Source organism: Nitratireductor indicus C115 (assembly GCF_000300515.1).
GTDB lineage: Bacteria > Pseudomonadota > Alphaproteobacteria > Rhizobiales > Rhizobiaceae > Nitratireductor > Nitratireductor indicus.
Genome location: NZ_AMSI01000012.1, coordinates 55,332 through 110,977, shown reverse-complemented (window position 1 = coordinate 110,977; position 55,646 = coordinate 55,332). Strand labels below are relative to the sequence as shown.

Here is a 55,646-nt window from a genome sequence, read left to right as displayed (position 1 = left end):
TCTCCATTCCGGAGCGGAAACGGCCTGCGTTGTCATAGAGCCGTGTGCGCAGCTCGTTGCCGTTTTCCACGAGATCGAACACCTTGAGCGACGCAGCCGCAATGACCGGCGCCAGTGTGTTGGAGAAAAGATAAGGTCTCGAACGCTGGCGCAACCAGTCCACCATTTCGCGGCGGGCGCTCGTATAGCCGCCCGATGCTCCACCCAGCGCCTTGCCGAGTGTGCCGGTGACGATATCGACCCGTCCCTCAACGCCGCAATATTCGGGTGTGCCCCGCCCGTGGGCGCCGACGAAGCCGACGGCATGGCTGTCATCCACCATGACCATGGCGTCGTATTTCTCCGCCAGATCGCACACGCCCTGAAGATTGGCGATGATGCCATCCATCGAAAAGACACCGTCGGTCGCGATCAGGCGAAAACGCGCGCCCTCCGCCCGCTTCAGGCATTCTTCCAGACCGGCCATATCGTTGTTGGCGTAGCGGTGGCGCTCGGCCTTGCAAAGACGCACGCCGTCGATGATCGAGGCATGATTCAGCGCATCGGAGATGATTGCATCATCGGGCCCCAGCAGCGTTTCGAAAAGACCCGCATTCGCATCGAAACAGGATGAATAGAGGATCGTATCCTCGAACCCCAGAAAGCCGGATATCCGCGCCTCGAGCGCCTTGTGCTCTTCCTGGGTGCCGCAGATGAAACGCACCGAGGCCATGCCGTAACCGTAGCGGTCGAGCGCGGCCTTGGCCGCTTCGCGCAGTTCGGCATTGTCGGCAAGACCGAGATAGTTGTTGGCGCAGAAATTCAGAACCCTGCGCCCGCCGCTTTCGATCTCGGCGGACTGCGTGGAGGTGATGACGCGCTCGGACTTGTACAGTCCCGCTTGCCTCAACCCCTCAAGTTCATTGCGAAGATGGGAAAGGAAGGCGTCGGACATGAATGCCTCGCTCTGAAGAAGGGAGAAACGGCCTCCCCTCTTCTACTACAGAGCGCAGTCGCTTTCGACCATTGACAATCTTGCATTGCCTCCCGGCGTCAGTGCAAAGCAGGTGGCGCAAAGCAGGGCGGGCATCGGTATCCGCCCCTCATCCTCACCTTCTCCCGCGAGCGGCTAGAGCATTTTGCAGTCAGGTAGAATCACTTGACGTCTAATGCAGAAAAACAAAGAGATAGCGGTTTCCGTGAAACGGTGAACCGATCTAGAAGGTGGCTTTGATACTGGCGCCGGCGGGCAGATGAGGGGCGAGCGCCGTTTGCCGCCGATCAGAAAAACGCCTGCAAGCCCGTCTGCGCACGGCCAAGGATCAACGCATGAACGTCATGCGTGCCCTCGTAGGTATTGACCGTTTCCAGGTTCTGCGCATGGCGCATGACGTGATATTCGATCTGGATGCCGTTACCGCCATGCATGTCGCGGGCCTGGCGCGCAATGTCGAGCGCCTTGCCGCAATTGTTGCGCTTGACGAGCGAAATCATCTCCGGAGCCATCTTGCCTTCATCGAACAGGCGGCCGACGCGCAGCGACCCCTGAAGGCCGAGCGCGATTTCCGTCTGCATGTCGGCAAGCTTCTTCTGGAAGAGCTGCGTCTGGGCAAGCGGGCGGTTGAACTGCTTGCGGTCGAGGCCGTACCGACGGGCACGATGCCAGCAATCCTCGGCAGCGCCCATCGCACCCCAGGAAATGCCGTAGCGGGCGCGGTTCAGACAGCCGAAGGGGCCGCTGAGGCCGGAAACGTTAGGCAGAAGCGCGTCTTCCCCGACTTCGACACCGTCCATGACGATTTCGCCGGTAATGGAAGCGCGGAGCGAGAGCTTGCCGCCGATCTTGGGAGCGGAAAGGCCCTTCATGCCCTTTTCGAGCACGAAACCACGGATCTTGTTGTCATGGGCTGCGGATTTTGCCCAGACGACGAACACATCGGCGATGGGCGCGTTGGAAATCCACATCTTGGAGCCGCTCAGGCGGTAGCCGCCATCGATTTTTTCGGCACGCGTCTTCATGGAACCGGGATCGGAACCGGCATCCGGCTCCGTCAGGCCGAAGCAGCCGATGAACTCGCCGGAAGCAAGCCTGGGCAGGTACTTCTTGCGCTGCTCCTCGGAGCCATAGGCATAGATCGGGTGCATGACCAGAGAGGACTGCACGCTCATCATGGAACGGTAGCCGGAATCGACGCGCTCCACCTCACGGGCGACGAGCCCGTAGGACACATAGCCGGCACCGACGCCGCCATATTCCTCGGGAATGGTAACGCCGAGCAGACCGGCCTCACCCATTTCGCGGAAGATCGCCGGATCCGTTTCCTCGTTCATGTAAGCGTGCTCGACGCGAGGCGCGAGCTTGTCGGCCGCAAAGGCGGCCGCCGCGTCGCGGATCATGCGCTCTTCATCGGTGAGCTGATCCTCAAGCAGGAACGGATCGTCCCAGACGAAGCTGGCCTGAGAGGATTTGGACTTGGATGCTTCCATATTCGCTATGCCTTCCCTGAAGCGGTCTGCGTTCCCCTTTGAGACGGCAACGCAACAATACGACATCGACCAGGCAGAAGAGCTGCCCTCGGCTCGCGGCGCACAATACAGTATCCGAGGCGAAGTTGACCCGCATCTAGAATGATTTTTTGGAAGGGAATTGTTCCGGTAGCAGATGGATCGAGGCTCTTTCCGACAAAAATGGAATGAGCCCGCCACCCAACAGGGCGACAGGCTCATAGGCAAAAGGGAGGGTTTGGCAGGGATTTTTCCAGGGTGTCAGACCGGTTCAGCGTTTCTCAGAAACCCTGTTCCGATCCATCCCCTTCCGGCGTGCAGCAGGCGAACTTGCCTGACTGCCTTTGGTCTAGCGCTGCTTGAGCGCCTTCATGCCCCGCGTGGCCTTGGTCTTGGAGACCTGGGAACACTTGCCGTAGACCGTGCCGTTGCTGTCGGTTGCGTCCGTATAGGTGCCCTTACAGTCGAGTTCCAGCACGAGACACGGGCCTGCGCCCTTACAGACGGCTCCGCCGTGACCATCCGAATGGGTACCGTTGGCATTGGCGGCTCCCGGAAGCGCAACGCCTCCGATGACGGCGAGAGCGAAAGTGGCGACGAGGTGCTTGTAGAAAGGTTTCATGATTTTCTCCTGTTGAATGATCCCTTCAAGCGTCAGTCGCCTGGGGCCAGAAGAAGGTTCAAAAAAATCTCATTTATTTTTTCGATGGCTCTCGAACCTCGCGAAATTCGGTTTAGGCGGCAGTCATCCCATGGTGGTGGCCATGGTGGTCGCCATGGTGGTGGCCATTGTGCGGACGTCACCCTCCCCTGTCCCCGAGCACCGGAACTTCGCGCGGCTGCAAAGGATGCCGGCGCACAGCGTTTAATGATGAATAAAGGCTGCGCACAAATGGCAGCAGCGCGCCATGTCACCCTTCGCAACCTGTCCGAATCCCCGTAAAATCGCCGCATGACCATTCGCCAGCTCTCCGACACCGTCATCAACCAGATTGCCGCCGGCGAAGTGATCGAGCGGCCGGCAAGCGTGGTGAAGGAACTCGTTGAAAACGCGCTCGACGCGGGGGCAAGCCGCATCGAGGTGGCGACCGCCGGGGGCGGCCTCAGCCTGATCCGCATCATCGACAACGGCTCGGGGATCACGCCCGACGAATTGCCGCTCGCGGTTTCGCGCCACTGCACTTCGAAGCTCTCGGAGGATATTCACGATATCCGCTCCCTCGGTTTCCGTGGTGAAGCGCTTCCTTCCATCGGATCGGTGGCCCGCCTTTCGATGCGTTCGCGCACGCAGGGAGCCGACAGCGCCGCCGAAATTGGCGTGGAGGGCGGGCGTGTTTCATCCGTGCGCCCCGTTGCCGCCAATCCCGGCACCACGGTGGAGGTCCGCGACCTCTTTTTCGCGACGCCGGCCCGCCTCAAGTTCATGAAGACGGAACGCGCGGAGACCGCTGCCATCACCGAGGTGGTGAAGCGCATGGCGCTGGCTTTTCCGGAGGTGCGTTTCTCGCTTTCAGGCACCGACCGCAATTCGCTGGAGCTGCCTTCCGTGTCCGCCGACGGCGACGGCCTGCTGCGCCGCATCGCGCAGGTGATGGGAAAGGAATTTTCGGAAAACGCTCTCGCCATCGAGGCAGAGCGCGAAGGCGTGGCTCTTTCGGGCTATGCCTCCATTCCATCCTTCACCCGCGGCAACGCCATGCAGCAATATTTCTACGTGAACGGGAGGCCGGTGCGCGACAAGCAGCTCGCGGGCGCCATTCGCGGCGCCTATATGGACGTCCTGCCGCGGGACCGCCATGCGGTGGTGGCCCTGTTCCTCTCGCTCGACCCAGCCCTTGTGGACGTGAACGTGCATCCGGCCAAGGCTGATGTCCGCTTCCGCGACCCCGGCCTCGTGCGCGGCCTGATCGTCGGCGCCATCCGGCACGCCCTGGAAACGAGTGGCATGCGCGCCTCGACATCCGGCGCAGAAGCGATGCTTTCCGCGTTCCGCCGTCCCGAAACGGAAGCCGGCAGCGCACCTGCGGCAGCATGGCCTCGCGGCAACTATGTTCCCGCAGACCGACCAGCCCGCGACTGGAGCCTTGAACGCTCTCCCACCCGCCCACTGGACGGCTTCGGCACGGCGCACCGCACGGAAGGCGGTTTTTCAGCGCCACGGCAGGAAACTTTCGACGTCGGTCCGGGATTGAGCGCCGATGCCCGTGCCGGCATCGAGGAGGCGCCACCGGAGCTGACACGCAATCCGCTCGGTGCGGCGCGCGCGCAGGTGCATGAAAACTATATCGTCGCGCAAACCGAGGATTCCCTTGTCATCGTCGACCAGCACGCCGCCCATGAGAGGCTCGTCTATGAAGCGCTGAAGGAGGCGCTGCATTCACGCCCCCTGCCTTCACAGATGCTGCTGATGCCCGAGATCGTGGATCTGCCTGAAGAGGATGCCGAACGCGTTGCCTCGCATGCGGAATTCCTTGCCCGGTTCGGGCTCGGGCTTGAGCGCTTCGGCCCGGGCGCCATCGCTGTGCGCGAAACGCCATCGATGCTCGGCAAGGTGGATGTGCCGCAGCTCGTGCGCGATCTGGCTGACGAAATCGCCGAGCATGACACTGCCGACACACTGAAGGAACGCATCGATCATATCGCAGCCACCATGGCCTGCCACGGTTCGGTGCGCTCAGGCCGCCGCCTGCGGCCCGAGGAGATGAATGCGCTCCTGCGGCAGATGGAAGCCACTCCCGGCTCCGGCACCTGCAATCATGGCCGCCCGACCTATATCGAGCTGAAACTCAGCGACATCGAGAAGCTGTTCGGACGGCGTTGACCCCGCGTCTGCCTTCATGCAGTCATTTGTCCATTCGGGCGGGCGAACCACAAAGCCGCGCCGACACATGCCAGGCTCACGAAGCTGAACGCCGTGCGCAATCCGTTCCACCATTTCCAGGGTTCGGCGTATTCTGCCCAGAGACGAGCAGCCTCGGCCGGACCTTCTGGGACCGGGACGCCTGCCAGCGCCTCGTTCATCGCTACATTCACGGCAAAGGTCGGCCAGAATGCGCCAAAACCGTAAATGCATGCGCCGGCCAGCATGAGCACTGCGGACAACCGGAAACGGCAAACAAAAAGTGCTGCCGCCGCCGCCAGCGAAACCACGGGCGTACCGAAGAAGGCCGGTGCAAAGGCGGCATTGCGCACCGTTGCGTTGATACCCTGCATAGCCGCCATGGCCGCTTGTGGCGGACTTGCGTCGAGGCCCCACATCACTGAGCAGAAATAAGCATAGAAAAAACCAGCGATAGCGCCCATCAGCAAAAGCGCGGCCAGAGAAAGAAGGAATGCAATGGCCCGAGCCCAAGGGGCCGTTTCATGAAGCTGTCCAGTCATTGGGGGTCTCCGTCGCTATAGGTATCACTCTCTGAGTACCGCTTGGTACTTGATTTTTTTAGTACCATACAGTACTCATCTCAACAAGTGATGGGAGAGATATTTTGCCCAAGCGAATAACGCCGGAGAGGCGCGACGACATTCTCGATGCAGCGCTGGCGCTTCTGGGCGAAGGCGGCCTCGCCGCTGTCACCACGACAGCACTTGCAAGGCGGGCGAGCTGTTCGAAGGACACGCTTTACACGCTGTTCGAAAACCGGGAGGCGATACTTGCGGCCCTGGTCCAAAGGCAGGCCGACGCGCTCAATGCCAGCCTGCAACCAGGGGCGGGAGACCCAACCCAGGCGCTCGTGCAGGCCGGCGCACAGCTTCTGTCCCTTCTTACATCGCCGGAATCGCTTTCGATCAACCGGGCGGCTCTCGCCGATTCCAGCGGCACCCTGTCCGCTATCCTGATTGCCCAGGGACGTGACCGTTCCGCTCCCAAAATCGTCTCGATCATCGAGAAGTTGCGTGCGAACGGAACAATCATGGTGAACGATATGCAGGACGCCTATCAAGGCTTCTACGGGCTGCTTGTGGGCGATCTGCAGATTCGCGCATTGCATAGCGCGCTTTCACCGCTGCCCGATGCGCTGGAGTGTCAGGCGCGTTCGCGCCGCGCCGTACAGCGGTTCGTGACACTCTTCGCATCCGACGGACTTCCGCTGACTTGACGCAGGCGCGATTTTGTGGCGCAACGGGTCATCAAATGAGGCTCAGATCATGAACCGTTTCGAAGGCTCCGGCGCGCGCGAGGCGCGTATTCGCTATCTGGATGGCGATTTCCAGGTGATGGCGCCCGGCGCCTTCGTGCGCTGCGCGGTAACGGGGCAGGAAATTCCGCTCGACGAGTTGAAATACTGGAGCGTCGCGCGGCAGGAACCCTATATCAACGCGGATGTCTCTCTTGCCCGCGAGATCGAAGAGAATCCCGCCCTCAGGGTACGCAAATAGCCAAGCCCCTTTGACGGGAGTGCACGGGTTCAAGCGCTTTTCAGACTGCGCTCGCGCCACGCCTCGACGGTGTTGTTGATAATCGTCGGCGCCATATCCGGCGCGGAAAACACAGCCTGCACCTTCAACACCCGGCACCGGGCCGCAAAAGCCTCCAGCGCCTCGCCCCCATGGGCAAGACGCACCAGATCCTTTTCCGTGGTGATCAGATTCAGACCTTCAGCATCGGCTGTGGCGACGAGCTCCTGCAGCTCTTCCTCAAGATAGGGGTGGTGATCGGGAAAGCTTTTCTCCAGCACCACCTCGCCGCCCGCTTCGCGCAGGCTGTCATAGAATTTGGCCGGATTGCCGATGCCGGCAAATGCGAGAAATCTCGCACCCTTTATCGAGCGCACACCATACGGCTTCAACCGCGCATCGAAAACCGGCTTGCCGGCGCGCGATGTCTGACGCACCACATATTCGGCCGCGTCGCCTTCGCCCATGGTAACGACAGCGTCGGCCCGACGCAGTTGATCGATCAGCCTGGCGCGCAGCGGCCCTCCGGGAATGACATGACCGTTGCCAAGCCCGCGCCGTGCATCCACCACCATCAGCGCATAATCCATATGGATGCGCGCGCTCTGGAAGCCATCGTCCATGATGATGAAATCGCAGCCTTCCTCAAGAAGACGCTGGGCGCCAGCCAGCCGGTCCGGCGTCACGACCGTCGGCGCATGACGGGCAAGCAGCAAGGGCTCATCGCCCACATGCCGCGCCGCATCGGCCTTCGGCTCGACCACATGGGGCCGGGACAAGGTGCCGCCATGCCCGCGCGACAGGAAACCGGGGTTGCGTCCGGCGGCCTTTGCCTCGGCTGCAAGCGCTATGGAGACCGGCGTCTTGCCTTCACCGCCCACCGTGAAATTACCCACGCACAGAACCGGGGCATTGACGGGCATGCGGCGCGCAGATGCCATACGGTAGCCCGCCGCCGTGCCGTATAGCGTAGAGAACGGCCACAGACACCAGGCGCGCCAATCCGCCTTTTCCCACCAGAAGGGGGGCGCCTCGGTGGTCCTAGCCATAATCGTCCCCGCCATTGAGGCGGCTCTTGACGATGAGCGGATGAATGTAGGGATCGAGCGCCTGCAAGGTCCGCTTCAACGCGCCGGACATATCCTCCACCGCAGCGAGGCCCGCCTGCATCATGGCGCGGCGCGCCTTGTAGTTGTTCAGAAGGTAGTTCACGCCGCCCGCCAGCATTTCACCGTCGCGAACGAGACGAGCCCCGCCACGATCGATGAGGCGGCGATAGGCATCCCGGAAGTTCTGGACATTCGTGCCTGACAGCACCGCGGTCCCCAGACGCGCCGGCTCAAGCGGGTTCTGACCGCCCTCCTGAACCAGAGAACGGCCGACAAAGGCCACTTCGGTCAAGCGCAGATACAGCCCCATCTCACCGATGGAATCACCCAGCAGAATGTCCGTATCGGGCGTAATGAAATCATTGCGGCTGCGCCGCCCCACCTTGAGGCCGCGGGCCTTGAACTGCTGTTCCAGCTCATCACCGCGCTCGGGATGGCGCGGTACGACAATGGTGAGAAGATCGGGATGGCGCGGCTTCAGCTTGACGTGGACATCGGCGGCGATCGTCTCCTCGCCCTCATGGGTCGATACCGCCGCCCAGGTTTCCCGGTCGCCGATGCCATCCTCAAGAAACTCAAGCGCCGCCTTGTCCACGGGAGGCACCCCGGTATCGCCCTTCAGATTTCCCGAGACGGTGACCGGACGCGCGCCGAGAGCGCGGAAACGCTCACCGTCCAGCTCGGACTGGGCAATCACATGGGCCAGGTTTTCAAACAGGGCTTCGGCGAGATAGGAGCGTTTCTGCCAGCTTGCGAAGGAACGGTCGGACAGGCGGCCATTGACCAGTACCTGCGGCACGCGGCGCGCACCAAGCTCGAGAATGGTCATCGGCCAGATTTCCGATTCCGCCATGATGGCGAGGTCGGGCTTCCAGTGATCGAGGAAGCGGCTGACAGCAGGCTTCAGATCGAGCGGCACATATTGGTGAATGACACGGTCACCCAGCCGCTCCTCCGCGACCTTCGCAGAGGTCACGGTGCCGGTAGTGAGCACGATGTTGATACCGTATCCAAGAAGATGATCGATGAGCCCCAGCACCGCCACGGTCTCGCCCACGCTGGCGGCATGCATCCAGATCAGCGGCCCTTCGGGACGCGCCCGGCCCGCACGTCCATACCGCTCATGCCTGCGGGTACGATCTTCCTTGCCCTTGCCTGCACGCCACACGATGTAGCCGCCGACCAGCGGGAAGGCCGCGGCGCCAAGCCAGCGATACGTGGTCAGTATAGTCCGCGCCCACCGCTCGCTCATCGGTCACTTGCCGTCTACGAGAACGTAGGCCTGCCGCGTTGCCTCGTTGAGAGAGACGGTCAGCTCAACGCGCTTGCGTTCCAGCTCCTCCTGATCGGCATCGCCCGGAACGAGAACGGGTTCACCAAGCACCACGGCGCTTTTGCCGAAGGGAAGGTTGATGGTTGTCTTGTCCCATGTGCGCTCAAGCACCTTGCGGCGGCTCGTGGCGATGGCCACCGGCACGATGGGGCGGCCAGAAATGCGGGCAAGCGTGACTATGCCAAGCCCCGCCTCGCGCGGGGTGCCATGGGGTATGTCTGCGATCATGGCCACGTTGCAACCACGCTCGATGGTCTTTTTCAAGGCAATGAGCGCCTGGGCCCCGCCCTTGCGATGATCGTGGACACCCTTGCGTCCACCCGAACCGCGCACGATGCCGAAGCCAAGCTTCTCGGCAACCAGTGCATTCAGCTCGGCATCGGCGCTGCGCGAGAACAGCGCCACGAGCCGGTGCTTGCGCGGATTGATGGCAGGCCCCATCAAATGCTGCCCATGCCACAGGGCAGCGATTGCCGGCGAATATTCGGAAATGGCGGCTTCGAGATCGTGCGAGCCGGCGACACGCGGATTCGTGAGGTCGATGAAGCGCACCGCCCATGCCATGACGGTTGCCAGGAGCTGCTTGACGACGCGCGAGCGGGCAAGCGGCTTGCGAATGCGTCGCCACAATTCCTTTAAAGGACGCTTGCCTGTTTTCTTGCGTTCGACGCTCATTGCATGCGAAGGCGCTGTCGCCTTGTTGTCCATCGACTGCCCTTCTTATCCCTGCTCAGTTCCAGCGCCGGGGCCAGAACTGGAGCCAGCACTGGGATCGAGCAGGCGGTGCAGATGAACGATGAAATAGCGCATATGCGCATTGTCCACGGTTTCCTGAGCCTTGGCCCGCCAAGCCTTTTCGGCGGATTTGAAATCCGGGAAAATGCCAACGATGTCGAGCGCATCGAGGTCGCGGAAATTCATGCCGGCCAACGAGGAAAGCTCGCCGCCAAACACCAAATGAAGAAGTTGCTGCTTTCCGTTTTCTTCGGTCATGACGAAACCCGTTTGCAAGGGAATACGGAGGGATGCAAATCGCTACCCGCTCGTGTAGAGGAATTCCCGCGATTTTGAAACCATCTAGAGGCCGCTTCCCCCGGCTTCTGATCCCGGCTGTTGCGACAGCACGAGCTTGAGCGGTTCGAGCAAGGCGCGGCTTGCTGCAAGCAGCGCACCGTGCTGAAGTATCTTCCCGCCGTAGAGCAGGCTTTCACCTGCGGAATTCACTATGGCTCCGCCCGCCTCGCGCAGAATTAGGTCGGCCGCCGCAATATCCCAATCATGGGCGTTGGGTTTCACGAAGGTCGCATCGAGCGCGCCGCTTGCGACCATCGCAATTCGGTAGGCCAGCGATGGCACATGGCCATGCGGGCGCGTGCGCGCGGAAAGATCGGCCGGAAGCAACGCCAGCATGGCCTTCGGGCCGGCAATGATTATCTCATCCCCCGGCTCATCCCCTTGGGTTCGCGCCAATATGGGCAAGCCATTCATAAAAGCGCCACCACCTTCCAGAGCCGTGTAACGCTCTTCGAGAACCGGGCAATCGAGGACGCCTGCAAAAGTGCGCCCCTTCTCGACCACGGCAATGCTGACGCACCATGTGGGGCGGCCGTCGATGAAGGCGCGTGTACCGTCGATGGGATCGACCACGAAGAGGCGCTCGGCGGCGAAACGGTCCTGCGACGGTGCGGTCTCCTCCGACAGCCAGCCATAATCAGGCCTTGCCGAAAGCAGCACCTCTTTCAGAAAGCGGTCCACCTCGAGATCGGCTTCGCTGACGGGGGATTTCCCGCCCTTCCACCACACTTCCGGGTCCTGCCGGAAATAGCCGAGCGCGATTTCGCCCGCCTTGCGGGCGGCGTCGGCTATCAGGACGAGGTCATCGGAGAGCTCCGGTGCCCGTTTTTCATTTTCCGGCAAGCGTCATGCCCTCGATCAGAAGTGTGGGTGCAGCCGTTCCGAAATTCCGGTCGAGATCGTTCGCGGCCGTCATGTTCAGGAACATGTCCTTCAGGTTCGAAGCGATGGTAACCTCCGAAACCGGATAGGAAAGTGCCCCATTCTCGATCCAGAAGCCAGCGGCACCCCGGCTGTAATCGCCGGTTACGAGATTGACGCCCTGGCCGAAAACCTCGGTGACGTAGAAGCCCGAGGGGATTGCGCCAATCAGGGTTTCGGGTGCCGCCATGCCCGCTTCCAGAGCCAGGTTGGTGGAAGCGGGTGTCACGGAGGACGATGCGCGCACGCCACGCCCATTGGTGCCGGGAAGACCGAGCTGACGCGCGGCGGCGGTGGCGAGAAACCACTGGTTCAGCACACCATCATCGATCATCACGAGCCTTTCGCCGGCAACGCCCTCGCCATCGAAGGGACGCGAGGACTGGCCGCGCAGGCGCATGGGATCATCCGTGACGGTGATGCCGGAAGCGGCGACCTTTTTGCCCATCATGTCCCGAAGGAAACTGGACTTGCGGGCAACGGACGCGCCATTGATCGCAGAGGCCAGATGGCCAGCAATGCCACGAGCGACACGAGGATCGAACACGACCGGGAACCGCCCGGTGGCGACCTTGCGCGCGTTGAGACGACCGGCCGCCCGCTCTCCCGCGCGCCGGCCGATATCTTCCGGGCGGTCGAGATCGGCATAATGAAGACGCGAAGAAAAATCGTAGTCGCGCTCCATACCCGTTCCCTCGCCGGCGATCACGCTGACGGACCGGGAAAACCGCGTCGCTTCATACTGGCCGAGAAAGCCGCCCGAAGTTGCGAGCACAAGCCCGCCGGAACCAGCGCTTGCGCCTGCCCCCGAGGAATTGGTGACGCCTTCCACGGCAAGGGCCGCCGCCTCAGAAGCGAGAGCGGCCTCCTTGAGCGCCTCGGTGGAAACCTCGGTGGCATCGAACAGGTCGAGATCGCGCACCTCAGCGGCCAGGCGGTCCGGATCGGCAAGCCCCTGATAGGGATCTTCCGGCGAGACCCGCGCCATGGCGACCGCGCGTTCGGCAAGGGGTGCCGGATCGGCGTTGGAGGGGGCCGAAACGCTGGCGACACGCTTGCCAACGAAAACGCGCAAGGACATGTCATCGCTTTCGGAAGCTTCCGTGCCCTCCACCTTGCCAAGACGGACCGACACGCTGCGGGAGCGCGCGCGCACCACCACCGCATCCGCTTCATTGGCGCCGGCGCGGCGCGCCGCTTCCACGAGGGCGGCCACACGGTCGACCAGATGCTGCTTGTCAGAATTCGCCGTCATCGATGTTCCTGGATGGAGAAAAACTTTGCGCGTGAGGCGGAGCAACGGGCTTCGCCTTGCTTCCATTTATGATTCGGTCGACATATGTGCAATGGCATCGTTGATTTTCATGACCGGACAGAATGCACGCTGATGGCCGTCGAAGCCGCGCCTCTCTACTATGAACCTCTGCTGCTGCTCGGTGGCGCGGTCATTGCCGCGCCGTTGTTCAAGCGCATTGGACTTGGCACCATCCTTGGCTATCTGGCTGCCGGCATCGTCATCGGACCGCTCGCTCGCCTCATCTCCGATGGCGAGGAACTTTTGCATGTGGCCGAGCTCGGCGTGGTGCTTCTTCTGTTCATCATCGGCCTGGAACTCAAACCCGCACGACTCTGGGCCATGCGGCGCAGCATTTTCGGGCTTGGTCTGGCACAGGTGCTGATCACCGGGCTCGCGCTGGCCGCAATCGGCTCGTTCGTCCTCGGCTTCAGCTATGGCGCGGCACTTATCATCGGGTTTGGCCTCGCGCTCTCCTCGACGGCCTTCTCGGTCCAGATGCTCGAGGAGCAGGGTTCGCTCAACCGGCATTACGGCCAGACCTCCTTTTCGATCCTGCTTTTTCAGGATCTGGCCATCGCACCGCTGCTGGCCCTGATCCCGCTGCTTTCACCCGGCGGCGAAGGCGCCGAAGCGATCAGCGGCGAGCGCTTCCTCCTGGCGCTCGGAGCCGTCGTGGCGCTCATTGCGGCGGGTCGCTACCTGCTCAATCCCATTTTCCGCGTCATCGCCAATGCGGGGGCCAAGGAAGTGATGATCGCGGCCGCCCTGCTCGTGGTACTCGGCTCGGCAACACTGATGCAGATGGCGGGGCTTTCCATGGCGCTCGGCGCCTTCATAGCGGGTGTGCTTCTTGCCGAATCGTCGTTCCGGCATGAACTCGAAGCCGATATCGAGCCATTTCGCGGCATTCTGCTCGGCCTGTTCTTCATGGCCATCGGTCTTTCGCTCGATCTCGGCATGATCCTGTCGAGCTGGCTGCAGATCCTGATCGCCGTACCCGTTCTCATGATTGTCAAAGCCATCGTGCTTTACGGGCTCTGCCGCATATTCGGATCCGATCACAACGACGCGGTGCGCGTCGCCGCGTTGCTTCCGCAGGGCGGCGAGTTCGGCTTCGTGCTTTTCACGGCTGCCGCCTCCGCTTTCATCTTCCCCTCCTCCATGGCCTCGCTGCTGATTGCCATCGTCACCGTCTCGATGGCGCTTACACCGCTTTCGGTGAAGATCGGCTCCATGCTGATGCGGACGGTGGAAGAAGAGGAAATGGACGAGGACTTCGAAGGCGCGGGCGCCGACGTGATGCTGATCGGCTTCTCGCGCTTCGGGCAGGTCGCCTCGCAAGTGCTGCTTTCAGGCGGAACCGAGGTGACCATCATCGACCATTCCGCAGACCGGGTGCGCGCAGCCGGATTGTTCGGTTTCCGCATCTATTTCGGGGACGGCCGCCGCAAGGAAGTTCTGGAAGCGGCCGGCATCCGGCGTGCCAAGCTTGTCGCGGTCTGCACCAATGGCGTTGCCACCACCGACAGGATCGTCAACCTCATCCGCGACGAGTTTCCGCATGTGCGCCTTTTCGTCCGCTCCTATGATCGCGCCCACACGCTTTCGCTGCGGGCCCGCGATGTCGAGTACGAAATTCGTGAAACAGCGGAATCAGCGCTGACATTCGGTCGTAAAACGCTCGAAGCGCTCGGTACGGAAGAGCAGCTTTCCCGGTCGATTGTGGAGGATGTGCGTCGGCGCGACGAAGAGCGGCTGGAAATCCAGGCGGTCGAGGGAATTTATGCCGGCAACGACAAGATGCGCGTCAGGCCGGTCACGCCGGAACCCTTGATCAAGCCGACACGCGAATCCCGCCGTCTCGACAAGGAAGCCGGCGAAGAGACGTTGCAGCAGGCGGACGAAAATTAAAATCCGGCTTTCCGCCTGAGATCGCATGAAATCGGAAACTCACGCGCCTGCCTTCTCCTGCCGACCATGGGCTGCGACCGCCTTGTCGATGGCATATTTCAACTCATCGCGAATGCTGGCCGTTTCCGCCAGTATGGCGTCGATCTTCAGGAAATCGAGCACCCGGAAGCGGGAGACCGGGGGGCGGATCAAGATATCGGGATGCCGCTGCGACAATTTCATCGCAATGATGGACTGCATCATCAGCTGGCTCGCCCCGAACATCAGTTCGATGGAGGTCGGTGCCTTGCCACCCGTATCGGTCGGGGCGCCGACCACGTCTATCGCGATCAGAATGTCCGCCTCGCCCTCCACCAGATCGAACGGCACCGGATTGTAGATGCCGCCATCGATGAGGGTGCGACCATTGCGAACCACGGGCCGGAAGACAGCAGGGATTGCCGCTGAGGCCGCCAGCGCCTGACCAAGCGGCCCCCGATCCAGAACAGCCAGCTCGTGGCCGAAATAGTCCGTCGCGGTAACCCTGAGCGGTATCTTCAATTCCTCGAATGTGGCCGGCACGGCCGCAGGCAGGAAGGCCTTGATGATGCGCTCTGCATTGAACTGGCCGAAACGGAAGCCCCCTTCAACCATTTCCGACAGATTGCCGGGGCGCGCGCGCCAAAGACGGCTCGCCACCTCGGCGCGGCTTTCGAGGATCGCGCGCGCATGCGCGTGGATTTCCTTACCGGTAATGCCGGCGGCAAGGCCTGCTCCCATCAAGGCGCCTATCGACGAACCGGCGATGACCCGCGGTCGAATGCCAAGTTCGTCGAGCACTTCGATGACATGGAGATGCGCCAGCCCGCGCGCGCCGCCGCCGCCAAGCGCCAGCGCAAAGGACGGGCCGCCCGACGCAGCGATCTGCGATGAATGCCGCCCGGTTTCGGCCGCCTGCCCCACTTCGCTCTAGCCTCCGTTTTGAGCTGGTCCGACGATGAGCACCGCAGGCTTGGCCGTCAAGAGACGGCGGGCTGCCTGTTTCACATCGTCGAGCGTTACCGCATTGATGAGATCGGCACGCTTTTCGATGTAATCGATACCCAGATCGTCCTGCTGAAGCCCCACGAGCGTTCGCGCGATGGAGGCTGAGGAATCGAGGTTGTTGATCGCATAGGCGCCGATGACATAGGTCTTCGCAGCCGCGAGCTCCGCCTCGCTCGGCCCCTTGTCGCGCATTTTGGCAACCACGTCCTCGATTACCGCGAGAGCCTGGCTTGCCTGCTCGGCGCGGGTGGCCGTCTGGATCGCCAGTGTCTGGGCGTGGTTGCGGCTCATCAGATATGAGGTCGCGCCATAGGCGAGGCCCCGCTTCTCGCGCACTTCGGTGAAAAGATGCGAGGAGAAGGTTCCGCCACCCAATATGTGGTTCATGAGATAGGCGGCGAAGAACTCGGGATCGTCGCGCTCAATGCCGGGATAAACGAGCTGGATGGTGGATTGCGGCAGCGGATAGTCGACATTCACTTCCTGATCAAGCGTCGGCTCCACAGTTGCGACCGGCGTCAGATCCGCCGTCTCCGGCAGATTTCCGAAGACTTCATCCAGCGCCTTGCCGAGTGTTGCAGCGTCGATGTCGCCGACGACGCCGATGGTGATGTTGGAGCGGGCAAAAAGCTTCCGGTGAAAAGCCTTCAGATCGGCAGTGGTGATGCTGCCGATGCTCTCCAGCGTGCCCTCATCGGGGCGGGCATAGGGGTGATCCCCGTAGATCGCCTTTTCAAGCGCGCGATAGCCCTGCTTGTTGGGGTCCTTCTCGTCAGAGCGAATCTGCACCGCGATCTGGCCACGGATACGCTCGACGGGGTCGGTGTCGAAGCGCGGGCTGGTGATGGCGAGGCGGAGAAGCTTCAACACTTCATCGCTGTTTTCCGAAAGCATGCGCACCTGACCGGTGATCGCATCCGAACCGGCACGGAAGGACATCTCCGCACCCAGATCCTGCAGCTTTTTCTGGAATGCTTCCGAATCAAGGTCGCCAGCCCCTTCGTCAAACAAGCCCGACATAAGATTGGCGAGGCCTTCCTTGCCGACGGGATCTTGAACAGACCCGCCTTCGAACGCGAACTGGAATGTCACGATGGGGATCGAATGATCCTCTACCAGCCAGGCGGTCACGCCCTTTTCGGACTTCACTTCCTGTATCTTCACCGCCGCCTGAACCGGCGCGACGAGAAGCAGAATGAAGGCGAACAGGACGCCAGCCATGGAAAATCCGCGCATGGGAGAAACTCTTCCGTGAAAATGGGAACGCATCATGACCGCTTCTCCTCTTCCTTGGGAAGGAGATAGCCCTTCACGGCATGCGACAGATCGAGATAGCGCTGGGCGACCGCCTTCACGCTGTCGGGCGTAACCGCGGCAAGCCGCTCGGAAAGCCCGGTGATATCCTCAACGGAACCGCCGGTCGCGAGCGTCGCTCCGAATATGTTGGCCGTACGGACCTGACTGTCCCGCGCGAAAATCATGTCCCGCTCGATCTTCTTGCGCGCTGTCTCAAGCTCTTCTGCGGTGATGCCGTCCTTCTTGATCCGCTCGATCTCGGCGGCCAGAGCCTTTTCGACTGCCGCCAGATCGGCGTCGCCACGCGGCTCTCCATAGACAACCAGTCCGGAATAATCATAGGCGCTCGCCTGGAGATAACTGCCTGCGCTCGCGGCAATGCCCTGCTTGACCACGAGCTCCTGGTAAAGGCGGCTCCGCAGGCCTTCGCCCAGCACTTCCGACAGGATGGCGAGCGCTTCGAACTCGCCCTTTTCGGCACGTCTCTGGGAGGGAACGAACCAGTTGATCGACAGATTGGGCACGGTCACGCGGGGGTCGCTGAAGGTCACGCTGCGCGCCGTCTTCTGGTCGGGTTCCATCGGGCGCGTGCGCTGCGGCAGATCGGGGCCGCGCGGGATGGCGCCATAGCTCTTCTCGGCAAGTTGGCGCACCTCATCGGGCTCCACATCGCCGGCGACAACGAGAATGGCGTTATTCGGCGTGTAAAAACGGTCGTAGAACGCCTTCAGATCGTCATGGGTTAACCCCTCGACCTCCCGCTCCCATCCGATCACGGGGATACCGTAGGGATGGTTCTGGTAAAGGGTCGCGTTAAGCTCTTCCGACAGGATCGCGCTTGGCACATTGTCGGTGCGCTGGCGGCGCTCTTCAAGCACGACCTGGCGTTCGGTTTCGATGTTTTCTTCCGACAGGACCAGATGACGCATCCGGTCAGCCTCGAAGCCCATCATCTCGCCAAGCTCGCTGGGCGCGACCTGCTGATAATAGGCCGTGTAGTCATAAGAGGTGAAGGCGTTCTCATTGCCACCGACATCGGCGACAGCCTTGGAGAACTCGCCGTTCGTATAGGTGCTCGTGCCCTTGAACATGAGATGCTCGAAGAAATGCGCGATGCCGGACTTGCCCGGCGCCTCATCGGCACTTCCGACCTTGTACCACACCATATGGGTAACGACCGGGGCTCGGTGATCGGGGATCACCACCACCTGCATGCCATTATCCAGGGTGAAACTTGAAACATCCGTCTTTTCCCCGGCCTCTTCGGCAAGGGCGGCGAGCGGCAGGGCTGCCGACACGACCAGGGCGAGTGCCGCCCGGCGCGCGGCATCCGCAATTGAGTATCTCATGAACAAATCCCGTTTCGTTCGGTTCGGCGCCCGCGGAACATCGCATGTCCACACGGCATGTGAAAGCTATCGGCGCAAAAGTGACCAAACTCAGGCGATGGATGCAAAGGTGGCGCAGGAGGTTCCGTATTCGCGCCGGTCCATCAGTTCGAGCCCCCGCGGCGGCTCGAACGGAGAAGCCGCAGCCTCCTCAACCACGACAAGGGCGCCCGGAACGAGCCACCCCCCGGAAATGGCCGCGGAGAGGGCCTTCTCGCCCAATCCCTTTCCATAGGGCGGATCGGCGAGCACGAGGTCGAAAGGCAGCATGGTGCCCACCTCGCCAAGCCTCGTCGCATCGCGGCGGAAAATCTTGCTGCGCCCCTGAAGCCCCATCGCCTCGACATTGGTGCGGATCAGAGCGCGGGCGGCAGCGGCCTCTTCAATGAAGAGCGCAAAACTCGCACCTCGCGACAATGCTTCCAGCCCCAATGCGCCGGTGCCGGCAAAAAGATCGAGCACGCGCGCGCCCTCCAGTTTTTCCGGATAGCGATGCTCGAGGACGTTGAAGAGGGCTTCACGCGTGCGGTCCGTCGTCGGACGGATCGCATCACTGCGCGGCGTTGCCAGCGTGCGTCCGCGAAACTCCCCCCCGACAATGCGCATGGATCACCGTTCTCCGCGTGGCTTGCCGGAACGCGGAGGCCTGCCGCCGGGGCGATTGCCCGGACGGGCACCCGGCTTATCCGATCCCCGGCCTGCTCCTTGACCGCTCCCTTTGCCGAAAGGCTTGCCTCCGGGTTTGCCCGAGGATTTCGCGAAGGGCTTGCGGTCTCCTTCCGTGCGCGCGGCGCGAGGCTGGTCGCCATCGCGACGCGGCGGGCGGCCACCCTCGCGCGTCTCGCCGCGTTCAAACCGGGGCTTGTCACCTCGGGAGAAACGTCCGCCCTCCTTGGCGAAGGGCCGGTCGCCATCGCGGCGGCCCTCACCTTCCTCGCGCTTGCGGAAGGGCTTCTTGCGTCCTTCGAAACCGCCTTCGGCGCGCTCGCCCTCGGGGCGTGGACGCTTGGCAAATCCAGGTTTCCCGCCAATACGGGCAGCATCGCCTCCGAAGCGCTTCTGTCCTGCCCCCTTGCCCGGCCTCCCCTTGAAGGGTTTCGCTTCCTTCTGCGCGCTTTCGGCGGCCTCGGCAGCTTCAGCAGCCTTTCGCTTGCCCAGCGGGCGGGCGCCCGGCGCCATCCACACATGGGTGCCACGGTTATGGCGGGCCGGACTTTCACGGCGCTCGCGATCCTCGCCGCGTGGACCCGGCTTTGTCTGCAGGCGGCCACGCATTTCCTCGCGATGGTCCTCGCGCTCGCTCTTGCGATTGCGGAACCCGCCTTGCCCCCCAGACCGTTCAGGTCGCTCAGAGCGCTGCCCCCTCCGATCCTCCTTCTCCACCGCTTCTTCGCGGCGTCCGGCGCGCACCGGTTTGTTGGAGAACGGCGTGGCGATCGGCGCTTCGAAATCGGCTCCCGCCTCGGAAATCAACCTTTCGCCCAGCTGCTCGCGCAGGGTGCGGCCCTTGATCTCCTGAACCGCCCCTTCCTCCAGCATGCCGAGCTGGAACGGACCGTAGGAAATGCGGATCAGTCGGGTAACATCGAGGCCCAGCGCGCCGAGCACATTCTTGACTTCCCGGTTCTTGCCCTCACGCAGACCGATGGTCAGCCAGGCATTGGACCCCTGCTCCCGATCCAGCGAAGCTTCGATGGCGCCGTAGAACACACCATCAACGGCGATGCCGTCCTTCAGGCCTTCGAGCGCAGCCGCATCGACCTTGCCATGAACACGCACGCGATAGCGGCGCAGCCAGCCGGTGGAGGGCAGTTCAAGGGTTCGCGCAAGACCGCCATCGTTCGTCAGCACCAGAAGCCCTTCGGTGTTGATATCGAGCCGGCCAACCGTGATCAGGCGCGGCAAGCCCTCAGGCAACACGTCGAACACCGTCTTGCGTCCTTCCGGGTCGCGGTTGGTGGTAACGAGGCCCGCAGGCTTGTGGAACAGGAACAGGCGCGTGCGCTCGACCGCAGGCAGAGGCTTGCCGTCCAGCAAAATGTTGTCGGAAGGCCCAACATTGACTGCGGGCGTGTCGAGAACCTTGCCATTCAGCGTGACGCGGCCGGCCTCGATCAAGGCTTCGGCATCTCGCCGCGAGGCGACACCGGCACGAGCCAGGCGCTTGGCAATGCGCTCGACCTTGCCATTGTCTGCCTGCGCAGCTTCAGGTCCGCGGCCCTCTTGCCCGCGTCGTTCTTGCTTGTCTTCGCGAGATGCCTTTTTCGGGCTGAATGTCTTCTTGGGTCGGTCGCTGCTCATGATGGCCTTGCTGCGGGGACGCGCCGTCTTTCGGCATGCGAAATCTGCCCCGGTTCGATAAAACCTCGGATCGCCGTCCCGCATTATCATACATGATGGGCGTTCGGGCGGCGTTTCTGCCTTACCGGACGATTCCGTCCGACTGCAAAATGCTATAGAGGCGGCTAGGTATCAATTCGGACCGCCCGTTGCGAGCAAAAAGATTGAGCAAGAGCACGAAAGCCAGATACAGCGCCTTCATGGACGCCGCGATGGAAGAAGCCCGCCTCGCCGCCTCCCGTGGGGAAGTGCCTGTCGGCGCGGTTATCGTGCGTGATGGCGAGATACTTGCGCGCGCCGGCAATCGCACGCGCGAACTCAACGATCCGACCGCCCATGCGGAAATCGTGGCAATCCGGCAAGCGTGCGAACGACTTTCCAGCGAGCGGCTTGTCGATGCCGATCTCTATGTAACGCTGGAGCCCTGCGCCATGTGCGCCGGCGCGATCTCGTTCGCCCGCATCAGGCGGCTTTACTTCGGAGCGGAGGACGAAAAAGGCGGGGCCGTGGTGAACGGCGCGCGCTTCTATTCGCTGCCCACCTGCCACCATGCGCCGGATGTTTATGCCGGCATCGGCGAAAGCGAAGCCGGAGATCTCCTGAAAAGCTTCTTTCGCGCACAGCGGGGGGATTGAGCCCCCGCTCGAAACAAAAAGGGTTTATTTGCCCCAGGGCCAGAGACGGCCGAGATCGAAACCGCCACCACCCTTCTGGGCGGCGCGTTTTGCCTCGCGCTGCTTCTTCACCTCATCCACACCGAGCTCGCCAACGGGGGCGCTGTCGGCGGGACGGCGATAATCGACCGGGGGCTCGCTCAGATAACGACGGGAGGTCGGATTGAGCTGCGTTGCCTCGGCACGGCGCTTCATGACTTCCTCACGCTGCGCCTTGGCCATGGCGGGATCGATCGTGCCGTCGTCCTTGCGGGCGTTGACGCCGATGTCACGCACCACGGAGGAGCGATAAAGCGGATTGTCCTGGTTCTCGGTCGCTTCGGCGCGAATGCGCGCAAGGCGCTGTTCGGGCGACTCGGGCCAGGCGGGGTTGCCCGAAGCGGCAACTTCCTGCTGCGGAGGCGGCAGAACCTCGGTGGAAGCGGGCATGACGAGGCCGGCGCGCGGCTTGTATTCGATGCGTTCCTTGTTCTTGGGACCGATCGACAGCACGCCGGTGACGTCTTCAAGAAGCTGCTGGTCAGCCGCCTTGCCCGTACCGTAAGTGGGAGCGCCCAGGCAGCCGGAAAGCAAGGCAGCGGACACGGAAAGCACGCCCGACGCCGCAACAAGGCGGGCGGCACGCCGCGGTGCACTGGATTCCATTCTCTTCACTGCTACCTCTCTCCCAGGGGGTAAACGCCTACGCTCGCCACCCTGTCTGACGTCCCGTTTTATGTTGCCGGCAGAGCCTTGCCTGCCGTGTCGCCCAAAAATCCGGCGACAACGTGGCATCTCCCCGACCGGCGGAAGTTGTAGCGAAGCCAAAAGCGGGACGCAATCACCGCGCCCCGCTTATGCCGTCTAAAGACGTCCGAGCGCCTGCAATTCGTGCAAGGCCGCCGCATCACGCGCCGACACGTCCGGAAATTCCGTGTCGCTGCCGACATCGCCGGTGTAGCGCCAGGAGCGCGCGCACTTCGTACCGGAAGCGCGTGCAAACACCACTCCCACGCCCGGCACGTCATCGAGTGCGAAGGCGCCTTCCGGCGCGGCATCTCCGCGAATGTCGATACCGCTCGTGATGCAGATTTCGGCCATGTCCGCATCGGCAATCGCCGCCTTCAGCGCTTCATCGCTCACATAAACGACAGGGGCGGCCTCAAGCGAGGAGCCGATGGTCTTTTCCTTGCGCTCGATTTCCAGCGCGCCAGTGACCACGCGGCGAACCAGACGGATCTTGCGCCACTTCTCCGCCAGCGCCTGATCGCGCCACTCGGCCGGAATTTCCGGAAACTGGGCAAGATGCACCGATTTCTGCTGCGGATAACGCTCAAGCCAGGCTTCTTCCGTGGTGAAGGGAAGCATCGGCGCGAGCCACGTCACGAGGCAATCGAACAGCTGGCGGACCACCTGCAGCGATGCCTTGCGGCGAAGGCTGGAAGGCGCGTCGCAATAGAGCGCATCCTTGCGCACGTCGAAATAGAAGGCCGAAAGCTCGACCACCATGAAATCCAGCAGCGAGCGCGTAATGCGCTTGAAGTCGAAATTGTCGTAGCCGCGGCGCACCACCTCATCAAGCTCGGCAAGGCGATGCAGCATCAGCCTTTCCAGCTCCGGCATATCGGCAAGCGGGACAGTGTCTCCCTCGTCATGGGCCAGGGTGCCGAGCATCCAGCGCGTGGTGTTGCGCAGCTTGCGATAGGCATCGATGTTGGTCTGGATGATGTTCTGGCCGAGGCGCTGGTCTTCCCAGTAATCGGTGGTCATGACCCACAGGCGCAGGATATCGGCGCCGGACTTGGCCATCACATCCTGCGGAACAACCGTGTTGCCGAGCGATTTCGACATCTTGCGGCCTTCCTCATCCATGGTGAAGCCATGGGTGATGACGGCATTGTAGGGCGCGCGCCCACGGGTACCGCAGGATTCCAGCAGCGAGGAGTGGAACCAGCCTCGATGCTGGTCGGAGCCTTCGAGATAGACATCCGCCGGCCATTTGAGGTCGGGGCGGTCCTCCAGCGTGAAGGTATGTGTGGAGCCGGAATCGAACCACACGTCCAGAATGTCCATCACCTGCTTCCAGCCTTCGCCGGCGCGGTTACCCAGGAAGCGCTCGCGCGCGCCCTCGGCAAACCAGGCATCGGCGCCCTCGGCCTCGAAAGCATCGATGATGCGCTGGTTCACCGCATCGTCCTTGAGGACATTGCCATCCTCATCGGCAAAAACGCAGATCGGCACGCCCCAGGCGCGCTGGCGCGAAAGCACCCAGTCGGGCCGGTCCTCGATCATGGCGCGCAGGCGCGTCTGACCGGCGGTCGGCACGAAACGCGTCTCGTCGATGGCCTTCAGCGCGCGGGTGCGCAGCGTGGAACCGTCGCCCAGCTCCTTGTCCATGTAAACGAACCACTGCGGCGTGTTGCGGAAGATGATCGGCTTCTTGGAGCGCCAGGAATGCGGATAGGAGTGCTTGAGCCGGCCGCGTGCAAAAAGCGTGTCCGCAGCGATCAGCGCCTTGATGACGGCATCGTTCGCATCGCCCTTCTTGCCCTTGTCATCGATGACACGCGCGGGACCGCCCTCGCGGTCGGGACCGAAGCCCGGCGCGTCCTTGGTGTAGTAGCCCGCATCGTCGACCGTGAAGGGGATGGCACTGTCGATGCCGCGCGCCTCGAGCTCGGCACGCGCGTCCATCCAGGCCTCGAAATCCTCGCGCCCATGACCGGGCGCGGTGTGCACGAAACCGGTGCCGGCATCATCGGTGACGTGATCGCCCGCGATGAGCGGAACAGCGAACTGATAACCGCCGCCGACACCCTTCAGAGGATGGGCGCAGACCGCCGCACCGAGCTCATCGCCAGAGACATCGCGCAGACGCTTGTATTGCAGCTTCGCCTTGGCGAAAGACTCCTCGGCGAGCGCGTCGGCGAAGATCAGTTTCTCGCCCGCCTGCGGGCCAAAATCATTCTCTGCTGCCGTCACCTCGTAGAGGCCGTAGGAAATGCGCGGCGAGAACGAGATGGCGCGGTTGCCAGGCAGTGTCCAGGGCGTGGTCGTCCAGATGACAACGAAGGCACCATCGAGCTGCGGGGCGTTACTTGCCACCGGGAATTTCACCCAGACGGTGTCGCTCTCATGGTCGTGGTATTCGACCTCGGCCTCGGCCAGCGCCGTGCGCTCGACGACCGACCACATGACCGGCTTGGAACCCCGGTAGAGCTGGCCGGACATGGCGAATTTCAAAAGTTCGCCGGCGATCCGTGCCTCGGCGTGGAAATTCATCGTCGTGTAGGGATTCTTGAAATCGCCCTCGATGCCAAGACGCTGGAACTCGCCTGTCTGCACCTTGATCCAGTGCGCGGCAAACTCGCGGCATTCCTGCCTGAACTCGTTGACGGGAACCTCGTCCTTGTTCTTGCCCTTGGCGCGATACTGCTCCTCGATCTTCCATTCGATGGGCAGGCCGTGGCAGTCCCAGCCCGGCACATAGTTTGAATCATAGCCGCGCATCTGGAAGGAACGGGTGATGACGTCCTTCAGAACCTTGTTCAGCGCATGGCCGATATGAATGTTGCCATTGGCATAGGGCGGGCCGTCATGCAGGACGAATTTCGGCCGGCCGGCTGCGTCCTCGCGCATCAGGCGGTAAATATCCATTTCCTGCCAGCGGGCCACCATCTCGGGCTCCTTCTGGGGCAGGCCTGCGCGCATGGGGAAGTCGGTCTGCGGCAGATAAAGGGTCTTGGAATAGTCGATCTTTTCGGACGTATCGGTCATTGTCTCGCCGTGGAAGAAGCGAAGCGCAAACGGGCTTCGCCGATGCCAGTATCTTGAAGCGGAGGGCGCGCAAGGAACGCGCTGAAATACCCGGACCTTCCGCCGCGCTCAGGCAGCAAGGAAGGCCGGGCCAATAATTCGTATGGCTATCGGGTAGAAACCGGCGCTCATCATCATGGGAAGCGCTTTTAGCCGAGGCTTGCCCAAGAATAAAGAGGCGATTGGCGCGGCCTGACCGCGCGGCATCAAAAGCCCGTCAAGCGACCAGCCCGTCGAAGGCGGTTTCCAGATCGAGCGCGGACAGCGGACGCACGCCCGAAAGGAGCGCGCGGGCCTCTTCCTCGTCGCGCTTCATCTGCGCGACCAGAGCGTCCAGACCATCGAACTTGATCTCTCCGCGCAGGAAACCGAACAGTGAGACCGCACAGGTCTCGCCATAAAGGTCACCCGAAAAATCGAACAGGAAGGTTTCCAGAAGCGGCGCACCGTCCTCGTCCACTGTGGGCCTGCGACCGAAACTCGCCACGCCGTCGTGAAGCGTGCCATCGGCGCGGCGGAAGCGGACGGCATAAATGCCATGCCGCAGCGCCGCCTCGGGGACTAGCGCCATATTGGCGGTGGGAAAGCCCAGCGTGCGGCCAAGCTTCTTGCCTCCCGTCACCTCGGCCTCGACCGTGTAGCGATAGCCAAGCAGGCCGGCCGCCTCCGCAACCTCACCGCCCGACAGAAGCTCACGGATACGACTTGAGGAAATGACGGCCCCGCCTTCGTCCGAGAAGGCTTCGACCGTGGTGACACCGAAGCCCATGTTCCGCCCCGCCTCGGCCAGTGTCTGCGGCGTGCCGCCCCGGTTCTTGCCGTAGTGGAAATCAAAGCCGGTGACCACATGGGAAATGCCGAGCCCCTCCATCAGGACGGAGCGAATGAAGTCGTCGGGCGACAGGCCGGAAAATTCTCGGGTGAATTCCTGCTCCACCACGGCATCGAAGCCGAGCGCGCCAAGCAGGCGCGCCTTCATGGGCGCAGGCGTCAGGCGGAACATCGCCTGTTCAGGGCGGAAAACGCTTCTGGGATGCGGCTCGAAGGTAAGAACGAGTGCGGGAACGCCTTGTTGCCGGGCGATATTGAGGGCGGGTTCCAGAACAGCCTGATGTCCGCGATGGACGCCGTCGAAATTTCCAATCGCAACCACGCCCCCACGGAGCGGGGCGGGCAGGTTTGCGGAACCTTCGATGCGCTGGATCGCAGACGGCACGGGCCTCACCCTATTTCAGACGCGTGATGGCGGCGACGGGCATATGCCCGTGCTTTTCCAGGAAAGCGGCGAGAAGCGCGGCATCGGGCCGTTCGAGCGGACCGTATTCGCGCGCATGGATACCGCCCGACACATAGAGAACGTCGAGGCCATAATTGTCCGCACCCTTGACGTCGGTCAGGATGCCATCACCGATGGCGAGCGCTTCCCCATGCGCGACATCGCGGCCAAGAAAGGCACCTGCAACACGAAAGGCCGCATCGTAGATGGGGCGATGCGGCTTGCCGGCGATCAGGGTCCGGCCGCCCAATAGTCCATAATCGCGCGCCAGCGCGCCCGCACACCATATATGCTTGTCGCCACGCTCGACCATGATATCCGGATTGGCGCAGATGAACGGAAGATCGCGCATACGCAAACGCTGAAGAAGCTCGGCATAATCTTCAGGCGTCTCGGTCTCGTCGTCGAACAGACCGGTACAGACGACACCCGATGCCTCGAAATCCTCCACCAGTTCCACGTCAAGCCCGTCGTAAAGGGCTTCGTCGCGCTCGGGTCCGATATGGAAGATACGGCGTGGGCCCGAGCGGATCAGGTCGCGCGTCACATCGCCCGAGGTCACCACCCTGTCCCAGGCTTCGCGCGGCACACTCAGAAGATCGAGCTGTTCTTCCACACCCTGACGCGGGCGCGGCGAATTGGTGATCAGAACCACGGCCTTTCCCGCCGCGCGGGCACGCGCGAGCGCAGCACAGGCAGGCTCGAAGGCGGCCACGCCATTGTGGATCACGCCCCACACATCGCACAGGAGCACTGCGTAATCGCCGGCAAGGTCATCCAGCGTATCGATCATCTTCGGAGCTTCGGACATCAGGATTCAGACTTGGGAGAGTGCATCGTTTCGGGCGTGAAGGCTCGGGCGGAGTAATAGCATGGCGGGGGATTATCGGAAGGGGGGCGAACTGTCACCCGCTTTTGTGCCCTTCGCCACTTTGCCGCGCATTCTAAGAACCGGCTTAACCTTGCGGGAACCAAGCCCAACAATGACCAGCCGGCGGTTACACCCGATTAAGCAGTTTCTCCGAGATTGGGCCTCGAACATTCAGTTTGGGGCTGAGTGTCTTGGATTTCAGGTGGCACACATGTTGATGTCTTTCCTACGCGATCGCCGCGGCAATTTCGCAATGATGACGGGCCTGCTCATGGCGCCGATGTTGGGCGCTGTGGCGCTGGCGGTCGACTACACGCAGATGTCGCGGCAAAAGCAGCAGACACAGAATGCGCTCGATGCGGCGGGGCTCGCCACGGCGCGTTTTCTTTCATCCGGGGCTACGGATTCCGACACGCTGCAATATGCCGAGAGCTTCTTCCGCACGAATCTGAAGAGCGTGAAGCCGGAAAACGCGATACTCCATGTGGTCCTGCCCAATAACAACAGTTCGGGCGGGGGAACGCTGCTGCTTACGGCGGACCTCACCTATCAGCCGATCTTCTTTCCAGCCTTCAAGGCGCTGATGCGTGACGGACCTGCGGAGGACATCAACATCGATTTCCGCGCCCAATCGGAAATCCGCATGCAGAACACGCTGGAAGTGGCGCTCGTTCTCGATAATTCCGGCTCGATGGACTATGTCGGCACAGGCTCCACGGAAAAACGCCTCTCCATCCTGAAGAAAGCCGCAAAGGAACTGGTGAAGACCATCGCCGCCGAAGGCGCGCAAATGAAGCAGGTTTCAAAGCCGGTGCAGTTCGGCGTTGTGCCGTTTGCCGGGGCGGTGAATGTGGGAACGCAGAACGCCACCGCAAGCTGGATGGATACGGATGGCCGTTCGCCCATTCACCACGAGAATTTCGACTGGAGTTCGATGGGTTCGACGGATTCCAACAAGCGTGTGGAACAGAGCGGCGGCGTCTACTACAAGCGTGGCAGCGGCTGGGGTTCGGAGGAAAACCAGAAGGTTACCCGCTTCACGCTTTATGCCGGCCTGCAACGCAAGGAGTGCACGAAGCGGGACTGGTATGGCAACTGCAAAAGCTGGAGCTACACCAAGATGCCCGACTGGGCGGGTTGCGTCGAAATGCGCCCCTACCCGTACAATCTGAACAACGAGGCGCCATCGTCAGCGAAGCCGGAAACCTATTTCGTGCCGATGTTCGCGCCCGACGAGACGGATCGCACGGATTCTTCCGGCCGGCCGGCGAACAACAACTGGTGGGCGGACCTGACGAGCAGCACCAGCTCGGCGACGCGGCAGGCCTTCATGCCGAAATATTTCACGCCATCGGAAACCAGCGCGACCGGCAATCTTGAGGGTCCCAATGCGGGCTGCACGACCAAGGCGATCACCACGCTCAAGGATGTGGGCACCACAACCGGCCTCAATTCGGTCTACGACGCCATCGATGCGATGGAGGCAAGCGGCGCCACCAATGTGACGGAAGGCATCGCCTGGGGGTGGCGCGTCGTCTCGGGCAGCGCACCGTTCACGGAAGCCCGCGCCGACACGGAAAAGGGCAATGACAAGGTGGTCATCGTCCTGACGGACGGCGCCAACACCTATTACACGCCGACAAGCGTCGTGGCCCAGGACTATTCCGGCTCGAACTATCGCTATGGCGGCAACGATCTCGCCGGCGCGAAATCGATCTATTCCAATTATGGCTATGCCAAGAACCGGAGCGGCGACAGCCGCATCTTCGACGGCACAAGCAGCATCAACAAGACCGATTTCTCCAACGACAATTTCTCCACCGCCATGACCCAGCATATGAGCGCGATATGCGAGAACGCGAAGGCGAAAAACATCATCGTTATGACGGTCGCCCTCGATCTGAAGTCGAGCGACCAGACGGAGAAAAAGCAGATCGACGCGCTGAAGGAATGCGCTTCGGACTCGCGCAGCCGCCGCGACGGCGACGGCAAGCCGGTAAAGCTTTTCTGGAACGCCACGGGCGGCGATCTCGATCAGAAATTCAAGGAGATCGGCGACGAGCTTTCCAACCTGCGCATCGTGGGCTGACCCGCACTTGCCGCTTCGGCCATGATCGGCTAGGACAGCCGCGCCCCTTCCCGGGCGCGGTTTTCTTTTGTCTACAGACGGATTTTCGATATGGCGAACAAGGCTGGCAAGACCAGAGCGAGGCTCCCGCGCGGCTTTGTCGACCGCCATGCGGACGATATCCGGGCCGTGGACGAGATGTGTGCGCGTATCCGCGAAGTCTATGAACGCTACGGTTTCGACCCGGTTGAGACGCCGATCTTCGAGTATACGGATGCGCTCGGCAAATTCCTGCCGGACCAGGACCGGCCCAATGAAGGCGTGTTCTCGCTGCAGGACGACGACGAGCAGTGGCTTTCGCTGCGCTACGATCTTACGGCACCGCTCGCCCGCCACGTGGCGGAGAATTTCAACGAGATCCAGCTTCCCTACCGGACCTACCGGGCAGGTTATGTTTTCCGCAACGAGAAGCCGGGACCGGGCCGCTTCCGCCAGTTCATGCAGTTCGACGCCGACACGGTGGGCGCGCCGGGCGTGGCCGCCGACGCAGAGATGTGCATGATGATGGCCGATGTGATGGAAGCGCTCGGCATTGCGCGCGGCGACTATGTGATCCGCGTCAACAACCGAAAGGTGCTCGACGGCGTGATGGAGGCCATCGGCGTTTCCGACGATGCGCAGAAGCTCACCGTGCTGCGCGCCATCGACAAGCTGGACAAGTTCGGCCCCGAGGGCGTGAAGCTGCTGCTCGGTGCAGGACGCTGGGACGGCGGCAAGGAAGGCGAAGGCGACTTCACGAAGGGCGCTGGGCTTAGCGAGGCGAACGCGCAGATCGTGCTCGACTACATTGCCGGTGATGCCGGATCGCTCGACAACGAAACCTTCAAGGCGGGCGCTTCGGAGCTTTCGGAAATCGACAATCTCTGCCGCGCTGCCGGATATGACACGGCGCGCATCAAGATCGACCCCTCCGTGGTCCGCGGCCTCGAATACTATACCGGTCCCGTCTTCGAGGCGGAGCTTCTGGCCGAGATTCCCAACGAAAAGGGCGAGATCGTGCGCTTCGGCTCCGTCGGCGGCGGCGGGCGCTATGACGGGCTCGTCTCTCGCTTTCGCGGTCAGCCGGTGCCGGCGACGGGCTTTTCCATCGGCGTGTCGCGGCTGGCGACGGCGCTCAAGAACCTCGGCAAGCTCGGTCGCGACACGGTGCTGCCGCCGGTGCTCGTGACCGTGATGGACGGCGACACGGAAGCGATGGCCAAATACCAGCAGTTCACGCAGGCACTGCGGCAGGCCGGTATCCGCGCCGAGATGTATCAGGGCAACTGGAAGAAATTCGGCAATCAGCTCAAATATGCCGACCGGCGCGGCAGTCCCGTCGCCATCATCCAGGGCGCCGACGAACGCGCCAATGGCGAGGTGCAGATCAAGGACCTCATCGAAGGCAAGAGGCTCTCCGAGGAGATCGAGAGCAACGAGGAATGGCGCGAGGCGCGCGTTGCGCAGTTCACCGTCAAGGAAGATGCCCTTGTGGACGCCGTGCGCAAGGTGCTTGCCGAGCAAAAAGCGGAGCGCGAGGGCGCCGCGCAATGATACCCGCCATTTCAGCATCGGGGGAACCGCGATGACCTCGCGCATTCCCGATTTCGCCGACGAGATCGTCGCGCTTTTTGCCGAACGAAACGCCGCGCTGACGGATATCGCCATCATCCAGCCGGCGGACCCGTTTCTGGACATGGCCGGCGAGGACCTGCGCCGGCGCATCTTCCTGACCGAGAGCGAGACGGGCGCAGCACTTTGCCTGCGCCCGGAATTCACCATTCCCGTCTGCCTCGATCACATCGAGAAGCGCGCCGCGACGCCACAGCGCTATGCCTATCTGGGCGAGGTCTTCCGCCAGCAACGCGCAGGCGGAGCCGAGTTCTTCCAGGCGGGCATCGAGGACCTGGGCGAGACGGACAGCGCAAGCGCGGATGCCCGTTCGCTCGCCGATGCGCACGCGCTCCTTTCGCGTGTTCTGCCTGATCGTCCGTTGATCGCCACGCTCGGCGATCAGGGAATGTTCGAAGCCGTGCTCGCCGCGCTTGGCCTGCCGCGCGGCTGGCAGAAGCGCCTGACACGGGCCTTCGGCTCACAAAAGCTCCTTCAGGCCGCGATCGACGATCTGGCCAATCCACATGCATCGCCCGGCTTGCCGCGCGAGGTGGCCGGTCTGGTGACGCGCGGCGACGAAACCGCGCTTTCCGAACATGTGGCAGCCTTCATGGAGGAAACCGGCCTTTCGCCTTCCGCGGGTCGCAACCCTCAGGAGATTGCGCGCAGGCTCATTGAAAAGGCCGAATTGCGCAGCGTGCGGCTGAGCGCCGAAGCCATGGCCGCACTGAAGCGCTTTGTGGGCCTCAAGGTTCCGTTCGCGCAGGCAAGCGCCGTGCTTGCCGGCTTTGCCGCCGAAAACAGCCTCATCCTCGATGAAGCGCTTGAAGCCTTCGACGCGCGCGCGCAGCGCATCGTCGAACAGGGCCTGCCCCTCGACACACTCACCTATGATGCGGGCTTCGGCCGGCCGCTCGATTACTATACGGGCTTCATCTTCGAGATCACCGGCGAAGCGGGCAAACAGGCGCTTGCCGGCGGCGGGCGGTATGACCGGCTGCTCACCCTGCTTGGGGCGGGAAAACCCATTCCCGGCGTCGGCTTTTCGATCTGGCTCGACCGCGTCGCCAAACTCCGGGAGGCCGGCCGATGAGCATTACCCTTGCCCTGCCCTCCAAGGGCCGCCTCAAGGAAGACGCGCTCGGAAAGCTTTCCAAAGCCGGGTTTCCCGTTCGCCTGCCCGAGAACGACCGGCGTTACCGCGCCACGCTGGAAGGGCTTTCGGGTATCGAGATCGCCTTCCTGTCCGCTTCGGAAATTGCCCGCGAGCTCGAACGCGGCACCGTGGATATGGGCGTCACCGGCGAGGATCTGGTGCGCGAGACCATTCCCGACTGGGACAGCAAGGTGGAGATTTCCGCCCGCCTCGGTTTCGGCCGCGCCGATGTGGTCGTCGCCGTTCCGGAAGTCTGGTTCGACGTCGCCACGATGGCCGATCTCGACGATGTGGCGGCTGATTTCCGCCACCGCCACGGGCGCCGCCTGAGGATCGCCACCAAATACTGGCGGCTGACCCAGCAGTTCTTCTCGCAGAAGCACGGTATCCAGGTCTATCGCATCGTCGAGAGCCTGGGAGCCACCGAAGGCGCGCCGGCAGCGGGATCGGCGGACATCATCGTCGACATCACCTCGACCGGCTCGACGCTGCACGCCAATCACTTGAAGGTGCTCGAGGACGGGGTCATCCTGCGTTCCCAGGCCTGCCTCGTGACCGCCCTCAAGGAGCGTTCGACCGAGGATAGCGCTCTCGTTGCCGAACTGGCGGCGCGGCTCGACGCTACAGCAGGCTGAGCGGCACGAAGAGGACAGCGAGACCGGCTGCGACCAACAGAACGCGCAGCGGTGCCCTGTAGGCGGCAATGAGCCCGTAGGAAACGCAGGAAAGCCCTACCGCAACCTTGGCGGCGGCAAGGATCGCCGCTACCGGCTCTTCCGCCGTCATGAGCAGCGCCGGGTTGGCGATCATGGCGAGCGGGATCAGATAGAGGCCGACACCGAGCGCCATGGCGGTGAAGGCAACCTTGAGCCAATCCTCGCGCACCATTCCGGCGGCGATGAACACCGCGCCGCAGACAGGCGGCGTGATGGTGGACAGAAGCGCGAACCAGAACACGAAGAGATGCGCCTGCAATGGCGCAAGGCCCAGCTGCGTGAGCGCGGGGCCTGCCACCGACACACAGATGACATAGGCCGCCGTGGTCGGCACCTCCATGCCGAGAATCAGGCAGGCGAGCGCCGTCAGGAACAGCGAGGGCCACAGCATCCCGCCCGCACCCGACAGAATGAGCGAAGTGATCTTCACGCCAAGGCCGGTGATCGACAGGATGCCGATGATGATGGAGGCACACAGGATGATCGCGGCGATCATGGAGACCTGGCGAGCTGCCGTAAGAAGCGCGCTTTCCAGGCGCAGGATCACCTCACCGGGGCGAAAGCGCAACCGCCCGTCGACCAGCAGCAGAAGCGCGCCGGCGAGGATGGCGAACACGGCTGCGTATTGCGGCGTATATCCCACCATGAACATGCCCCACAGCAGAATGGAAAAGGGCACAAGGAAGAATGCGGAGGTGACCGCCACATCGCGCAGCGCCGGCTTCTGCTCTTCAGGCAGGCCCTTCAGCGCATAGCGCGTGGTGAAGGCGTTGATGCCGACCCAGACGGCCAGAAAATAGAGGATGGCGGGCTGGATGGCCGCTGCCATGATGCTCGTGTAGGGCGTACTGGTGAGTTCGACCATCACGAATGCGCCAGCCCCCATGAGAGGCGGCATGATCTGCCCACCCGAGGACGCCACCGCCTCGATGGCGCCTGCAAGCCGCTTAGGATATCCAAGGCCCACCATGGCCGGGATAGTGATCGCGCCGGTGGAGGCGACATTGGCGGAAGCGGACCCGGAAATGGAGCCGAACAACGCCGAGGAAATGACCGAAACCTTGCCCGCACCGCCTTTCAGGCGACCAGCCGCAGCGGCCGCGACATTCATGAAGCCCTGACCGGCCTCGCCTGCGTTCAACACAGCGCCGAAGATGACAAAGATGGCCACCGTGCCGACGGAGACACCCGTCAGGCTGCCCCATATACCGCCTTCGGCAATGGTGAGCGTGCCGAGGAAGCTCGCCAGCGGCGTTCCTGCGTGGCCGAACTCGCCGGGAATATACTGACCGAAGAGCCCATAGAGCAGAGAAAGAGCCGCCACCGTCGGCAAGGCCCAGCCGATAGCCCGCCGGGCCGTTTCCAGAACCACGATCAGCAGCGTGGCAGCGATCGCAATCTGCCAGGGGCCTTCGAGGAAACCGTACTGATCGCCCAGGCTCTGCTGGTTCACCGCGACCCACAGGCTCGCCGCAATGCCGGCTCCCGCCAAAAGCAACCCGGACCACCGCAAAAAGCCGCTGGCCGGCACGAACACCAGAAGCCATGGCAGGATCAACGCCATATGCAAGGGCCTGCTGACGAGGTTCGGCACGAGACCGGAAAAGATCAGCGACAGATGGAAAGCCACCAGCACCCCGGCGAGGGCTGCAAGGAAGATGCGTTTGGACATGACAGGATCAACGACGATGGAAGAGGACGGGCAAACGGGACGGGGCGCAGCTCACGCCGCGCCCCGGCGCCCTCACATCTGGCCTTCGGTCAGCTCGAAGCCCGCTTCCTTGTAATAGCGGACCGCACCGGGGTGCAGCTTGCCGGTGATATTGACCATCAACGCCTTGTCGACACCCTTCCACCAGGGCGCGCTATCGCTCATCGCGGCCTTCTGCTCCCAGAAGGTCTTGGTAAGCTGATAGGCGGTCTCCTCGTCCATCGCAGTCGTGGTGTAGGCCACGACCGGCAGCGAGGTGGTGAGGATGTCGCTCTCCTGCCCCGCATAGGTGCCGGCGGGAATATTGATGGAAGCGCGCTTGGTCTCGGCGACCTGATCGGGCGTCAGCGAAAGGATGTTGACCGGCAGGCTTGCCGCAGCCTCGACCACATTGGGTGCCGGCCAGGAGCCCGACGTCACGAAGCCGTCGATCTGGCCATTCTTGAGCGCGGCAACCGCGTTGGAGAGCTCCGCGTCAGCCAGCTTGACCTTGCCTTCAAGGCCGAACAGGGTCAGATATTTTTCGCCTTCGGTGGCGCCGAAAGTGCCCTTGCCAAGCAGCACCGTCTTGCCTTCCATGTCGGCGAAATCCTCAACGCCGGAGGATTTCGCCATGACAAAGTGCATGGTCAGCGAGGGGATCGGGAACAATGCCCGGATCTCGGCGAATTTCGGATCGCCCTTCCCTTCGAAAGCACCCTTGCCATTGCGTGCGGCTTCGGCCAGCGCCGGCGGCGTGGTAAAAACATAATCGCCGCCGCGGGCGCGCACTTCCATGACGTTCTGGACCGAGCCCTGGCTCTCCTCGATGGTGGCGATGATCTCGCCATTCGTGCCCTTCTTGAGGGCTTCGGCGATCTCAACGCCCATCTGGTAGTAGGATGAACCGGCCTTGGCGGATTTATAGGTGACGCGAGTTTCCGCCTGCGCGACAGTCATGGCCGTGCCGGCCGCGAGGACGAGCGCGAGCCCGAATTTTGTGGCTGAACCAAACATTTCTGGAAGACCTCCCTGTGTTGCCGCTTTCCGAATAGCAGGCACAGGAACGGTTCGCCAAGTTAAGCTTCGGCGAAATTCGCGCCTTGCGGGAATAATTCCACCGGCGAGAGAAGAAACGGGCGAATTTCGCGTTGCAGCCTGCCCATCCAGCCTTGTGCAGGCGAAAACCGGAAGCCGCTATTCGTCAACGACGCGCAGGCGAAGCTGGCCGCTGCCCGGCCCGCCGTCCGAACCAGTTTCAGACGGCTCCTTGCCGGAGAGCGAACGGCGCTCGCCATCCGCCGCTTTTCCTGCCGCCTCCGCTCCCAGTTCCAATGCCTCGATCCTGGCGCCCCGCTTCGTCACCTTGTCGGTGGAGGTCAGGATAAGGTCGATATCCTTGTTGGCCTGCATGAAGTGAGTCTGCAATTTGCGCACACGATCGTCGAGGCGGGTCACGTCTTCCATCAGCCGCACCACCTCCGCCTGGATCAGATGGGCCTGCTCGCGCATGCGCGCATCCTTGAGCACCGCCTGGATGACCTGGATCGACAGCATCAGAAGCGATGGCGAAACGATGACGACGCGCGAACGATGCGCGCGCTGGACGAGCGTTTCGAAATTCTCGTGGATTTCGGCGAAGATCGATTCCGAGGGCACGAACATGAACGCCGTGTCCTGGGTCTCGCCGGTCAGCAGATATTTGTCGGCAATGGCGCGAATATGCACTTCCACGTCGCGGCGAAAGGCGCTTTCGGCAGCCTTGCGCGCCTCGGGCGCAGCACCTTCTCCCTCGGAGGCAGCGCGGATCGCATTCCAGGCCTCAAGGGGAAACTTGGCGTCGATGACCAGCGAAGGCGCGTCGTTGGGCATCTTCACGAGGCAGTCAGGCCGGCTTCCATTGGAAAGCGTTGCCTGGAACTCATAGGCGTTGTGCGGCAGGCCATCGGCAATGATCGCCTCCATGCGGGACTGGCCGAAGGCCCCGCGCGTCTGCTTGTTGGACAGGATCTGCTGCAGCTGGACAACCTGCCCCGCAAGCGACTGGATGTTGTTCTGAGCCGTATCGATCACCGCCAGCCTCTCCTGGAGCCGGGCGAGGTTTTCGTGCGTGGACTTGGTCTGCTCGGTGATCGACTGGCCAAGGCGGTTGGTCATGCCGTCGAGCCGGTCGGAGATGGCCTTCGTCAACTCCGCCTGGCGTGCGCCGAAAACTTCGGCAATCGAGCCCATACGGCCCTGCAGCTCCGCCTGGGCGCGAGTGAGCTCGACCATCCGCGCCTCAGCGTCACGCGCATGATCGGCAGCCTCGGCTGCGGCCACCGCACGGGCGCGCGCCGAACGCCACAGCGCCACCACCAAAACACAAAAAAGCACGGCGAATAAAAAACCGCCCGCCAGCAGAAACTGACCAAGAGTGAAGGTGCTCGCGCCAAGTTGCGCCACGGGGGCAGAAAGGATGTCGGAAATCTGGTTCATGCGCGCACTTTAGGCGATTCGCTATACCGGCATAAGACCAAAACGTGAACACGCCTTGCGTATTGACGTTCCCCGGCCCAGGGATTACCTGACGGGCATGACGATCAAACCGCTTGTTCTTCTTCCCGACCCGATCCTGCGTGAAACCTCAAAGCCGGTGGAACGCGTGGATGAGGCTTTGCGCAAATTCGCCGACGACATGCTCGACACGATGTATGACGCGCCGGGGATCGGCCTCGCCGCCATTCAGGTGGGCGAGCCGTTGCGCATGCTCGTTGTCGACGTTTCGGACAAGGACGAGGAACCGGCACCGCTGGTGGTGCTCAATCCCGAGATTGTGGCGCGCTCGGATGCGCGCAACGTCCACGAGGAAGGCTGCCTGTCGATTCCCGATTATTATGCCGATGTCGAACGCCCTGCACGTGTGACGGTCAATTACATGGACATCGAGGGAAAAATGCAGACGGTGGAGGCCGACGGACTTCTGGCGACCTGCCTGCAGCATGAAATCGACCATCTCAACGGCGTGTTGTTCATCGACTATCTGTCGAAGCTGAAGCGTGACATGGTGGTGCGCAAGTTCAGGAAACTGGCCAACAACCGTCCGCCCGCGCGCATGGTCGGCTGAGCCCAACAGGGACCTGCCGCCGAGCAGCCCCCTATATCCGGCGGGAAAGCCTATGTCCCTTCGCCTCATCTTCATGGGAACGCCCGATTTTTCGGTTCCGACGCTTCAGGCGCTGTCGGCAGCCGGCCATGAGATCGCTGCCGTCTATTCGCAGCCGCCACGCCCTGCCGGACGGCGCGGGCTGGAGCTCACGAAATCCCCCGTGCATCAGGCTGCCGAAGCGCTGGGGATCGAGGTGCGCACGCCAAAATCGCTCAAAGGCGAAGACGAACAGAAAGCCTTTGCCGATCTTCACGCCGATGCAGCCATCGTCGTGGCCTACGGCCTTCTCCTGCCCAAAGCCATTCTGGAAGGAACGCGGCGCGGTGCTTTCAACGCCCACGCCTCCCTCCTCCCGCGGTGGCGCGGTGCGGCGCCCATTCAGCGCGCCATCATGGCAGGCGACCGGGAAACCGGCATGATGGTGATGAAGATGGACGAGGGGCTCGACACCGGACCTGTCGCCATGACGGAAAAATGCGCCATCGGCCCTGACATGACGGCAGGCGAACTGCATGACGCGATGAAGGAAATGGGTGCGGGCCTCATGGTTCGCGCCATGGCCGCGCTTGAAGCCGGTGCGCTTTCCCTGACTGCGCAGGGCGAAGACGGCGCGACCTATGCGAAGAAAATCCTGAAGGACGAGACGCGGGTTGACTGGGCGCAGACGGCCGAAACCGTTCACAACCATATCCGCGGGCTCGCCCCATTTCCCGGCGCATGGTGCGAGATGCCCTTTGGCGACAAGGACGAACGGGTGAAGCTGCTGCGCTCGACCTTGCAGAAAGACATGTCAGGGGAAGCCGGCACGGTGCTCGATGACGCGCTGGCAATCGCGTGCGATAGCGGAGCGGTGCGGCTCACCCAGTTGCAGCGGGCGGGCGGCAAACCGATGGAAGCGCGCGATTTCCTGCGCGGCGCCAAGCTTGAACGCGGGACCAGGCTCTCATGAAAACGCCCTCCTCCGGAACCTTGAGCACCCCCGTGAAGGCTCAGACGATGGCACCTTCTCTCGATTTTGCGCCTTCACGCGCAGTGCAGGGAAAGCATCCAGCCTCAAAACGTTCTGGCGGGCGGTAGCCATGCCACGCTTTCGCATCGACATTGAATATGACGGCAGGCCCTATTTCGGCTGGCAGCGGCAGGCCGGCCAGCACAGCGTGCAGGAAGCCATCGAGACGGCCATTGCCGGATTTTCCGGTGAGACGGTGACGTTGTTTGGCGCGGGCCGCACCGACACGGGCGTTCACGCCACGGGACAGGTCGCGCATTTCGATCTCTCCCGCGAATGGCCTGACCACACCGTCCAGAACGCGATCAACGCGCTGCTCGTCAAGGAAGACGAACGCATCGCGATCCTTGCCGCACAGGAAGTGCCGGACGACTTCAATTCGCGGTTTTCCGCCAAGGCAAGGCACTATCTCTACCGCATTCATAACCGGCGCCCGCCGCTGACCGTCGGATTTGGCCAGGCCTGGCATGTCAGTGCGCCACTCGACCACGCGGCAATGCACGAGGCGGCCAAAAGACTTCTCGGCACTCATGACTTCACCACGTTCCGCGCCGCCCAGTGCCAGGCCAAAAGCCCGATCAAGACACTGGACAGGCTCGACGTGAGCCGCGACGGCGAATTTGTGGAGGTGCGTGCATCCGCCCGCTCCTTCCTGCACAACCAGGTGCGTTCCCTTGTGGGTACGCTGAAGCGGGTGGGCGAAGGCGGATGGGATGCCGATGACGTCACGAGGGCACTTGAAGCTCGCGATCGTAAAGCCTGCGGCCCGGTGGCCCCTCCCTACGGCCTCTATCTCATCAAGGTCGATTACTGATCCCTGCGCTGGATCACTTCATCAATTCTTCCGACCGTAAGCACTCCTAGATCGGTTCACCGTTTCACGGGAGCTCTGAACCGATCTATCTCTTTGTTTTTCTGCATTTATGCAGACGTCAGGTGATTCCAGCTGACTGCAAAATGCACTAAAAACGTGACGAGCTCCAGATCGCCTCGAAGGCGACCAACACGCCAATGGACGCGATGAACATCGACACGAAAACGGCGGTCGCAACGGCAGCGCCCTTGCCTATCGCGATGTTGGTGAGGCGCCATGCGAGCACGAGCGTCAGCAGAAAGAGGAAGAATGTGATGCCGTTCGCCAGTTCTTCCGCATCAGGCAGGAGAAGGCGTATCAACAGCGCTGGCAGCATCAGCCAGGAGAACAGGGCCTGCGCCCAATTGCTTGCGACCACATAGTGCACGAAACGGTCGGCGATCCCGGCAGGACGCATGGCAAGCGCCAACAGCCCATAGGGCAAAACCCAGGCACCGAGATCGGTCAGGATGAACTGGACGAGCAAAACCGGGCGCGAGGCAAAGGCGCCTTCAAGAACCATATCGTTGGCAGCCATGACCCAGCCAATGGCAAGGGCCGGCAAGGCGACCGCAATCGCGAAAAAGGAATTCCAGAAACCATCCGCGGAAAGATCGAGCATTTTCAGCCCGTCTTTTCGTCCCATCATCATGTGCCATACGCCGGCAAGCTGCTGCTGGATTTCGGCGGCTGGCGGCATGTTCAGGCAAACCAGTCTTCGAGGAAACGCAGATAAATCTGCGTCAATGTCTCCAGATCGGCGACCGCGACGCGCTCGTCCACCATATGCATGGTCTGGCCGACGAGACCGAATTCCACCACCGGACAATAATCCTTGATGAAGCGGGCATCCGAGGTGCCGCCGGACGTGGAAAGCCCGGGGCGGGACCCGGTCACGACCTCCACGGAAGCCGAAAGTGTGTCGATTAGTTTTTCATCCCGAGTCAGGAACACCGGGCTTGCACGCCCCAACCATTCGAGATCGAAGGCGGCAGGTTCCTCGCGGCCCGGCCGCAGCCGGTTTTCCTCGGCGGCCCGATCGAGACGATTGTGGATTTCCGCCTGAAGGCTTTCAGCGCTCCAGCTGTCATTGAAACGGATATTGAAGGTGGCGGACGCCTTCGCCGGAATGACGTTGGTCGCCTTATTGCCCACGTCGACGGTGGTGATCTCCAGGTTCGTCGCCTGGAAATCCTCCGTTCCCTCATCGAGGGGTGGCGAAAGCAGCGCATCGAGCAACGCGACCATGCCGCGCACCGGATTGTCGGCCAGATGCGGATAAGCCACATGGCCCTGTGTGCCGGTAACGGTGATGCGGCCGGAGAGCGAGCCACGGCGGCCGATCTTGATCATGTCGCCGAGCTTTTCGGGATTGGTCGGCTCGCCAACAATGGCCGCGTCCCAACTCTCACCGCGGGCAGCCGCCCATTCGAGCAGTTTTACCGTTCCGTTGATTGCCGGTCCTTCCTCATCCCCCGTGATCAGGAAAGAAACCGAGCCGCGCGGCCTGCCATGCCGTTCCACGTAGCGCGCGAGCGCGGCAACGAAACAGGCGATGCCGCCCTTCATGTCGACCGCGCCGCGCCCATACATCTCGCCATTCGCCACCACGGCTTCAAAGGGCGGATGGGTCCAGGCCGCTTCGTCGCCGGGGGGGACGACATCCGTATGGCCGGCAAACATCAGATGCGGGCCGTTGCCGGACAGGCGCGCGTATAGATTTTCTACGTCGGGCGTATCCTCATCGGAAAAAACGGGGCGCTCAACCGTGCAGTCAAACGCCTTCAGCATGCCCGAAAGCACGGAAAGCGCATTGCCCTCGGCCGGGGTAACGGACGGGCAGCGGATGAGTTCGGCAAGATTGGCGGCGGGATCGGTCGGAAGTGTCATGATGAAAAGGGATAATAGAACCGTATGCGGCTGTCACGGGCCAGTTGCGCCTCAATCCTTCGGTGCGTTGGTCCGCCGGCCATAAATGTTTGCGCCAGTGTCGCCGGGATAGACGCACAGGATGATGAAAGCGAGGATCGACACCATCGGGATGAACAGGGCAACCGCGAAAATGCCGGGCTTGCCGAAATCATGCAGTCGTTTCACGCCGAGAGCGACGGAGGAATAGACCGAAACGAAGAACAGCGCCCAGAAGGAAATCGCCCAGAGGCCGCTTGCACCGCTGCCTTCCGGCTCGAGCGTGAACCGGTAAAGGGTGAAAGCCTGCATAATTGCCAGCAGGAGCCCCGCCAGGAAGAAGGCGGCGCGGCTCACCCTGCCGGAAAAGCCGAAGAACAGCCAGCTGATCTGTCCCTTCTGCATCATCGAAGCGGTTCCGATCAGTCGCGCAGGAGCTCGTTGATGGACGTCTTGGAGCGTGTCTTTTCATCGACGCGCTTCACGATGACGGCGCAATAAAGGCCCGGCCCCGGTTCGCCATTGCCCATGGGCTTGCCTGGCATGGTTCCGGCGACAACCACCGAATAGGGAGGCACTTCCCCATAGAAGACATCGCCCGTGGCGCGATCGACGATCTTGGTCGACTTGCCGATGAAGACACCCATGCCAAGGACCGAACCCTCGCGAATGATGCAGCCCTCGACCACTTCAGAGCGGGCACCGATGAAGCAATTGTCCTCAATGATGGTGGGGCCGGCCTGCATCGGCTCCAGAACACCGCCAATGCCGACACCGCCGGACAAATGGACATTCCGGCCGATCTGCGCACAGGAGCCGACCGTCGCCCAGGTATCGACCATGGTGCCCTCGCCCACATAGGCGCCGAGATTGACGAAGGACGGCATCAGAACCACGCCCGGCGCCACATAGGCCGAGCGACGCACCACCGCATTGGGAACGGCGCGCAGGCCCGCCTTCTCGAACTCGTTGGCGCTCCACCCATCGAACTTGGAGGGAACCTTATCCCACCAGACCGAATCGCCAGGGCCGCCCTTGATGACTTCCATCGGGTTCAGGCGGAAGGAGAGAAGCACCGCCTTCTTGAGCCACTGGTTCACTTTCCAGGAGCCGTCATCCTGGCGCTCGGCAACGCGCGCCTTGCCACCGTCAAGCAACAGAAGAGCTGTCTCGACCGCATCACGGATTTCCCCGCGGGTCGAGGTCGAGACGCCGTCACGCTCGTCAAAAGCCTTCTCGATTGTCTTTTCCAGCGCGGCGACATCCGTCTTCGTCATGCTTGCGGCTCCATTGAACAAGCTGTTAAGGGCTCAGCCATAATTTGGGATTGGACCCAAGGCCGCGCGGAACCTATTCGAACCGCCCCAAGGGGTCAATCTCGCGATGGCGCGAGGGACCGCGCCAAGAAGACGAAAAGACAGGATTCATGGATACGACCGACAAGAATGGCTGGACGCCGCTTCCGCATTCGGACGAAGACCTGAAACGCGCACGCCAGGTTCCCGACACACCGCAGACCCGCGCCCAGACCTACAGGCTCGCCTGGGACGACGAGGAGTTCATGACGCGCCGCGAATTGCGCGCCGTCCGGTTGCAGCTTGAACTGCTCAAGCCCGAGATGGCACTCGCCGAACGCGGCATCCGTTCGACGGTCATCCTGTTCGGGGGCGCGCGTCTGCCAGAACCGGGCGGCGATGCATGGGCAGCCAAGAACGAAACCCAGCGCAAGAACCTCGAGAAGAACAGCCGCTACTACGAGGAAGCCCGGCGCTTTGCCCGGCTCTGCTCGGAAGAATCGGCCAAGTCCTATTATCGGGAATATGTGGTGGTGACGGGCGGCGGGCCCGGCGTGATGGAAGCCGGAAACCGCGGTGCTGCCGATTGCGGCGCGCCGACCATCGGCCTCAACATCGTGCTGCCCCATGAGCAGGCTCCGAACAAATATGTCACGCCGGACCTGTGCTTCAATTTCCACTATTTCGCGGTCCGCAAGATGCATTTCATGATGCGGGCGAAGGCGGTGGCCGTGTTTCCCGGCGGCTTCGGCACGATGGACGAACTGTTCGAATCCCTGACGCTGATCCAGACCGGGCGTATGGAACGCGTCCCGGTCCTGCTTTTCGGCAAAGAATTCTGGCAGAACGCGATCAACCTCGCCTTCCTTGCCGAACAGGGCACCATCTCGCCCGGAGACGACCAGCTCATTACGTTCGTCGATACAGCCGAGGAAGCCTGGGCAAAGGTCGCGGAGTTTTACGAGCTTTAGAACGGCGCCGCTCGGATTGCCGGAAACGGCGGACCGCGCGTCCATGTCGCAAGCTTTCCCGCATCTTGCGGGCTGGCGTAGCGCCGCGCATTGGGCTAGTGCCTGAGCCATGCGCAAGGGAGAGGTCCGCACAAGCTGGTTCGAAAGCCTGCGCCGCGATGCAGGCCTGTTCGCGGCGGTCGGGTTTCTTGCGCTTTTTCTCAACGCCCTGCAGCCGCTTCTGGCGGCTGCCGCAACGGCGACACCCGGCGGCTTCGTCATCTGCACCACCTATGGGGTGGGCACCACAGGCGACAACAATCGCGAGCACCCGCGCAATATCGAGTGTCCACTCTGCCTGACGGGCCATTCCTGCAGCTTCCAGATCGTCGCCAGCGCCCCGGCCTCGCCCGCCGCGATCGGCCTTCCCTCACCCGTCGCCGTTCCCGCCGAACCGCATTGGGCGCTTCATGTGCCTGCCGCGCGGACGAACGATCCACCCCCCTCGATCCGCGCACCGCCCCTTCCAGTCTGAACGCTTGCACCCGGCACCGCCGGGACAGACCCCATATTCAGACCTGAAAGGCCAATCATGCGCCAGTTTCTTTTCGCTTCGGCGGCAACCCTGCTGCCCCTGTTTTCCATTTCCAGTGCCGGTGCCCATGCCGTGCTGGAGACCCCTGCCGCCAAACCCGGCAGCTACAAGGCCGTGCTCGTCATTCCTCACGGGTGCGCCGGACAAGCCACCAATTCGGTGCATGTCGAGGTTCCGGAAGGGTTCATATCGGTGAAGCCGATGCCGAAGCCCGGTTGGACCATCAATGTCGAGACCGGCGACTATGCAAAATCCTACTCTTCCCACGGGAAGCCGGTTATGAGCGGCGTGAAAGCCGTCAGTTGGAGCGGCGGCGACCTGCCGGATGATCAATTCGACGAATTCTCCTTGCGCGGCACCTTGTCCGGGGTGGAAGCAGGCGAAAAGCTCTTCTTCAAGACCGTTCAGAAATGCGCCGACGGCGAAGTGACCTGGACCGACATTCCGGCCGAAGGGCAGGATGCGCACGCGCTTGAGAACCCCGCACCCGGCCTGACGATCCTGGCTGCGGAACCGGCCGCGGGGCACCACGGCCATGGTGCTGCACAGGCGCACGAGCATATGGGTGCGGCACAGGCCCATGATCATATGGCCCTAGCACAGGTTGCGGCCGGCGATCTCAGGATCACGGAGGCGCGCGCACGCGCCATGCTGCCCGGACAACCGTCTGGCGGCGGCTATCTTACCATCGAAAACACCGGCGACGCGTCTGACCGGCTCGTCGGCATCTCGTCTTCCGCCGCCGGCAAGGTGGAAGTGCATACGATGGAGATGAAGAACGATGTGATGGTCATGCGTCCCGTCGAGGGAGGGCTCGAAATTCCAGCAGGCGAAACCGTGACGCTGAAGCCCGGCGGGCTGCACATCATGTTCATGCAGGTGGCGAAGCCGTTTCAGGAAGGCGCTTCGGTTCCGGTGACGCTGGAGTTCGAGAAAGCCGGAAAAGTGGAACTGGAACTGGCTGTAGGCTCGGCCCGCGGCGACGGACCGGCCATGGATCACTCCGGCCACAGCCACGGCAAATAAGCCCGGTTCCCTGTCTCTTCGGTTCAATCTTCCTGTTTTCCCGCATCCATGCGGACCTGGATGATTTTACCTGACAACTCCTTCAAGCGGCGAGGCCGGTTTTGGGCCTCGCCGTTTCATTTCGGGTCTCGTTCCTCAATGTCCGGTTCGGTCGGGCGGTGCACCAACGAGACCAGTACGAAAGAGATGATCATCAGAAGATACCAGGCCCCCAGTTTGCCGAGCGAAACCGGGGTCCAGCTATGGGACTGGGAAGGGTAGATCCAGGCGCGCGACCATGTGCCGATATTCTCAGCGAACCAGATGAAGAGTGCAACCAGGAGAAACCCCAGCAGCAGTGGCATCCGGTGACGAAAGCGGAACACCCGGTAGTGCACCACCGTGCGCAGATAAAGCACTGCCGTCAGCGCAAACAGGCCATAGCGGATATCCACCGTGTAGTGGTGGGCGAAGAAGTTCACATAAATTCCGACCGCCAGCAGGACCGTCGTCCATAATGGCGGGTAATTCGTGTAGCGCATGTCGAAAATGCGGCTGACACGCGCCAGATAGGAACCCACCGCCGCGTACATGAAACCGGAAAACAGCGGCACGGGGCCGATGTGGAAGAAGCTGTCCTCGGGATAAATCCATGAGCCGACCGAGGTCTTGAAAACCTCCATCGCCGTGCCGACCACATGGAAAATCAGGATGACCTTCGCTTCGGAAAAGGTTTCAAGCCGGCCAGCCAGCATGGCGACCTGAATGCCGAGCGCGGCCAGAAAGAGAAAATCGTAGCGCGCGAGCAGCGCATCCCTGGGCCATACATAGTGGGTCGCGATGATCAACGCGAGGAGCAGACCGCCGAAGAGGCAGGCCCACGCCTGTTTCAGGCCGAAGACGAGGAACTCGACCAGAGCGCCCGAAAGGCCGTGGCGCGGCAGCGCGTCGAGCACCCGGTGCGCGGCCGCATCGATGCGCGCCTCAAGCGACGTAAAGCGACGCATGCGGTCAGGTCCCGATCACCGAGCGCAGGAAAGAGGCGAGGTCGTCGGTGACGAAATCGACATCGTCCTCCTCGTCCGCATCCTGTTCCCATATTTCGGAAAAAGTGGGTTCAAAGTTGTTCGGCACCACAAGGACCGTTGTCATGCCGCTCTTCTTGGGCACGGCAAGATTGCGCGCCAGATCCTCGAACATCGCCGCATTCGGACCGGCCACCCGGTGCAGAGCCATGAAGCGGTCATAGGTGGCAGCCGCAGGTTTTGGCACAAGGCCTGCGGCAACGATGTCGAAAATATCGTCGAACTGGTCGAGCACGCCCAATTGGCGCGCGGTGCGCTCGGCATGGCCCCGGTCGCCATTGGTGAAGATGAACTTGCGGCCGGGCAGAGCCTTGATCGCCTCGCCAAGGCTCGGATCGGGCGCGACCCAGGAATAATCGATGTCGTGCACCTTCTGCAGGAAATCGTCGGGGTCTATCTCATAACGCGTCATCAGCCCGTTCAACGTGGTGCCATATTCGCGATAAAGCTCCTTCTGCAGGCTGCGCGCCTCCTCCCGGTTCATCTGCAGAAGATCCGAGACATAGGCCGTCATGCGCACATCGATCTGCGAGAACAGATTGGTGTGATGGGGATAGAGCGTGTTGTCGAGGTCGAACACCCAGTCGGTGATATGGGCGAAGCGCTCGCGGGAGGGTTGATTTGTCATGACATCCTTATGGCAAGCCCCATGGCTGCGTGCAATCTCCGCAGGGTTGCCCGAATGCTTCTGGCATCAGGGCCTCCCCGGTTCTGGACCACAGCTTCCCCGCCCCCTGCCCCTTGCCGCCTTACGCATAGCGGCAGAACAGGCATTCCATGGAATTATGGATCCCGATAACAATTGCCGCCGCCTTCCTGCAGAACCTGCGTTCCGTGGGGCAAAAACATCTCAAAGGCGTGCTGGGTACAACCGGCGCGACCTTCGTTCGTTTCGGTTTCGGCATGCCCTTCGCCATTCTGCTCGTGGCCTGCCTGCATCGCTTCGCCGGTTTTCCGATTCCTGCGCTCAACGGCACCTTTCTCACCTGGATCGTGATCGGCGGACTTGGCCAGATTGCGGCGCAATTCCTGCTGATCTATCTTTTTTCTTTCCGGAATTTCGCGGTGGGTACCGCCTATTCGCGCACGGAGCCCGCGCAGGCCGCGATTTTCGGCCTCGTTCTTTTGGGAGAAGTCGTACGGCCGGGCGCTTTGCTTGCCATCGCCGTCACCGTGGTGGGGGTAATGCTGATCTCGGTGGCTCGCGTGACGATGAGCTGGCGCAATCTGTTCGCCTCGCTCGTCAGCCGCAACGCGCTCATCGGACTTGCCTCCGGCACGCTGTTCGGCGTTGCGGCGGTCGCCTATCGCGGCGCGTCCCTCTCGCTCGGCGGACCGAACTATCTTATGCAGGCAGCCATGACGCTGGCCGTCACCATCTCGTTTCAGACGCTGATCATGCTGGCCTACATGCTTTGGAAGGACAGTTCCGAGGTGGTCCGCATCGCCAAGGCCTGGAAGCCTTCGCTCTTCGTCGGCTTCGTCGGGGCATCTGCATCACTCGGCTGGTTCTCGGCCATGACATTGCAGCAAGCCGCGATCGTGAAGGCGCTGGCGCAGATCGAGATGATCTTCACATTCGCGTCCTCGGTTTTCATCTTCAAGGAACACATCAACAGAACCGAAGTTGCCGGCTGCGCGTTGATTGTGGCGGGCATTTTGCTTTTGGTTATCGTCGGATAGGAAAGGGCCGCCCACCCCACCCGGCGGCCCCTCGGCGAAACTCGTTCGCCTTCCCCCAAAGCGCGCAATCTTTTGGACTAGCTCTGCGCACGTCAGGTCTTCGATTTCACCGCGTCCCTCGCGACCACCTTCTGCCTCCGAGAGATGCGGCTTAAATGCTTCCGTTCGACCGGAAACGCTTCAGCGAACCACGATGCGGATCGTGTCCTGATAACGGTTGACCTCCTCACCCTTGGCGATGCCCGTCGCGTTGATGGCGCGTGTGGGCACCCGCTTGCCGCACTGGCGGCTGTTGCGACTGGACGGACCGCCATCAGAATAGCGCACCACCTTCGATTTCGGCAGTCGCGGCGCAAGGGCCGCGAAGCTCGGCGGCGTTCCCCCGCAGCCTTCGGCGCGATAGGCCGTCAGATGCCGCGTCTGCCCCACCGAAAGCTCGACGGTCTTGTCCACATTGCCGGCGCTGACGCAGCCCGACACGGAGAGAGCGGCAAGGCCGGCCAGCAGGATTTGTACAGTTTTCATAAGCGCTTCCCTCATCTTTGGGTGAAGGGTCTGACCCGCTCTTTCCTCGCGAAACGAAGCTGAGCCTCCCCACGCCGCGAATAGACCGCTCAACCTGCGCGCGCGCCTACTGAAAAATCGGGCCATTCTCGGAAAAACCGGAAAATTCGGGCTTCTTTCCATTCCGATTCCGGGCGAAGGCCGATAGCTTCAAAGCACTGGCCATGGGGAAGAATCGCGACTGCGGGAGACTATCGTGACTGCGGGAGACTGGGGCGGCTATAGCTGCTGGCACCGATTGTTCGATGAAGTCTGCAACCGGCGGGGGCATTTTGACAATCAGGCTCTCGCAGCAGAGATGTGCCGCCTTTCGGGCCGCAGCAGCAAGGAAGATTTCGATGCCGCCAAGAAGAAGCTGCGTCAGTGGCGCGCGGGCAAACGCCTGCCGCTGCGCCGAAATCTGGCAGCGGTCTCGCAAGCCCTGGCGGTGCAGGACGACCCCGAACTCAAACACAACTGGGAACGCCTCTATTCCGTAGCGCAGTTTCGCCAGCGCCCTGTCGATCATCAGCATGATCCGCTTTCAGCCGCATCGGCGCCGGATAGCGGAAGCCGGAAGATCAATCGTTGGGACATGCTGGCGGCCGTCTCCGTTCTGGGCATCAGCGCCAGCGTTGTCGCAGCAGCCTTCGAGCGATCGGCAATGCAGGAGGTGGGATATGCAGCACATGTCCGCATGCCCCTGGGCGATACGCGGCTCGTGCATGGCGAACATGGAAGTTGCGACGGTTCTCCGCCCGCATGGGAGGCGCTTGTGCCCGATTTGCCCGAGAGCACCCTTGGAACATTCAGCGATGGCGGCCTCGCTGCGAAGATGGTCAATGTCTGCGGTAGGGAAATGACGGTGCGGGCGATACGCTTCACAGCCACATCGGCCGGCATGGAGGATGTTACCCTGCTCCAGGACCCGATGCGCTTCGAGGTTCTCCAGACCTACGAAATTCTCCCGCTGGACTTCACGGATGAGAAAGGACGGCAATAATGCGCGCACTTGAAGACATCGATCGCTGGCACGAACTTTTCGATGCGTTGTGCGAACGCGCCGGTTTCTCCGACACGGCCTCGCTTGCCGCCAGCTATTGCCAGCTGACGCGCGGCAACGGCCAGCATCAGTTCGAGACCGCGGTGCGCAACCTGAACAACTGGCGCACCGGCCGCCATATTCCCCGGCAGCGCAGCATGCGCATTCTGGCGGAAATTCTGGGCGTCGATGAAGACCCGAACCTGCTCGCCCAGTGGAACAGGCTTTACCGCAGTGCCAGGCAGGCGGAGCCGGAGGAGGTGATGGAAGACGACATGCCGGCGAAAGCCGCTCCATCGCCTGGCCGGAAGCAGACGCTTTCGGGGTGGTTTCTCCTGCCGGCAATGGCTGTGGGCGCCCTCATCTTCTTTCTTGGAATGGCGACCGGTGCGATGATCACATCGGACTGGCGCCCTTGGGGCGGCGGCCCCGCCGATGACGCTCCACTCGTCTTCTACGAGCCCGAGTTGCAGATGACCGTCGGCGAAAGCCGCATCATTCACGGAGAGCGGGGCGATTGCGGAAAACTGCCCCGCGAATGGGGCGAAATCTGGAACGGGTTGGCGCCCTCCAGGCTCGGCATCTATTCGGATGGCGGGCTGGTGCGCAGGAACTCGAAATACTGCAAGGGAATAACACCAGCACGCGGCATTCGCTTTACCGCTACCGCGCCCGGCACGGAAACGCTTCACATTTCCGGTGACATGATCAAGCTGACCGTAGTGGAGTAAGCCACGCACTGAGGCGCTGCATTTGCAAAAAGTGCAGCCCGAACATAAGGATGGCCGGCGCACGATCGCTTCCGTGCAATCACGGCTTACATCTCAGCCGCGACAAACCGCGCCTATGCGGTGTGTTTCATGCGGTTTGATTGACTTTTGGCCCGCCTCTCCCTATAAGCCCGGCCACGCTTGGGTCTTGTATCCGGCGGCGCGTTGTCGTGCCCTCGGTCTGGCTCCAAAAGCGAAAGCTCCTGTTCAAGAAACAGAATAAAGAAGGGCCGCACTCCGCGGTATTAAAACAAATGAAGCGTACTTATCAGCCCTCGAAAATCGTCCGCAAGCGTCGGCACGGCTTCCGTGCCCGCATGGCTACCGTCGGCGGCCGCCGCGTGATCGCAGCACGCCGTGCCCGTGGCCGCAAGCGGCTTTCCGCCTAAGCGCTGGAGGCGAGGCCGGAAGAATGGCGGACCGGCCAGCCCCGCAGCATCCGGCGCGCCTCAGGAAGCGCGCCGAGTTTCTGGCTGTCCGCCGCGGTGAAAAACGGCGTGGACGGCTTTTTCTGCTGGAGGTGCTGGATCGCGGCGACGAGGATGCGCCCCGGCTCGGCATCACGGTAACCAAGAAGGTCGGCAATGCGGTCGTCAGAAACCGTGTGCGCCGGCGCATCAAGGAAGCCTGCCGCATTCATGCAATCCATGACATGGCGGCCGGCAGGGACTATGTGATCGTGGCGCGGCGCGCGGTGCTAGACGCGCCGTTCGCCTCCCTGAAAGACGAGCTTTCCCGCCGTATCGCAGACCCTGCCGAGGGGCGTGGAAAAGGCTGAGGACCTGATGGACAACAACCGCAATTTTCTCATCACGATCGCGCTTTCTGTGCTGATCCTGACCGTATGGCAGATCTTCTACATGAATCCGCGCATTGAGAGCCAGCGCGAAGCGACACGCATCGAGGCCGAACAGCAGGCTGCGACGCAGACCCCGTCGGCCAGTGGTGAGCATGCAGACATTCCCTCGGCGGCAGGAACGAGCGGCAACGCCGCCGTTCCCGGCGGCTCCGCGGTTGCCCAGGCCCCGGCCACCCGCGAGGAAGCGGTTGCCGGCTCCAACCGCGTGAAGATCGAGACGCCGCGCCTGTCCGGCTCGCTCAACCTGACCGGCGCGCGCCTCGACGATCTGCTCCTCAAGGACTACCGGGTGACGGTGAAAAAGGATTCGCCGAACATCCAGCTTCTCAACCCGTCCACTCTGCCGGACGGCTACTATGTGGAAACCGGCTATGTGGGCGATACCGCGCTTGGAACGATGCCCGGCCCATCGACCGAGTGGGCGGTCTCCGAAGGCGACGTCCTCACGCCATCTACCCCCGTGACGCTGAGCTTCACCAATGAGAAGGGCCTGACCTTCAAGCGCAAGATCAGCGTCGACGAGAACTATATGTTCACGGTCGCCGACACGATCGAGAATGCGACGGGTGCAGCGATCGAGGTGCGCAGCTACGGCCGCACCACGCGCATCGGCACGCCCAAGACTGCCGGCATCTACATCCTTCATGAAGGCCTCATCGGCGTGACCGGTGAGGAAGGACTGCAGGAAATCAAATATTCCAAGCTGGAGGAAGAAAAGCGCATCACCCCCGGCAAATCCTCGGACGGCTGGCTCGGCATGACCGACAAATACTGGGCCGTAGCCATGGTTCCGCGATCGGGTCGCGAATTCCAGCCGCGCTTCAGCTACTCGGGCGACGGCACGCCGCGCTACCAGTCAGACTTCCTGTCCGATCCGATCCCGGTCGATGCCGGCGCTTCGGCCACTAGCGAAACGCTGATCTTCGCCGGCGCCAAGGAAGTCGCACGCATCAATGACTATGAAGAGCAGAACGGCATTCGCCAGTTCGATCTCCTGATCGACTGGGGCTGGTTCTACTTCATCACCAAGCCGATGTTCTGGCTGATCGATACGTTGTTCAAGCTGCTCGGCAATTTCGGCCTGGCAATCCTCGGCACCACGGTTATCGTCAAGCTCATCTTCTTCCCGCTCGCCAACAAATCCTACAAGTCCATGGCGAACATGAAGAAAGTTCAGCCTGCCATGATGGAAATCCGCGAAAAATATGCGGATGACAAAATGAAGCAGCAGCAGATGATGATGGAGCTCTACAAGAAGGAGAAGATCAATCCGCTGGCCGGCTGCTGGCCGGTGCTGATCCAGATCCCCGTCTTCTTCTCGCTGTACAAGGTGCTCTACGTCACGATCGAAATGCGCCATGCGCCTTTCTTCGGCTGGATTCAGGATCTTTCGGCCCCCGATCCGACGTCGCTCTTCAACCTGTTCGGCCTGTTGCCCTATGACGTGCCGAGCTTCCTGATGATTGGTGTCTGGCCGCTCATCATGGGCATCACGATGTTCCTGCAGATGCGCATGAACCCGACCCCGCCCGATCCGACGCAGGCCATGATCTTCACCTGGATGCCCGTGATCTTCACCTTCATGCTGGCCACCTTCCCGGCTGGTCTGGTGATCTACTGGGCCTGGAACAACTTCCTTTCCATCGTCCAGCAGGGTGTGATCATGAAGCGCCAGGGCGCCAAGATCGAGCTCTGGGACAATCTGATAGGGTTGTTCAAGAAGAAGCCTAAACCGGCGGAATGAATGTTTCGAAAGGCCCGCTTCGGCGGGCCTTTTTCTTTGTGGGCGTCTATGATCGTCCGCCCGATCGGTCCGAGCATCCCGGACTGCCTTGCGGCTTCTTTGTCAGCGATCCAGCATCTCGCGCAGCGCCATTGCGGTAAAGCGGTTGACGAGCCTGCGCCCGCCCTCCTCGTCCGTCTGAATGGCAAGCCGCATCGTGGCTTCGCCAAGATGCATGATGAGAAGGGAACTATCTGCAATCTCCTGTGCATCTCGCCCGGATGTGACGCGCGATATCGCTGCTGCGAGCGTTGCGCCATTGGCGCACACATCTTCGAAATCGAGTGCATTGAGCGCCTTGTCGGCCTGTGTTCCCGACCAGATGTCGCGCATGACCGGTTCCGCCAGAAACATGGCGTAATAGGTCTCCACCAGGCCCGTGAAAGCCTGCGCCAGCTCCTCCGGCGTCGAGACCGCATCCAGGGCCTCGCAGATGCATTCACGTCCCTGCGCGTTGTAATGCTCGGCCAGCGTGCGGATGATCGCCGCCTTGTCCGGAAAATACTGATAGAGCGACCCGATCGAGATGCCGGCCTTCTGCGCCACCTCGCTCATCTTCATCTGTTCGCTGCCTGATGCCGCGATGATCTCAGTCGCAACGGCCAGAATCCGCTCCACACGCTCGCGGCTGCGTTTCTGGCTCGGGTTGCGCCGTGCCGCAGGCATCGCCTCATCCAGTCGCACCGTTTCCATAAGCTCTCCCCATCTTCGCTTGACACCAATAATATGAGAGTTTATCACTTTTGCAAATATGAGTATTCCTCATCTTTTTCAATGGAGGCCGAAATGACAGCTATTGCGGATGTGCAGAAACGCACAGTCCTGGTCACTGGCGGAACCGGAAAGACAGGCAGACGCGTCGTGCAGCGGCTGCAAGCCCAATGCATTCCCGTGCGGATCGGCGCACGCAATGCCGGACCTGGCTTCGATTGGAACGACCCCGAGAGCTGGGCGCGGGCGGTGGATGGCGTTTCAGCGGTCTATCTGAGCTATTCTCCCGACCTCGCGCTGCCTGGCGCGGCTGAAACGGTCGAAGCTTTCGCCCGTTTCGCCGCGGAACGCGGGGTGCGGCGCCTTGTGCTTTTGTCCGGCCGCGGCGAGGAGGGAGCACGCCATGCCGAGGAACTGTTCATGGCGCTTGGGGAGGAAACCGGGACCGCATGCACCGTGCTGCGGGCGAGCTGGTTCTTTCAGAACTTCTCAGAAAGCTTTCTGGCCGAGGCGGTGCAGGCAGGACATGTGGCGCTTCCGGTTGGCGCCATGCGCGAACCCTTTATCGATGCCGAAGACATTGCCGAAGTCGCCGTCCGCGTTTTGACACAGGAGGGCCATGCCGGGAAGCGCTACGAACTCACAGGCCCGCGTCTTTTCACCTTCGCGGAAGCCGTTGAGGCCATCGCACGTGCGACGGGCCGGGACATTCCCTTCCAGGAAATCTCCGTCGAGGATTTCATTTCCGGACTTGAAGCCGAGGAAGTTCCGCAACCCTTCATCGTGCTTTTGGAGGAGCTGTTCACGCAGGTCTTCGATGGCCGGAACGAATATCTGTCGAATGGGGTGGAGGACGTGTTGGGGCGCCCACCCCGCGATTTCTCCTCCTATCTGGGCGTAACCGTGGCCACCGGCGTCTGGAATACGCCGCAACCCGCACTCTCCGCCTGAGCGCAAGCGGGGCATGCCGCTCGGGCGTGCCCTCACACTCCAGATAAATCGCTCACTCCACCTGTCTTTCACGGAAGGAAGGCCCAGCCAGCCGGCTTCTTGTTGCGGTCCCGACAACGCCTGCCGATGGCAAATGATGCGCCTGCCTGTTGACAAATTGCCCGGCAGTCGTGATGCCCTTGCATAGAGACTGGAGAACCAGCGTGAGCGTACCGCAAGAACCTGCTGCAACGAATGGAACGGAAGTGGACCGCAGCTACTTCCTGAGGCCTTGGATATTCCTGCGCGGCGCGCCGTCCATGAAATTCCTGCCGCCGGAAGGGCCACCGGAGGTGGCCTTTGCGGGGCGTTCCAATGTGGGAAAGTCCTCTCTCATCAATGCGCTTCTTGCGCAAAAAGGACTTGCCCGCACCTCCAATACGCCGGGCCGCACCCAGGAGCTGAATTTCTTCGTGCCCGATGGCTATTCCGGCGCTGAAGGCGACATGCCGCCGATCGCATTGATCGACATGCCGGGCTATGGCTTCGCCAAGGCGCCGAAGGCGCAGGTGGACGCCTGGACCGAGCTTGTTTTTTCCTATCTGCGGGGCCGGGTGACGTTGAAACGCGTGTTTCTGCTGATCGATGCGCGCCACGGCATCAAGAAAAACGACGAGGAGGTGATGGACCTGCTCGACAAGGCTGCCGTCTCCTATCAGGTCGTGCTCACCAAGGCGGACAAGATCAAGCCGCCGGCGGTGGCACGGCTGGTGGAAGAGACACATGGCCGGTTGAAAAAGCGCCCCGCCGCCTTCCCCGAACTGGTCGCGACCTCTTCAGAAAAAGGCTTGGGCATCGAAGATCTGCGCGCCGCCATCCACCGTGCGGTGGAAGGCGGATATTGAAGGCCAGCAGCCTCAGCTCGGCATGGTGGCCCCAGGCTTGAAGGTCATGGCAACGCCATTGATGCAATGGCGCTTGCCCGTGGGAGCGGGGCCGTCATC

The 55,646-nt window shown here is 62.1% G+C and carries 54 protein-coding genes (2 of these 54 cut by a window edge); 23 read left to right on the top strand and 31 right to left on the bottom strand.

The window, feature by feature from the left end; all coding sequences use genetic code 11:
- The 3 genes from NA8A_RS17095 to NA8A_RS17085 form a co-directional block, all read right to left on the bottom strand.
- A protein-coding gene (locus tag NA8A_RS17095) for a glycine C-acetyltransferase (RefSeq protein WP_009451618.1) crosses the window boundary here: on the bottom strand, positions 1–934 show its 5' portion. 254 nt of this gene lie to the left of the window's left edge; only the first 934 of its 1,188 coding nucleotides appear in the window; it begins with the start codon at positions 932–934; its stop codon lies beyond the left edge, outside the window.
- A 326-nt stretch (positions 935–1,260) separates the two neighbouring features.
- Positions 1,261–2,466 carry an acyl-CoA dehydrogenase gene (locus NA8A_RS17090; protein ID WP_009451617.1) on the bottom strand — a complete coding sequence of 402 codons (1,206 nt, stop codon included), beginning with the start codon at positions 2,464–2,466 and terminating at the stop codon, positions 1,261–1,263.
- Positions 2,467–2,833: 367 nt separating this feature from the next.
- Positions 2,834–3,106 carry a hypothetical protein gene (locus NA8A_RS17085; RefSeq protein WP_009451616.1) on the bottom strand — a complete coding sequence of 91 codons (273 nt, stop codon included), beginning with the start codon at positions 3,104–3,106 and terminating at the stop codon, positions 2,834–2,836.
- 330 nt (positions 3,107–3,436) lie between these two features.
- Between NA8A_RS17085 and mutL the strand changes: the two genes are divergently transcribed.
- The gene (mutL, locus tag NA8A_RS17080; RefSeq protein ID WP_009451615.1) at positions 3,437–5,305 is read left to right on the top strand and encodes a DNA mismatch repair endonuclease MutL; all 1,869 of its coding nucleotides are present in this window, start codon (positions 3,437–3,439) and stop codon (positions 5,303–5,305) included.
- A gap of 14 nt (positions 5,306–5,319) precedes the next feature.
- Here mutL and NA8A_RS17075 read toward each other — a convergent pair whose 3' ends face one another.
- A complete protein-coding gene (locus NA8A_RS17075; protein ID WP_009451614.1) occupies positions 5,320–5,865 on the bottom strand; it encodes an anthrone oxygenase family protein in 546 nt (181 codons plus the stop codon).
- 104 nt (positions 5,866–5,969) lie between these two features.
- Here NA8A_RS17075 and NA8A_RS17070 point away from each other — a divergent pair, with 104 nt between their 5' ends.
- Together NA8A_RS17070 and NA8A_RS17065 are read left to right on the top strand one after the other, a co-directional pair.
- Complete coding sequence (locus NA8A_RS17070) at positions 5,970–6,581, top strand: TetR/AcrR family transcriptional regulator (protein WP_009451613.1); 612 nt, start codon at positions 5,970–5,972, stop codon at positions 6,579–6,581.
- A gap of 49 nt (positions 6,582–6,630) precedes the next feature.
- Positions 6,631–6,861 carry a DUF2093 domain-containing protein gene (locus NA8A_RS17065; protein WP_009451612.1) on the top strand — a complete coding sequence of 77 codons (231 nt, stop codon included), beginning with the start codon at positions 6,631–6,633 and terminating at the stop codon, positions 6,859–6,861.
- Positions 6,862–6,890: 29 nt separating this feature from the next.
- On the opposite strand, the gene lpxK is transcribed toward NA8A_RS17065, so the two are convergent.
- The 6 genes from lpxK to NA8A_RS17035 all read right to left on the bottom strand — a co-directional run bounded on the left by lpxK (position 6,891) and on the right by NA8A_RS17035 (position 12,571).
- Positions 6,891–7,928, bottom strand: coding sequence for a tetraacyldisaccharide 4'-kinase (lpxK, locus tag NA8A_RS17060; protein WP_040672905.1), 1,038 nt, complete (start codon positions 7,926–7,928; stop codon positions 6,891–6,893).
- Positions 7,921–9,240: a lipid IV(A) 3-deoxy-D-manno-octulosonic acid transferase gene (gene waaA / locus NA8A_RS17055; protein WP_009451610.1), complete on the bottom strand. Its 1,320-nt coding sequence runs from the start codon at positions 9,238–9,240 to the stop codon at positions 7,921–7,923. Before waaA ends, lpxK begins: the two co-directional genes overlap by 8 nt.
- A 3-nt stretch (positions 9,241–9,243) precedes the next feature.
- Positions 9,244–10,029 carry a lysophospholipid acyltransferase family protein gene (locus tag NA8A_RS17050; protein WP_009451609.1) on the bottom strand — a complete coding sequence of 262 codons (786 nt, stop codon included), beginning with the start codon at positions 10,027–10,029 and terminating at the stop codon, positions 9,244–9,246.
- Positions 10,030–10,041: 12 nt separating this feature from the next.
- The gene (locus NA8A_RS17045; protein WP_009451608.1) at positions 10,042–10,314 is read right to left on the bottom strand and encodes a DUF4170 domain-containing protein; all 273 of its coding nucleotides are present in this window, start codon (positions 10,312–10,314) and stop codon (positions 10,042–10,044) included.
- 84 nt (positions 10,315–10,398) lie between these two features.
- The gene (locus NA8A_RS17040) at positions 10,399–11,238 is read right to left on the bottom strand and encodes a 3'(2'),5'-bisphosphate nucleotidase CysQ (RefSeq protein WP_009451607.1); all 840 of its coding nucleotides are present in this window, start codon (positions 11,236–11,238) and stop codon (positions 10,399–10,401) included.
- A complete protein-coding gene (locus NA8A_RS17035) occupies positions 11,225–12,571 on the bottom strand; it encodes a TldD/PmbA family protein (RefSeq protein WP_009451606.1) in 1,347 nt (448 codons plus the stop codon). The genes NA8A_RS17040 and NA8A_RS17035 overlap by 14 nt, the downstream gene beginning before the upstream one ends.
- Before the next feature lie 132 nt (positions 12,572–12,703).
- Between NA8A_RS17035 and NA8A_RS17030 the strand changes: the two genes are divergently transcribed.
- The gene (locus tag NA8A_RS17030) at positions 12,704–14,524 is read left to right on the top strand and encodes a monovalent cation:proton antiporter-2 (CPA2) family protein (protein ID WP_009451605.1); all 1,821 of its coding nucleotides are present in this window, start codon (positions 12,704–12,706) and stop codon (positions 14,522–14,524) included.
- Between the two features lie 39 nt (positions 14,525–14,563).
- Here the strand turns inward: NA8A_RS17030 and NA8A_RS17025 are convergent, their stop codons facing one another.
- From NA8A_RS17025 to NA8A_RS25520, 5 genes are all read right to left on the bottom strand, one after another.
- On the bottom strand, positions 14,564–15,466 hold the full coding sequence (locus NA8A_RS17025) for a patatin-like phospholipase family protein (RefSeq protein ID WP_009451604.1): 903 nt from the start codon (positions 15,464–15,466) through the stop codon (positions 14,564–14,566).
- Positions 15,467–15,472: 6 nt separating this feature from the next.
- Positions 15,473–16,786 carry a M16 family metallopeptidase gene (locus tag NA8A_RS17020; RefSeq protein WP_009451603.1) on the bottom strand — a complete coding sequence of 438 codons (1,314 nt, stop codon included), beginning with the start codon at positions 16,784–16,786 and terminating at the stop codon, positions 15,473–15,475.
- A gap of 32 nt (positions 16,787–16,818) precedes the next feature.
- The gene (locus tag NA8A_RS17015) at positions 16,819–18,195 is read right to left on the bottom strand and encodes a M16 family metallopeptidase (RefSeq protein WP_009451602.1); all 1,377 of its coding nucleotides are present in this window, start codon (positions 18,193–18,195) and stop codon (positions 16,819–16,821) included.
- Positions 18,196–18,285: 90 nt separating this feature from the next.
- On the bottom strand, positions 18,286–18,840 hold the full coding sequence (gene rsmD, locus NA8A_RS17010) for a 16S rRNA (guanine(966)-N(2))-methyltransferase RsmD (protein WP_009451601.1): 555 nt from the start codon (positions 18,838–18,840) through the stop codon (positions 18,286–18,288).
- Between the two features lie 3 nt (positions 18,841–18,843).
- A complete protein-coding gene (locus NA8A_RS25520; RefSeq protein WP_040672939.1) occupies positions 18,844–20,535 on the bottom strand; it encodes a pseudouridine synthase in 1,692 nt (563 codons plus the stop codon).
- A 239-nt stretch (positions 20,536–20,774) separates the two neighbouring features.
- Between NA8A_RS25520 and NA8A_RS17000 the strand changes: the two genes are divergently transcribed.
- Positions 20,775–21,209: a nucleoside deaminase gene (locus tag NA8A_RS17000; protein ID WP_009451599.1), complete on the top strand. Its 435-nt coding sequence runs from the start codon at positions 20,775–20,777 to the stop codon at positions 21,207–21,209.
- Positions 21,210–21,233: 24 nt separating this feature from the next.
- On the opposite strand, the gene NA8A_RS16995 is transcribed toward NA8A_RS17000, so the two are convergent.
- The 4 genes from NA8A_RS16995 to NA8A_RS16980 all read right to left on the bottom strand — a co-directional run bounded on the left by NA8A_RS16995 (position 21,234) and on the right by NA8A_RS16980 (position 27,130).
- Complete coding sequence (locus NA8A_RS16995) at positions 21,234–21,893, bottom strand: hypothetical protein (protein WP_009451598.1); 660 nt, start codon at positions 21,891–21,893, stop codon at positions 21,234–21,236.
- A 198-nt stretch (positions 21,894–22,091) separates the two neighbouring features.
- Positions 22,092–25,004, bottom strand: a complete 2,913-nt coding sequence (gene ileS / locus NA8A_RS16990; RefSeq protein WP_009451597.1) for an isoleucine--tRNA ligase — start codon at positions 25,002–25,004, stop codon at positions 22,092–22,094.
- Positions 25,005–25,260: 256 nt separating this feature from the next.
- Complete coding sequence (locus NA8A_RS16985; protein ID WP_009451596.1) at positions 25,261–26,259, bottom strand: bifunctional riboflavin kinase/FAD synthetase; 999 nt, start codon at positions 26,257–26,259, stop codon at positions 25,261–25,263.
- A 10-nt stretch (positions 26,260–26,269) separates the two neighbouring features.
- Positions 26,270–27,130: a TIGR01459 family HAD-type hydrolase gene (locus NA8A_RS16980; protein WP_009451595.1), complete on the bottom strand. Its 861-nt coding sequence runs from the start codon at positions 27,128–27,130 to the stop codon at positions 26,270–26,272.
- Between the two features lie 271 nt (positions 27,131–27,401).
- Here NA8A_RS16980 and NA8A_RS16975 point away from each other — a divergent pair, with 271 nt between their 5' ends.
- The 4 genes from NA8A_RS16975 to hisG all read left to right on the top strand — a co-directional run bounded on the left by NA8A_RS16975 (position 27,402) and on the right by hisG (position 32,702).
- Positions 27,402–29,279, top strand: a complete 1,878-nt coding sequence (locus NA8A_RS16975; RefSeq protein WP_009451594.1) for a TadE/TadG family type IV pilus assembly protein — start codon at positions 27,402–27,404, stop codon at positions 29,277–29,279.
- A 90-nt stretch (positions 29,280–29,369) separates the two neighbouring features.
- Complete coding sequence (gene hisS, locus NA8A_RS16970; RefSeq protein ID WP_009451593.1) at positions 29,370–30,851, top strand: histidine--tRNA ligase; 1,482 nt, start codon at positions 29,370–29,372, stop codon at positions 30,849–30,851.
- 31 nt (positions 30,852–30,882) lie between these two features.
- A complete protein-coding gene (locus NA8A_RS16965) occupies positions 30,883–32,004 on the top strand; it encodes an ATP phosphoribosyltransferase regulatory subunit (protein WP_009451592.1) in 1,122 nt (373 codons plus the stop codon).
- On the top strand, positions 32,001–32,702 hold the full coding sequence (gene hisG / locus NA8A_RS16960) for an ATP phosphoribosyltransferase (protein WP_009451591.1): 702 nt from the start codon (positions 32,001–32,003) through the stop codon (positions 32,700–32,702). Before NA8A_RS16965 ends, hisG begins: the two co-directional genes overlap by 4 nt.
- Here the strand turns inward: hisG and NA8A_RS16955 are convergent.
- The 3 genes from NA8A_RS16955 to NA8A_RS16945 all read right to left on the bottom strand — a co-directional run bounded on the left by NA8A_RS16955 (position 32,689) and on the right by NA8A_RS16945 (position 36,951).
- Positions 32,689–34,455 (bottom strand): TRAP transporter permease, encoded by a 1,767-nt coding sequence (locus NA8A_RS16955; RefSeq protein WP_009451590.1) that lies wholly within the window; start codon positions 34,453–34,455, stop codon positions 32,689–32,691. The two genes, hisG and NA8A_RS16955, sit on opposite strands and share 14 nt — an antisense overlap.
- 72 nt (positions 34,456–34,527) lie before the next feature.
- Positions 34,528–35,490 carry a TAXI family TRAP transporter solute-binding subunit gene (locus tag NA8A_RS16950; protein ID WP_009451589.1) on the bottom strand — a complete coding sequence of 321 codons (963 nt, stop codon included), beginning with the start codon at positions 35,488–35,490 and terminating at the stop codon, positions 34,528–34,530.
- A 180-nt stretch (positions 35,491–35,670) separates the two neighbouring features.
- On the bottom strand, positions 35,671–36,951 hold the full coding sequence (locus tag NA8A_RS16945) for a DNA recombination protein RmuC (protein ID WP_009451588.1): 1,281 nt from the start codon (positions 36,949–36,951) through the stop codon (positions 35,671–35,673).
- A 97-nt stretch (positions 36,952–37,048) separates the two neighbouring features.
- On the opposite strand from NA8A_RS16945, the gene def reads away from it, so the two are divergent.
- The 3 genes from def (at position 37,049) to truA (ending at position 39,444) form a co-directional block, all read left to right on the top strand.
- On the top strand, positions 37,049–37,579 hold the full coding sequence (gene def / locus NA8A_RS16940; RefSeq protein WP_009451587.1) for a peptide deformylase: 531 nt from the start codon (positions 37,049–37,051) through the stop codon (positions 37,577–37,579).
- A gap of 52 nt (positions 37,580–37,631) precedes the next feature.
- Positions 37,632–38,570: a methionyl-tRNA formyltransferase gene (gene fmt / locus NA8A_RS16935; protein WP_009451585.1), complete on the top strand. Its 939-nt coding sequence runs from the start codon at positions 37,632–37,634 to the stop codon at positions 38,568–38,570.
- A 130-nt stretch (positions 38,571–38,700) separates the two neighbouring features.
- Positions 38,701–39,444: a tRNA pseudouridine(38-40) synthase TruA gene (gene truA / locus NA8A_RS16930; RefSeq protein ID WP_009451584.1), complete on the top strand. Its 744-nt coding sequence runs from the start codon at positions 38,701–38,703 to the stop codon at positions 39,442–39,444.
- Positions 39,445–39,592: 148 nt separating this feature from the next.
- Here the strand turns inward: truA and NA8A_RS16925 are convergent, their stop codons facing one another.
- From NA8A_RS16925 to dapD, 4 genes are read right to left on the bottom strand one after another with little or no spacing between them, the layout of a single operon-like run.
- A complete protein-coding gene (locus NA8A_RS16925; RefSeq protein ID WP_009451583.1) occupies positions 39,593–40,183 on the bottom strand; it encodes a hypothetical protein in 591 nt (196 codons plus the stop codon).
- 2 nt (positions 40,184–40,185) lie between these two features.
- Positions 40,186–41,373, bottom strand: coding sequence for a succinyl-diaminopimelate desuccinylase (gene dapE / locus NA8A_RS16920; protein WP_009451582.1), 1,188 nt, complete (start codon positions 41,371–41,373; stop codon positions 40,186–40,188).
- 51 nt (positions 41,374–41,424) lie between these two features.
- Entirely contained in the window at positions 41,425–41,799 is a 375-nt protein-coding gene (locus NA8A_RS16915) for a DUF805 domain-containing protein (protein ID WP_009451581.1), read from the bottom strand.
- A gap of 14 nt (positions 41,800–41,813) precedes the next feature.
- The gene (gene dapD / locus NA8A_RS16910; RefSeq protein ID WP_009451580.1) at positions 41,814–42,668 is read right to left on the bottom strand and encodes a 2,3,4,5-tetrahydropyridine-2,6-dicarboxylate N-succinyltransferase; all 855 of its coding nucleotides are present in this window, start codon (positions 42,666–42,668) and stop codon (positions 41,814–41,816) included.
- Between the two features lie 149 nt (positions 42,669–42,817).
- On the opposite strand from dapD, the gene NA8A_RS16905 reads away from it, so the two are divergent.
- The 3 genes from NA8A_RS16905 to NA8A_RS16895 all read left to right on the top strand — a co-directional run bounded on the left by NA8A_RS16905 (position 42,818) and on the right by NA8A_RS16895 (position 45,257).
- Positions 42,818–43,657, top strand: a complete 840-nt coding sequence (locus NA8A_RS16905) for an LOG family protein (RefSeq protein WP_009451579.1) — start codon at positions 42,818–42,820, stop codon at positions 43,655–43,657.
- Between the two features lie 109 nt (positions 43,658–43,766).
- Positions 43,767–44,171 (top strand): DUF2946 family protein, encoded by a 405-nt coding sequence (locus NA8A_RS16900; protein ID WP_009451578.1) that lies wholly within the window; start codon positions 43,767–43,769, stop codon positions 44,169–44,171.
- 57 nt (positions 44,172–44,228) lie between these two features.
- Positions 44,229–45,257, top strand: a complete 1,029-nt coding sequence (locus tag NA8A_RS16895) for a DUF1775 domain-containing protein (protein WP_009451577.1) — start codon at positions 44,229–44,231, stop codon at positions 45,255–45,257.
- 116 nt (positions 45,258–45,373) lie between these two features.
- On the opposite strand, the gene NA8A_RS16890 is transcribed toward NA8A_RS16895, so the two are convergent.
- Both NA8A_RS16890 and NA8A_RS16885 read right to left on the bottom strand, forming a co-directional pair.
- The gene (locus NA8A_RS16890; protein ID WP_009451576.1) at positions 45,374–46,243 is read right to left on the bottom strand and encodes a DUF817 domain-containing protein; all 870 of its coding nucleotides are present in this window, start codon (positions 46,241–46,243) and stop codon (positions 45,374–45,376) included.
- 4 nt (positions 46,244–46,247) lie between these two features.
- Positions 46,248–46,949, bottom strand: a complete 702-nt coding sequence (locus NA8A_RS16885; protein ID WP_009451575.1) for a pyrimidine 5'-nucleotidase — start codon at positions 46,947–46,949, stop codon at positions 46,248–46,250.
- Between the two features lie 149 nt (positions 46,950–47,098).
- Here NA8A_RS16885 and NA8A_RS16880 point away from each other — a divergent pair, with 149 nt between their 5' ends.
- Complete coding sequence (locus NA8A_RS16880) at positions 47,099–48,004, top strand: DMT family transporter (RefSeq protein ID WP_009451574.1); 906 nt, start codon at positions 47,099–47,101, stop codon at positions 48,002–48,004.
- 180 nt (positions 48,005–48,184) lie between these two features.
- On the opposite strand, the gene NA8A_RS16875 is transcribed toward NA8A_RS16880, so the two are convergent.
- Positions 48,185–48,529, bottom strand: a complete 345-nt coding sequence (locus NA8A_RS16875; protein WP_009451573.1) for a hypothetical protein — start codon at positions 48,527–48,529, stop codon at positions 48,185–48,187.
- Positions 48,530–48,764: 235 nt separating this feature from the next.
- Here NA8A_RS16875 and NA8A_RS24415 point away from each other — a divergent pair, with 235 nt between their 5' ends.
- From NA8A_RS24415 to yidC, 5 genes are all read left to right on the top strand, one after another.
- Entirely contained in the window at positions 48,765–49,550 is a 786-nt protein-coding gene (locus NA8A_RS24415) for a hypothetical protein (RefSeq protein WP_143088051.1), read from the top strand.
- Positions 49,550–50,320, top strand: a complete 771-nt coding sequence (locus NA8A_RS16865; protein ID WP_009451571.1) for a hypothetical protein — start codon at positions 49,550–49,552, stop codon at positions 50,318–50,320. The genes NA8A_RS24415 and NA8A_RS16865 overlap by 1 nt, the downstream gene beginning before the upstream one ends.
- Positions 50,321–50,613: 293 nt before the next feature.
- Entirely contained in the window at positions 50,614–50,748 is a 135-nt protein-coding gene (gene rpmH / locus NA8A_RS16860; protein WP_009451570.1) for a 50S ribosomal protein L34, read from the top strand.
- A 23-nt stretch (positions 50,749–50,771) separates the two neighbouring features.
- On the top strand, positions 50,772–51,137 hold the full coding sequence (gene rnpA / locus NA8A_RS16855; RefSeq protein WP_009451569.1) for a ribonuclease P protein component: 366 nt from the start codon (positions 50,772–50,774) through the stop codon (positions 51,135–51,137).
- A gap of 7 nt (positions 51,138–51,144) precedes the next feature.
- Positions 51,145–52,962, top strand: a complete 1,818-nt coding sequence (gene yidC / locus NA8A_RS16850) for a membrane protein insertase YidC (RefSeq protein ID WP_009451568.1) — start codon at positions 51,145–51,147, stop codon at positions 52,960–52,962.
- A gap of 102 nt (positions 52,963–53,064) precedes the next feature.
- Here the strand turns inward: yidC and NA8A_RS16845 are convergent, their stop codons facing one another.
- Positions 53,065–53,694: a TetR/AcrR family transcriptional regulator gene (locus NA8A_RS16845; RefSeq protein WP_009451567.1), complete on the bottom strand. Its 630-nt coding sequence runs from the start codon at positions 53,692–53,694 to the stop codon at positions 53,065–53,067.
- 93 nt (positions 53,695–53,787) lie between these two features.
- Between NA8A_RS16845 and NA8A_RS16840 the strand changes: the two genes are divergently transcribed.
- Complete coding sequence (locus NA8A_RS16840; RefSeq protein ID WP_143088049.1) at positions 53,788–54,663, top strand: NmrA family NAD(P)-binding protein; 876 nt, start codon at positions 53,788–53,790, stop codon at positions 54,661–54,663.
- A 203-nt stretch (positions 54,664–54,866) separates the two neighbouring features.
- The gene (gene yihA, locus NA8A_RS16835) at positions 54,867–55,547 is read left to right on the top strand and encodes a ribosome biogenesis GTP-binding protein YihA/YsxC (RefSeq protein WP_009451565.1); all 681 of its coding nucleotides are present in this window, start codon (positions 54,867–54,869) and stop codon (positions 55,545–55,547) included.
- A gap of 12 nt (positions 55,548–55,559) precedes the next feature.
- Here yihA and msrB read toward each other — a convergent pair whose 3' ends face one another.
- Positions 55,560–55,646: the 3' end of a peptide-methionine (R)-S-oxide reductase MsrB gene (gene msrB / locus NA8A_RS16830; RefSeq protein ID WP_009451563.1), read on the bottom strand. The gene runs 423 nt beyond the window's last position; only the last 87 of its 510 coding nucleotides appear in the window; the start codon falls outside the window, past its right edge; it ends in the stop codon at positions 55,560–55,562.

Bases quoted from the DNA above. Each gene is read 5' to 3' on its own strand.
- NA8A_RS17090 (WP_009451617.1), bottom strand. From the start codon at position 2,466: ATGGAAGCATCCAAGTCCAAATCCTCTCAGGCCAGCTTCGTCTGGGAC.
- NA8A_RS17085 (WP_009451616.1), bottom strand. From the start codon at position 3,106: ATGAAACCTTTCTACAAGCACCTCGTCGCCACTTTCGCTCTCGCCGTC.
- mutL (WP_009451615.1), top strand. From the start codon at position 3,437: ATGACCATTCGCCAGCTCTCCGACACCGTCATCAACCAGATTGCCGCC.
- NA8A_RS17075 (WP_009451614.1), bottom strand. From the start codon at position 5,865: ATGACTGGACAGCTTCATGAAACGGCCCCTTGGGCTCGGGCCATTGCA.
- NA8A_RS17065 (WP_009451612.1), top strand. From the start codon at position 6,631: ATGAACCGTTTCGAAGGCTCCGGCGCGCGCGAGGCGCGTATTCGCTAT.
- lpxK (WP_040672905.1), bottom strand. From the start codon at position 7,928: ATGGCTAGGACCACCGAGGCGCCCCCCTTCTGGTGGGAAAAGGCGGAT.
- waaA (WP_009451610.1), bottom strand. From the start codon at position 9,240: ATGAGCGAGCGGTGGGCGCGGACTATACTGACCACGTATCGCTGGCTT.
- NA8A_RS17050 (WP_009451609.1), bottom strand. From the start codon at position 10,029: ATGGACAACAAGGCGACAGCGCCTTCGCATGCAATGAGCGTCGAACGC.
- NA8A_RS17045 (WP_009451608.1), bottom strand. From the start codon at position 10,314: ATGACCGAAGAAAACGGAAAGCAGCAACTTCTTCATTTGGTGTTTGGC.
- NA8A_RS17035 (WP_009451606.1), bottom strand. From the start codon at position 12,571: ATGACGGCGAATTCTGACAAGCAGCATCTGGTCGACCGTGTGGCCGCC.
- NA8A_RS17030 (WP_009451605.1), top strand. From the start codon at position 12,704: ATGGCCGTCGAAGCCGCGCCTCTCTACTATGAACCTCTGCTGCTGCTC.
- NA8A_RS17020 (WP_009451603.1), bottom strand. From the start codon at position 16,786: ATGCGCGGATTTTCCATGGCTGGCGTCCTGTTCGCCTTCATTCTGCTT.
- NA8A_RS17015 (WP_009451602.1), bottom strand. From the start codon at position 18,195: ATGAGATACTCAATTGCGGATGCCGCGCGCCGGGCGGCACTCGCCCTG.
- rsmD (WP_009451601.1), bottom strand. From the start codon at position 18,840: ATGCGCATTGTCGGGGGGGAGTTTCGCGGACGCACGCTGGCAACGCCG.
- NA8A_RS25520 (WP_040672939.1), bottom strand. From the start codon at position 20,535: ATGAGCAGCGACCGACCCAAGAAGACATTCAGCCCGAAAAAGGCATCT.
- NA8A_RS17000 (WP_009451599.1), top strand. From the start codon at position 20,775: ATGGACGCCGCGATGGAAGAAGCCCGCCTCGCCGCCTCCCGTGGGGAA.
- NA8A_RS16995 (WP_009451598.1), bottom strand. From the start codon at position 21,893: ATGGAATCCAGTGCACCGCGGCGTGCCGCCCGCCTTGTTGCGGCGTCG.
- ileS (WP_009451597.1), bottom strand. From the start codon at position 25,004: ATGACCGATACGTCCGAAAAGATCGACTATTCCAAGACCCTTTATCTG.
- NA8A_RS16980 (WP_009451595.1), bottom strand. From the start codon at position 27,130: ATGTCCGAAGCTCCGAAGATGATCGATACGCTGGATGACCTTGCCGGC.
- NA8A_RS16975 (WP_009451594.1), top strand. From the start codon at position 27,402: ATGTTGATGTCTTTCCTACGCGATCGCCGCGGCAATTTCGCAATGATG.
- hisS (WP_009451593.1), top strand. From the start codon at position 29,370: ATGGCGAACAAGGCTGGCAAGACCAGAGCGAGGCTCCCGCGCGGCTTT.
- NA8A_RS16965 (WP_009451592.1), top strand. From the start codon at position 30,883: ATGACCTCGCGCATTCCCGATTTCGCCGACGAGATCGTCGCGCTTTTT.
- hisG (WP_009451591.1), top strand. From the start codon at position 32,001: ATGAGCATTACCCTTGCCCTGCCCTCCAAGGGCCGCCTCAAGGAAGAC.
- NA8A_RS16955 (WP_009451590.1), bottom strand. From the start codon at position 34,455: ATGTCCAAACGCATCTTCCTTGCAGCCCTCGCCGGGGTGCTGGTGGCT.
- NA8A_RS16950 (WP_009451589.1), bottom strand. From the start codon at position 35,490: ATGTTTGGTTCAGCCACAAAATTCGGGCTCGCGCTCGTCCTCGCGGCC.
- NA8A_RS16945 (WP_009451588.1), bottom strand. From the start codon at position 36,951: ATGAACCAGATTTCCGACATCCTTTCTGCCCCCGTGGCGCAACTTGGC.
- def (WP_009451587.1), top strand. From the start codon at position 37,049: ATGACGATCAAACCGCTTGTTCTTCTTCCCGACCCGATCCTGCGTGAA.
- fmt (WP_009451585.1), top strand. From the start codon at position 37,632: ATGTCCCTTCGCCTCATCTTCATGGGAACGCCCGATTTTTCGGTTCCG.
- truA (WP_009451584.1), top strand. From the start codon at position 38,701: ATGCCACGCTTTCGCATCGACATTGAATATGACGGCAGGCCCTATTTC.
- NA8A_RS16925 (WP_009451583.1), bottom strand. From the start codon at position 40,183: ATGCCGCCAGCCGCCGAAATCCAGCAGCAGCTTGCCGGCGTATGGCAC.
- dapE (WP_009451582.1), bottom strand. From the start codon at position 41,373: ATGACACTTCCGACCGATCCCGCCGCCAATCTTGCCGAACTCATCCGC.
- NA8A_RS16915 (WP_009451581.1), bottom strand. From the start codon at position 41,799: ATGATGCAGAAGGGACAGATCAGCTGGCTGTTCTTCGGCTTTTCCGGC.
- dapD (WP_009451580.1), bottom strand. From the start codon at position 42,668: ATGACGAAGACGGATGTCGCCGCGCTGGAAAAGACAATCGAGAAGGCT.
- NA8A_RS16905 (WP_009451579.1), top strand. From the start codon at position 42,818: ATGGATACGACCGACAAGAATGGCTGGACGCCGCTTCCGCATTCGGAC.
- NA8A_RS16900 (WP_009451578.1), top strand. From the start codon at position 43,767: ATGCGCAAGGGAGAGGTCCGCACAAGCTGGTTCGAAAGCCTGCGCCGC.
- NA8A_RS16895 (WP_009451577.1), top strand. From the start codon at position 44,229: ATGCGCCAGTTTCTTTTCGCTTCGGCGGCAACCCTGCTGCCCCTGTTT.
- NA8A_RS16890 (WP_009451576.1), bottom strand. From the start codon at position 46,243: ATGCGTCGCTTTACGTCGCTTGAGGCGCGCATCGATGCGGCCGCGCAC.
- NA8A_RS16885 (WP_009451575.1), bottom strand. From the start codon at position 46,949: ATGACAAATCAACCCTCCCGCGAGCGCTTCGCCCATATCACCGACTGG.
- NA8A_RS16880 (WP_009451574.1), top strand. From the start codon at position 47,099: ATGGAATTATGGATCCCGATAACAATTGCCGCCGCCTTCCTGCAGAAC.
- NA8A_RS16875 (WP_009451573.1), bottom strand. From the start codon at position 48,529: ATGAAAACTGTACAAATCCTGCTGGCCGGCCTTGCCGCTCTCTCCGTG.
- NA8A_RS16865 (WP_009451571.1), top strand. From the start codon at position 49,550: ATGCGCGCACTTGAAGACATCGATCGCTGGCACGAACTTTTCGATGCG.
- rpmH (WP_009451570.1), top strand. From the start codon at position 50,614: ATGAAGCGTACTTATCAGCCCTCGAAAATCGTCCGCAAGCGTCGGCAC.
- rnpA (WP_009451569.1), top strand. From the start codon at position 50,772: ATGGCGGACCGGCCAGCCCCGCAGCATCCGGCGCGCCTCAGGAAGCGC.
- yidC (WP_009451568.1), top strand. From the start codon at position 51,145: ATGGACAACAACCGCAATTTTCTCATCACGATCGCGCTTTCTGTGCTG.
- NA8A_RS16845 (WP_009451567.1), bottom strand. From the start codon at position 53,694: ATGGAAACGGTGCGACTGGATGAGGCGATGCCTGCGGCACGGCGCAAC.
- NA8A_RS16840 (WP_143088049.1), top strand. From the start codon at position 53,788: ATGACAGCTATTGCGGATGTGCAGAAACGCACAGTCCTGGTCACTGGC.